Here is a 57,671-nt window from a genome sequence, read left to right as displayed (position 1 = left end):
ACTCGGCCGCCGCAAGGGGCCTGCGCCCGTTCTCCTTCGGCCGCATCGGCGGCTCGGAGATGGGCAACGACGACTCCAACTTCGCCATCGGCCCGTGGCCGGAGCGCCGCGACACCATGCAGTTCACCGGCGACACCCCGGCGACGTGGGACATGCTCGCCTTCGAGGCCCGCTTCGCCGGCGACGAGGCCGCCGCCGGCCTGTCCAACGTGAGCCACGACATCGGCAGCTTCCACGGCGGCCACCTCGCCGACGACATGTACGTGCGCTGGGTCCAGCTCGGCACCTTCCAGCCGATCGACCGCCTGCACTCCGACCACGGCGACCGCCTGCCGTGGAACTACACCGGCGCCGCCGCCTCGGCCGCCGACGCGTTCCTGCGCCTGCGCGAGGCCCTGGTCCCGTACACGTACACGTTGGCCGCCCAGGCTCGTTCGACGGGCGTGCCGATCGTGCGGCCGCTGTACCTCAACTACCCCGCCAACAACGAGGCCTACACGAACCCGACCGAGTACCTGTACGGCGACAACGTCCTCGTCGCCCCGATCGTCTCCTCGAGCGGCTCCCGCTCCGTCTGGATCCCGCCGGGCACCTGGACCGACTACTTCACCGGCCAGGCGTACACGGGCCCGTCGACCGCCACGATCTCCGACCCGCTGTCGCAGATGCCGGTCCTCATCAAGGCCGGCGGCATCATGCCCACCCGCACCGACTACGTGGACTACGCCGCCCAGCGCCCCCTGACCCAGCTCACGGTCAACGTGACCGCCGGCGCCGACGGCTCCTTCTCGCTCTACTCGGACGCCGGCGAGGGTACGTCCACCGCCTCCACCAACGCCCCACTGACCTGGACTGATTCCTCGCGGACCCTCTCCATCGGCGCGCAGACGGGCTCCTTCACCGGGGCTCCGACCACGCGCGCCTACACCCTGCGGCTGTCCAACGCCTCGGCCCCGACCGCCGTCACCGTCGACGGGGTGCAGCTGCCGGAGACGGCGTGGTCGTACAACGGCAACAGCCACACGGTCACGGTGACCACTTCGTCGCTGTCCCTGTCCTCCGCCCACACGGTGTCCCTCACCGGCTCCGGTGCCGGGAACCCGGCAGGCGGCGAGGTCCTCGGCATCGGCGGCCTGTGCCTGGACGTCCGAGGCGGCGCTTCCGCTGACGGCACGGCGCTGCAGGTGTACGGCTGCAACCACTCGACGGCGCAGACCTTCGCCTACGGTTCCGACAACACGGTCCGCGTGCTGGGCAAGTGCCTGACCGCGGGCGCGGGCGTCACGATCAGCACCTGTTCCGGTGCCGCTACGCAGCAGTGGACGCACCAGTCGAACGGGGCGCTGGTCTCCGGTGGGCAGTGCCTGGACGTGCCCAACTCCAACACCACGCCCGGGGCCGTGCAGCTGCAGATGTACGCCTGCAACGGGACCGGCGCCCAAACCTGGAAGCTGCCGCCGGGCCAGCTCACCGGGCCGGGCGGGCTGTGCGCCGACGTGGCCAACGGGTCCCCGGCGTCCGGGACGGCCGTGCAGCTCTGGGGGTGCAACGGGACCGACGCGCAGCGGTGGTCCGCCCCGGGCGACCAGACCATCCGCACGCTGGGCAAGTGCCTGGACGTGGCCAACGCCGGGTCCGCCAACGGCACCCCGGTGCAGCTGTGGGACTGCGACGGAACGGGCGCCCAGACCTGGCAGACCCGCTCCGACGGGACCCTCTACAACCCACAGTCGGGCCGCTGCCTGGACGACCCGAACAACAACCAGCACAACGGCGACCTGCTACAGATCTGGGACTGCAACACCACCACGGCCCAGAAGTTCCGCCTGGGCTGAGTCCTGCTCGTGGCGCCGCGGGCCGGCTACCGGTCCGCGGCGTCTTCCCGCCGGCCGGGCCGGTCGGCCGGCGCTCAGCTGGACGGGCGCACGCCGAGGCAGCAGATAACCGCTTCCGTCTCGGGGTTGAGGTAGAGCTGGAACAGCACCGCATTGTGTTCCCGGTCGCCGACGCGGCCGACCATGACGGTGTCACCGGTATACCGCGTCAGAGCGTCGATGGCCTCGGCGAAGTTCAGCAGCGACGTGCCGCGCCGCTCGGCGCTGGCCTGCCGCCTGCGGAGGATCGACATGGCCGCCGGGACGGGGACCCGGCTGTCGTCCCACACCTGGAAGCCGGCACCGGCGGCCAGCGCCTCACGGACGGCGACGCGCATGTCATCGTCGCCGGCCATCAGTCGGATGAGTTTCTGCCGCTCCATCACGCGACCACTATGCGCTAATCTTCCTCACTCGCCGTCGACTCCCAGGTTTCGCCGCCGTCGCGGCTGAGGTGGGGAGCCTTGAATTCACCGTAGATCTGGTGTTCCCACTCTTCGTACATCTCGTTGTCGGTTCCGTGGATCAGGATATCCCGGCCGTAAGGGACGTCCTCGTGAGGCGTTCTCAGGATGACGCCGTCGCCGTGCCCCTGGGCGGCCGCTGACCGAGCCTCGTCAATGTCGTGAGTCCACGATGTCATCTCGCTCTGCGTGTCATTGGCGGCGTGTCGTGCCGGGTCGGAGTGCCCGCCCAGAGGAACCGCTCGGCCTTCGCCCGCCGCCTCGTAGTGGTCGTGATTGTCGGGGACACCGCGATAGAGATTTTCGTCGAAGTTCGGCGCGTTTTCGCACTCGGCGCCGTAGTTGTGGACCAGCACCGGGGTCACGGCGGTCACCACGTAGTACGTGTGGACGGCGGCGACCGTGAGGTCGTGCATGTCCTTCGCGCCGGTGAAGTTGTGGACGTCGGTGACCACAACGGTGGCGCCCTCGTCGGTCCTGAGCTCGTGTCCGGCTTGCAGCTCGCCGGCCTCGACGAAGGTGTTGGTGGTGCGGTCCCAGAACGGGTGGTGCGCAGTGGTGTGCAGCACCGAGGTCGTCGCACCGGCCGCGAGCGTCGCCGCCGCGGCGACCGACACGCCCACCTGGCGCAGCAGTGTCTTCGACGGGGGCGCCGCGGACCGGTCGTTCGCGACGCTCACCCGCACCGTGAGGTCGGTGAGCTCCGTGTCGTGGTTCAGGAACAGGTGCGTGACCGGCTCGGCCTGGGTCACGCCCGACGTCGGGTCGGTCGCGGCCACCTGGTCACCGACCCGAACGTCCTTGATCGCCTTGGCCGAGCCGTCGGCCATCACCACCAGGGTCCCTGGATCGAAACTGTGGCTTGCCGACGGCCTGGGAACAGTGCAGCCGCCTCCGCCCGACTCGCGCTCCTGGCCGCCCTTCTTGGCGGCTCGGCCGCCGGACACCGCGCCGGTCACGCCGCCGATCAGGGCGCTCATGCCGACCGAGCCCCAGTCGACGTGACCGGTTGTGCCCAACTGGCTGACGACGTCGCCGATGGCACCGCTCACCGCGCCACTCAGGGCGCCCGAGATGGCGCCGGCGGCGATCTTGCCGAAGGTGTTGACGGCCATTCCGGCCAGCTTGCCGGCGGCCCAGCTCGCGACCTTGCCGCCGACCACACCGCCCAGGGCGCCGCCCGCGGCGCCCATCAGGCCCTGCAGTGCGCCCGTGCCGGCCGAGCCCAGGGCGTCCTTCCAGCTGTGGATGTTGCCCTCGGCCGCGTCCTTGGCCAGGTTGATGATCGCCGCCGCGCCGACCATGCAGGCGACCGCGCCCGCGCCCGCGGTCGCCGCGGTGCAGGCCAGGCCGGCCGCGATGCCGCCGACGATGGCCAGGCCCTCGATGATCGCGGTCTTGTGTTCCTGGACGAACTTGACCGCGGCCTGGGTGGCGTCGGCGATCTTACGGACGATGGCGACCTTCTGTGCCGCGGCAGCGGCGGCCTTGCCCGCCTGTCTGGCCACGGCGAGGGTGGCGTTGTATCGCTGTCTCGCCGCCGAGGCCACATGGGACACGAACTTCTTGCCGGCGTTGACGAGCGGCGTCGCGAGCTTCACCACGGCGTTGAGGACCGTGTTGCCGACCGACTTCAGCGTGTTCCAGGCGTAGCTGGCGACCGACCTGAACTCGTTGTATGCCTCGTGGGCGAAGCTGGACACCGCGTTGTAGATCACCGGCGGGGTCACGGCCTTGACCACCGTTGTGGCCGCGTGCCAGATGGAGGAGAGGCCCCAGTGGCCGGTCGGGTCCTCGGTGGTCAGGGGGTTGTCGTTGCCGTAGGCGTAGCGGTTGGCGGCGGCCGAGTTCGGGGTCGGGTTGCTGCTCGTCGTGTCGCGGGTGTCGAACTGGCCGGTGTCGGTGTTGTACCAGCGGGCCATCATGTTGACCCGGCTGGTCGACTGGTCCGTCCACTCCGACTGGTAACCGAGGCTGCCCTGCATCCCGGTCGCGGCGAGAACCTTACCCAGCGGGTCGTACACCGTGGTGCCAGACAGTGCGGTGCCGGTCGCGGTGAACAGGCCGGTGACGTCGTCGTGCCGATCGGTGAACGCGTACTGCGCCGAGGCGCCCTTCACGCCGACCACCCGGTTCATCGTGTCGCGGGTGTACGTCGCCGTCGTGTCGGCCGCCAGGTCGTTGTTCATGCCGGTGTACGACAGGCCGGTCTTGACCTGCCGCCCGAGGCCGTCGTACGTGTACGACTGCGACGCGGTCGACGTCGAGTACTGCTGCGTCACCTGACCGAACGCGTCGGCCTTGGTCGGCAGCATGCCCGCCGACGCGCTCGTCGTCGAGGACAGCGTGCCGCGCTTGGTGTACGCGTACGTGATCCCGCCGGACTGGGTCAGCAGCTGGTTGCGCTGGTCGTAGGAGAACGTCTTCGACCCGTTGCCGGTGCGGTTGCCGGACTTGTCGTACGTGTACGCCGTGTTCGTCGTGCCGTTGTTCCACGAGATCAGCCGGTCGGCGAAGTCGTAGGTGTACGAGTTGCTGACCGTGCCACCGAAGCCCGTCGTCGTCTTCGACGTCTCGTTGTCGTTGTTGTCCCACCCGTACGTGACCTTCGCGATCGACGTACCACCCGACGTCTTCAACTCGTCCGTCGTGATCCGGTGCAGGCTGTCGTAGCCGAAGGACCGGACGTTGCTCGTGCCGCCGTAGGTGACCGTCGAGGGCTGGTTCAGGTTGTCGTACGTCCACTTCGCCTGCACCGACGTCGTGGTGTTCGCGATGGTGTCCAGGCGGCCGGCCGAGTCATAGGTGTAGGCGGTGTTCCCGGCGGCGTCGGCCCTGCTGCCCAACTGCCCGTCCGGCTTGTACCCGAACGTCGCCGAACCAGAGACGCCCGTGGTGGTCAGCAACAGCCCGCGGTCGTCGTACGTGAACGTGTTACTGCCGCCCGAACCCGTGGTCGAGGTGAGCCGGCCCGCCAGGTCGTAGTCGAACGTCCGGTCGGCGGTGGTCACCTCCGCGCCGGTACCGGCCTGCTTCGTCAGCTTGCCGACGAAGTTGTACGTATTGTTCGTCGTCACCCCACCGGGCATCGACTGCGAGACCGGACGGGCAAGCACGTCGTACGCGACCGTGAACGTCCGGTCGGCCGCGTTCGGGTAGGCCGTCGTCGACGGCTCGATCTGCGACTCGGGCAGGTTCCACACGTTGTACGTCGTGATGAACGCATTGCCGCGCCCATCCGTGAACCGCGTCCGGTTGCCCGCCACGTCGTACCCGAACGACGTCACGATGTTGTTGGCCGCGACCCCGTCGACCGGCTGCGTCTCCGAGGTGAGCTTCCCGGCCGCGTCGTAGGCGAACGTGGTGGTGTGGCTGCGCGCGTCGGTACGGGACATGATGTTCCCGGCCCGGTCGTAGGCCTGGGAGATGGTGGTCAGCGCCGTGCCGCCGGACGGGCCGAACCTCTGGGTCTGGACCGGGTGGCCGCCCGGGTCGTAGGTGTTGCTCGTGTACGAGTTGTCCGCCAGGGTCGTCTTGACGGGCCGTCCGGCCGCGTCGTACGTCGTCGTGGTGGTGTTGTTCGCGCCGTCCTTCGACGTCACCACCTCGCCGGCGGCGTTGTAGGTGAACTGCTGCGTCACCCCGGTGGGCGACGTCTGCTTCGACAGTTTGCCGTTCGTGCCGTACTCGAACAGGGTGTCGTAGTGGTTCGAGTCCTGCCGGACCACCTGCGACGTGGTCGACTTCCGGGAGAGGTAGTCGTAGGTGTGTGTGGTGACCGCGCCGGTCGGGTCGATCACCGACAGCTGGTCACCGTTGAGGTCGTAGGTGAACCTGGTGACACCGGTGTCCGCCGCGACCGTCTTCGACACCCGGCCGAGCTGGTCGTAGGCGTACGTCGTGTCATGGTTCAGCGCATCCGTGACCTTGATCAGCTGGCCGGTCTGGTCGTACGCCCGGGTCGTCACGGGCACGATCGGCGTCGTCGAGCCCGGCGGCGTGTACGACGGCGCCGTGCTCGTCGTCACGCGCCCGGCCGAGTCGTACGACGTCTGCGTGATGTTGCCGTTCGGGTCCTGGACGTGGGTCTTCAGGCCGAACGTGTCGTAGCCGATCTTCGACACCGGCCGCGTGGCGACGGGCGCGCCACCGCCGGTCTCGGCCTGGACCGCCGGGGCGGTCACCACCGAGAGCCGGCCGGCCTCGTCGTAGCCGTTGTCGGTCACGTTGCCCAGCGGGTCGATGGAGCGCACCTGGAGGCCGCCCTTGTCCAGTTTGGACACGGTGCGGTTCACGGTGGCGCCGGCGACCGGGGCGGTGCCGTTGTAGACGGTGGCGATCTCGGCGGCGCTCAGCGGCCGGGAATACGACTGGACGTCGCTGATCGAGCCGTTCCAGTAACCGCCGTAGCTGACCGAGATGCCCCGGCCGATCGTCAGCGGGCCCTTGGCCTTCCACGGCTGCCGGTAGCTCACCGGGGCGGTGGCGGTGCCGTTGACGTACAACGTCATCGTCTTGGCGTCGGCGTCGTACACGCCGAGCAGGTGCGTCCAGGTGTTCAGGGCCACGGCCGTGGTCGCGGTCGCCCGGACCGTCGTCGGGGTGCCGTCGTCGGTGGAGCGCATCGCGAAGCTCCACCGGCCGCCGCTGTCCGGGATGTACTGCAGCGAGAACGCGCCCTGCTGGGTGCCCTCCTGCGCGACGACGGTCTTGTAGTCCGTGCCGCCGGCCGCCTTCGCCCATGCCGAGACGGTGAAGCCGTTGGTCGTGTCGAGCACCGCCGTGTTCGTCGACATGTACGTGCTGACGCCGTTGAACACGCCCGAACCGGCGCTGGTCGAGGTGGCGGGGTGGTCCGTCGACCAGGCCACGTACTGGCCGGTGGCGGGGGCGTTGCCGACCGAGTCGGCGGCGGTGGCGCCGCTGGTCTCGTCGAGCTTCCACCGCGCGACCGGCACCGTGCCCAGCGTGTTGTAGACGGTCTGCGAGGTCGACCGGCCCATCTCGTCGTACGTGTTCTCCGAGCGCGAGAGCTGGGTGCTGGTGTTGCCGTCGGTGACGACGCTGGACAGCGGCTGGTCGTCGGGCGACAGGGTGAGCGTGGTCTTGCGGTTGATGCCGGCCGGGTCCAGCGTGGTGCCGACGACCCGCGAGGCCGCGTCCAGGGTGTAGGTCGTGGTTGACGTGCCGTTGTCGCTGACCTCCTTGACCACGTTGCCGGCCGCATCGTACGTCTTGTCGGCCTGGACGAACTGGGCGCCGCTGGTCGGGTCCTTGCGGATGACCTGCGCCTCGAGCCCGTTGTCGGTGTACTTGTGGATCGTCTGGAAGCCCAGCGTGTCGGTCTCGAGGACCAGCCGGCCGTTGGCGTCGTAGAACTTCGTCGCCACCGTCAGGGTCGTCGGCGCGCTGGGCGCGTTCGGGTCGCCGGTGTAGTCCTTGATCTTCGTCGCGGTGAGCCGGTGCTCGGCGTCGTACTCGTTCAAGGTGACCCCGCCGTCGGCGTCGGTCTCCTGCACGATGTCGCCGGTGACGGGGTCGTAGCCGTACGTCGTCGTCTTACCGCCCGACGTCTCCGTCTCGGTCTGGCCGTGGGCGTTGTACGTGCTGGACTGCGTGCGGCTGGCGTCGCCGCCCGTCGGGTCCGACACCACCTGGGACAGCACGTGGCCGTCCGGGTCGTAGCTCGTGGTGGTCAGCGTGGTGTGCACCGCGCCGGTGACCCGGTTGGTGACCGGCGTGCCGGCCTGCGTGAGGACGCGGTTCTGCCCGTCATAGGTGAACGTGCTACCGATGCCGGACGGGAACGTCTCGGAGACCTCGAGCTGGGTCAGGGTCCGGCCCAGGCTGTCGTACGTGTACTTGGTGATCTTCCCGGCCGGGTCGGTCACCTGCGCGATGTCGCCGTTGTGGTAGTACACGACCTGCTGCTTGGCCCCCGACGGCATCGTCACCGTCTTCTGCAGCCCGTTGGGCGCGTTGCCGGTGTCGAACGCCGGAGTGTTCGACGTGTACTCCGTCGCCGTCGTGCGGCCCAGCGCATCGGTCGACGTCAGCCGGTTGCCGTTGCTGTCGTACGTGAACGACGTCTTGTACGTGTTGTCGGCCGGCCCGCTGGAACGCCCGTCCCGCTGGGTGAGCAGCATGTCGTTGCGCCGGTCCGGCGCCGGGTTCTTGTTCGCCGCCCCGCCGTCCGGGAAGTACTCGAAGTACACCGTGCTGCACACGTTGTTCTTCTGCACCTGGCACGTCGCCGTGGACACCGTGTTGCCGCGCACGTCGTGCTCGTTGGTCGTCACGTTGCCCAGCGGGTCGGTGACGGTGCGCAGGAACCCGTCGTCGCTGTAGCCGTAACGGGTCTCGTTGCCCAGCGCGTCGACGTCGGCGACCTTCCGGCCGGTGTTGAGGTCGAACGTGTACGTCAGCGGGTTGCTCTTCGGGTCCAGGACCGTGACGACCTTCGCCGGCACCGCGCTGTTCTTGCTCTTCTGCCAGGCCGCGTACTGGTGCGCCACGGTGGCCGCGGAGATCTGGTTGCGGTAGTAGGCGACGTCGGAGATGAAGCCGTTGAAGTAACCCGGGTTCGTCGTGCCCGCGGACGGCCAGTTCTTCCAGGCGCCGGCGCCAACGGAGATGTGGTCGGTGTTGTCGCTCGTGGCGGTGTTCGTGGCGCTGCCGATCTCCGCGCCATCGAGGTACAGCTTCTGGCTGTTGGCCGACCCGGCGATCGCCGCGTAGTGCCAGCTGCCGTCGTTGACCGCGTTCGCCGACGTGAAGATGGTGCTGCTGCCGGTCGTCCAGAACGTGCCGCGCAGCTTGCCGTCGGTACCGACGTACAGGTGCGGCGTGTACCACTGGTTCGTGGACAGCGAGCTCTGCCACGCGCCCAGCAGGACGCCACCGGAACTGCTCTGCGTCTTGAACCACAGCGTGGCCGAGAACTGGTTGCTCGTCGGCACGTCACTGCCCGGGCCGGAGTCCGGCAGCAGCACGTACGACTGGGTGCCGTCGAACTGCGCCACCTGTGAGTCGGCGAACAGGCCACTGGGCAGGCCCAGGGTCACGCTGTTGTACGTGGCCGGGTTGCCGTTGACCTCGTTGACCGCCTGGCTCTGACCGCCGGACTCGGCGAAGCGGTAGTAGTCCGCCGGCGAGCCGGCCAGCACCGACGCCTCGTAGACCTTGCTCGAGCCCGCGGTGGTCGGCGCGGCCAGCGTCCACACGCCGCCGTTGGCGTCGGTGACCGTCTTGACCGTCGAGTCCTTCGGCTCGTACGTGATCGTCGCGGTCGCGTTGCCCGTCGGGCGGATGACGCCGGTCAGCGGGCGGGCGGTCATGGTGCCGGCCTTGTACAGGGAGGCGACGTTGGCCGTGGTCAGCGGCCTCTCGAACGTCGCCACCTCGGCGATCGAGCCCTTGAACGACTTGAGGTGCCCGGTCATGTCGGTGGTGCTGTACGACGGCTGGTCCGGCCAGAAGCCGCCCCAGTAGCCCGAGCCGATGGTCGCGTTGGTGCTGGTGCCGAACTGCAGCATGTTGATCGAGCCGGCCAGGGTGCCCTGCAGCACGTTGTCCACGTACAGCGTCTGCGTCCCGCCCGCGCCGGAGAGCACGACGTGGTGCCAGTTGCCGTCGGCCACCGGCAAGAGGCTCTTGATCGGCGTGTTGGCGGAGCCCTGCCAGAACTCGCCGTACAGGTAGCCGCTCGTGCCGACGTACAGCGCCGGGTTGTACCCGCCGGAGGTCGAGCCGCCGAAGATGGTGTCCTTGGAGAAGCCCAGCAGGACGCCGACGTCGCCGGTGGCGGCCTTGAACCACAGGCTGGCCGACTGGTAGCCGCCGCCGAAGGACAGGTCCTTGGTCGGCAGGGTGAGGTACGAGGCGCCGGAGCCGTCGAAGTAGGCCCCGTTCGCCCCCGAGGCGGGCAGCGGGCCGGCGCCGGTGCGGACCACGTTGGCGCCGTAGGTGCCGGCGTCGGTGCCCTGGTTCTCGATGACCTCGCTGCTCGCGGACGTCGCGCCGGGCGCGTCACCGAGGCGCCAGTAGGCTCTCGGGCCGAAGTTCATCACCGCGGACTGGTACAGCGACGCGGCGCCGTAGGTGTAGGTCTGGCACTGGGTCGACGAGGTCGGCGGGCACACCTTCTGCAGCTGACCGTTGGCGTCGTACGTGTACGACCAGGTCAGCGCGGTCGACGGGTCGCCGGCCGTGGCCGGGTCGGTAGTGACGGTGGCGACCCGGGCGGTGACCCCCGGCGGCGGGGTGACCACCGGCGTGTAGGTGATCTGCGTGTTGCTGGCCAGCACCGGCTGGTGGAACGAGTGCTTCGCGGCGACGGTGCCGGCCGCGTTCTCGATGCCGACCACCGCACTCGCGCCGCGGTCCTCGTTGTTGGCGGCGTCGATGTCGTTGTAGGAGAACGTGACGGTGCCGTTCTCGGCCAGCGCCGCCTTCACGGTCACCCGGGTCGAACGGCCGAACAGGTACGCGTTGTACCACTCGACGCTGAAGACCCGGTTCGGCGCCGCGCCGCTGACCTTGGTCGTCACCTTCGAGTAGGCGTCGATCAGGAAGTCGTCCCAGAACGGGTACAGCGCGGAGTTCGGCGCGGCGGTATTGGGGATGTCGGTGTTCACGCCGTCGGACAGCCCGGCCATCGCGTCGAACGCGATGGTGCCGTTGGTGGAGATCCGCGCGTCGGTGTAGTTCTGGCCGTACAGCGGGAACGAGAACGGCAGCGTCACCTGGGTCGTCACGTCGTCACCGGTCAGCGACAGCAGCGTCGCGGCGGGGTCGTCGGTCTGGTCGACGAAGGTCGCCGCGCCGCTGGTCTCGGTGTAGGTGGTCGTCCCGCCGCCGCCCGGCACGCCCCAGGTCAGGTGCAGCGCGCGGCCCGACGCCGACGTGACGGTGTCGATGAGGTTGCCGGTGTAGTGGTAGGTCTCGGTCCGGTCGGAGGAGTCCGTGATCGACGTGATGCCCCAGGTGTACGGCGTGGTCGTGCTGCCCGTCACCAGCGGCGACGTGAACAGGTACGTCGTGCCGTCCTTGTCGACGAGCTTGTACCCGGCGCCGGCGCCCAGCGACGTGAACGTCGCGTACCGGCCCTGCGGCGGCGCGAAGGACCCGTCCGAGTTGCGCCCGAACGCGATCTCCTGGCCCGTCGGGTACCGCACCGTGACCGTGTTCACCGCGGGCGTCGCGTCGCCGGACATGACCTCGGTGACGGACAGGTCGAACAGGCTGGACCAGCCGGTGCCGAACGCGGAGTTGGTCCGCGGGTCGAGGCTGTTGTAGTCGCGCTCCACGGTCAGCGCCGGGCCGACCGTGGTCACGTTGGCGTCGGTGGCGCTGGTGGTGTAGTTGCGCACGCTCGGCTCGTAGCCGAGTTCGCCGTTCTGCGACAGCGTCGAGGTGATGTCCGGTTGTGGTACCGGTGTGGAGAACGAGTACCAGTCCTGGACGCCCTGGTTGAACGAGCCGTCGAAGGCGTAGGCGATCCAGCTGTACGACTCGCCCCACTTCAACAGCCCGGCGGGCACCCGGATGGTCGGTGCGGCCTGCGAGGCCGACTTCCACACCAGCGCGTTGTTCTTGTCGTGGACCTCGAAGGTGTACGACAGCGAGGGGTTCGGCGCGTTGTCCGGGTCGTAGGCGACGACCTGCAGCTCGGGCGTGAGCGTCGGCGAGGCGTAGCCGTAGGGCGGCACCATGCTGGTGACGACCGGGGTCTCGATCTGGTAGGTGATCCACAGCGACGGCGTGTAGTTGCTGCCGAAGTTGGACGTCGTGAACTTCTTCCAGTGCTTGGCGTCGGTCTGCGACGTCGTGAGCGCCAGGCCGTTGTTCCCGCTGTTGTGCGCCCAGTTGTTGAACGTGGCGGGGCTCAGCGGGACCGTGAGCATCGTGCCGAGGGCCCGGTTGCCGCCGGTGTTGGTGCAGGCCGCGTTGGTCTGGGCCTGGGTCGGCGTGAGGCTGCCGATGGCGCCGCCGAAGCTCGGCCCCGGGTAGGACAGGCTGCCGGGCCACCAGTTGCTCGTGATCGGGTTGACCTCGAACGACTCCGGCGTGCACGTCCACGCCCACGAGTCCCACACCGACAACGACGCCGCCGTCACGTTCACGTTCGTGAAGGTGCTGTAGAAGCTGTCGAAGCGCAGGAACGAGTACGCCTTGACGGCGGGGCTGGCGCCGTTGTTGCCGATCGACATCTCGGTGTCGCCGTTTTGGTCGGACGTGCGGTCGTTGCGCACCGTGGTGTCGACGTTGGCGTTGTTGCCCAGGCTCACCGTCGGGTCCACCACGACCGGGTAGACGCGGGCGGGGTCATCCAGCCAGGCCTGGTCGACGGTGACCTGCAGCGCCGGGTGCCCGCCGGCGGTGACGACGCTGTAGCGGGCCTCGGTGGCCTGCTCGAAGCCGCCGGACTGCTGGTCGAACTTCGAGTCGTGCACGATCCCGGCCGGGATCGTCGCCGCCACCTTGCCGTCGGCGCCGACCAGCTCGACCGAGTCGGCGTCACCGGCGCGGACGGTGAGCTTGTCGAGGCTGAGCGGGAACGTCCACGTGTTGCCGGCCGACGCCGAGGCGACGATCAGATTCTCCTTGACGCCGGAGCCGGTGGCCCGCAGCTCCAGGTCGACCCCGGGCTGCACGGCGGTGTAGGTGACCGTGTCGCCCTTGACCGTCCCGGGAACCTTGGCCGCGCCCTGCAGCGCGTAGGCGAACGCGCCGCCGCCGATCCCGCGCAGCGTCACCAGCTGCGGGTCGTCGGCGGTGCGGCCGATGCTCACGTCGGCGGCGGAGACCTTCGGCTGCAGCCGGTCGCCCGCGGCCATCAGCGTGCCGTCCATGTGCTTCCACGTGCCGTCGGCCTGGCGGACGTTGACCGGATCGGTGTACATCCGCTTCGTGATCGACCCGTCGGTGTTCTGGAAGACCTCGGTGTCGGCGCTGCCCTTGGCCGGCAGCAGCTTGCTCGTGGCGGCGTTGAAGCTGTTGGGCCCGGAGATCGCCGGCGAGGTGCCCTGCACCGCGTGGTGGACCGGGGTCTCGTACGGCGGGGTCGCGCCGATGCCCTTGCCGGCTGGGCGGCCCGCGCCGCGGTCGGCCCGGCCGAGCTCGTTGAGCTGCTCCGCGGTGAGCTTGGCCGGCCGCCCGCCGCCCTTCTGCTGCGGCAGCCCGACGAACGCCTCACGGCCCCAGTTCGCCGGCTTGCCGGGCTCGAGCCACGACGGCAGGTGCAGCGGGAAGCCGGCCTGCGGCCCGTCGTGGGCGACACCTTCGGGAATCGCGGCGAGCAGCGCCATCACCAAGAGGGCTAGGACGGCAACCGAACGCGTCGCCCGGCGGCCGCGGCGGCGCGCGGAAACCTGCCGGTTGACCGTGCCCGCGTCGCGGTCGCGCTTGAACCAACGCGAAGCATTCATCGCCATGCCTTCCCCCGTGATGGCTTGTAGCGGAGGGAAGTCTTTCGATGACACCTGTCGGAGAACAATGACCGATCGGAGGATGGCGCCCAGCAGGCCGAGCGCTAACCCTTCCATCGACATTGGTCACGACCAGCGAAAACGAGGCGGCGCCAGAAATCGACAGCCGCCTCTGTGACAAATATAACAACCGTTTAACGAGGGCTCGCGGCCACGGACTTCGTGATGATTTGGACAATCTCGTCATGCGGGGTCGAGGCGTCGACCGCCTGCACGTTGGGGCCACTCGCCCCGGCGCCGACCGTGACGAACTGCTTCGCCGGGAACGCGCCCGCGCCCTTGGCGACGGCCCCGACCGGCACCTCCCCCGCCGCGAGGATGAGGGCGCACTTGCCCTGGGCGAGGCTGTTGAGGAACGGCACCGCGTTGTCCACGGTCTGATCGCCCGTGACCTCGAGGTACTGCACCTTGGCGCGCGTCTGCAGCGAGGCGTCCTGCATCGCCGCCCACGCCGGCGCCGCCGCCGGGTCGCGCACCCCATCCTTGGCGGTGAGCAGGCACGCGGTGAACTCCAGATACTGCCGCTCCCGCGGCGGCTCCGGCTTCGCGTCGGGCCACAGCACCAACGCCAGCACGATCCCCACCACCAGCACGACCGCCACCCCGGCCAGCCACCGCTGCACGACCGTGAACCGCCGCCACCACACGACCGGCTCCGCCTTGACCTTCCGACGCGCCACGACCCCTCCCCCGTTCGCCGGATACGGACGTCCGCCCGCGGCGCACAAGGTACAGCCCTACCCTGGATCGATGCACGCAGCGGACCGGATCGCCGCCCGGAATGCAACGCCTCCAGCCATGGCTGCTGACGGTCAGGCGCGGTCGATCAGCTGCGCCAGGGCGGGCGCGTGCTTGCGCCGGGCGACCCGCTCGTAGGCGTGCCTGGCCCGTAGCCGCAGTTCCAGGTTCTGCCCGAGCCGGGTCCGCAGCACCTCGTGCGCGGCGGCCCGCACCTCGGGCACCCAGTCGACCGCCCGCTCGACCAGAAACGGCAGGTGTGCGGGGCGCACCCGGCGGCCCATGACGAGCACGGCGGCCTCGCGGGCCCGGCCGTCCGCATGGAGGCTCGCCAGCGCCGGGGCGAGCCCTCCGGCGCCCCGCCGACCGAGACGCTCGGCGAAGACCTCGACGCTGATCTCGCGCCGCCGGCAGTGCACGATCAGGCCTTCCAGCAGCCGCTCGTCCGCGACGATGACGTCCAGGGCGACCCGGCTGCGGCGGCGGCCCCTGGGCGTGCGGCCGTCCAGGTCGGCCAGCACCCGCAGCAGCCAACCGTAGCCGTCGACGTCGCCGGGCCGGAGCCGCAGCAGGAACGGCTCGAGGCGGGCGCGGGTCTTGTCATCCAGCCGCTTGCGCCGCACCGCCTCGGCCAGCACCAGGCTGAAGCCGAAGAAGACGAGTCCGAAGGTCGGCCAGAATCCGGGCTCGGCCACGGTGAGCAGGGCCGAGGCGGCGGTCATCAGGCCGGCGCAGAACAGGTGGACGTGGTTGGCGAACGCGTCCTTGAAGTACGGCGCCAGCTCCGGCCGGTACTGGTGGGGCAGGCCGCGCACGCGACGGATCGTACGCGGCAAGGCCGCTATGCGCGGCCCTGTGGCGAAGTCTGCTCGTAGGCGGCGCTGAGTCGCTCGAACGCGCCCGGGCCGTCGTGCGGCTTCGGCGGGGCGTCGAGGTGGCGGACGCGGAGCTCGTCCATGAGCTCCTCGATGAACGCCGGACCCTCGTCGCGCATCAGCTGTTGCCGGCTGCGGAGTTCGGCGCTGCCGGAGCTCCAGTCGAGGCCCCAGTTGCCGAGAGCGTAGATGATCGGCAGGGTCTGGATGCCGGCTTCGGTGAGGCTGAAGCGCGCGCGTTGCCCGCGGGCTGCGGTGCCGCGGGTCAGGATCCCCGCGTCGATGAGCCGTTTGAGGCGGTCGGCGAGGATGTTCGAGGCGATGCCTTCGAGCGACCCGGTGAGCAGGGCGCGGAAGTATCGGCGGTCGCCGAAGATGACGTCGCGCAGTACGAGCAGCGACCAGCGATCTCCGAGCACCTCGACGGCGGCGTTGATCGGACACCCGGATCGTGGTTCCACGAGTCCTCCTTGACAGGTATTTCGCCCCCAATATAGTGGTTGCAGATTGCAATCACTACGGGGAAGAAGGGGATGATGGGTCGCTTCGTCTACTGGATGAACGTGTCCGTCGACCTGCGGATCGAGCAGGTTCCCGGGGACAACGGCGCGGGCGAGTGGCTGCGCATCAGCGAGGAACTGCACCGCGAGTTCAACGCGCGGGCGCGGGCGCTCGCGTTGATGGTCCAGGGCCGGGTCGTCTACGAGACGATGGAGGAATACTGGCCGCGAGCGCGCGGAGACGCGTCGCTGCCGGACGTCCTGCGGGAATACGGCGAGATCTGGACCGCAGCGCCCAAGGTGCTCGTCTCCCGCACCCGCCGCAGCGCCGACCACAACACCCGGATCATCGGCGGAGACGACGCGATCGAGCAGCTCGCCGCCCTGCGGGCCCAGACCGACGGCACCATCGGTGTGGGTGGCGCGGCGCTGGCCACCCAGCTGCTCCGCGCCGGACTGCTCGACGAGCTGCTGCTGTTCACCCATCCCGCGATCCTCGGCTTCGGCAGGCCGCTGTTCGACGAGTACGACGTGCCGATCGAGCTCGACCTGCTGGAGCAGCGCTCGTTCGAGCAGGGCGTCACGATGCACCACTACGCGATCCGCAATGAACTGGAGGCCGTCCCATGCTGACGCAGGTCGCCGAGGGCGTGCTGGTCCATGAGAGCGAGTTCTGCCAGAGCAACGCCGTGGTCGTGCGAGGCCGGGCCGGCGTGTTGCTCATCGACGCCGGGGTCCACGGCGACGAGATGGCCTGCCTCGCGAACGACCTGGCCGAGTCGGGTCAGACCGTGGTGGCGGGCTTCTCGACGCACCCGCATTGGGATCACCTGCTGTGGCACGCCGGGCTCGGCGCGGCGCCCCGTTATGCCACGGCCCGGTGCGCGGCCACCGTCCGAGATCGGCTCTCGGGCGGGGTGGCCGCGGTCGCGAAGGCCGCCGGCATCCCCGAAGAGGTACCGCTGGACCTGCTCGGTCTCGTCACCGGCCTGCCCGCCGAGACGGCGCGGATTCCCTGGGACGGCCCGCAGGTCCGCATCATCGAGCATCACGCACACGCCCCCGGCCATGCCTCGCTGCTGATCGAGGAACGCGGGGTGCTCGTCGCCGGTGACATGCTTTCCGATGTCCTGATACCGATGCTCGATCTGAACGCCGCTGAGCCGATCGGGGACTATCTCGCCGCGCTGGGCCTGATCGAGGGCGTGGCGGGCGACGTGGATGTCCTCATCCCCGGCCACGGGTCCGTCGGCGGAGCCGATCAGGTGCGCGCGCGGATCGACCAGGACCGGGCGTACGTGCACGCCCTGCGCGACGCCCATGCTCCCGGCGATCCACGGATCGGCCCATCGGCCAAGGACGGCTGGGACTGGGTGACCGGCGTGCACGAACACCAACTCCAGCGCCTCACCCAAGGCAGCCAGCGCGACGGAACGAGGGCTACCTCCTGAGGAAAGCGAGGGCCTCGGTCAGGGCCAGGTCGGTGAGGACCGGGTCGTGGCGCGGGCCGATGTCGCGCATGAAGGCGTGTTCGCCGCCGCTGTACACGTGCAGTTCGAGGTCGTCGTGGCCGGCGGCGTACAGGGCGGCGAGGATCTGTACCCTCGCGTCGGCCGGGACGTGCGGGTCCTGGGCGCCGAAGACGATCATCAGGCGGCCGCGGATGGTGGACGCGGCGGCGAGTGATCCGGCGTCGGGGTCGGCGCCGAGGGCGCCGTTGTGCAGGCCGGTCGGGTAGAAGCACACGGTGGCCTCGACGCGCGGGTCCAGGGCGGCGCGGAAGGCGAGGTGCCCGCCGATGCAGAAGCCGGCCGCGAACAGGCTGGTGACGTCGGGCCGGGTCTGCATGTGGTCGAGGACCGCGATCCGGTCGGCGTCGAACTGCTCGGTCGTGGTGGCCGCCGCCCCCGCGAGCCCCGCCTGCTTGCCCTCGTCGTCGAACTCGAGCGCCACCCCGGCGAGGGGACCGCGCGGGTAGATCTCGGGCACGCAGACGACGAAGCCGGCGGCGGCGATCCGCCGGGCGCTGCGCAGGGTCGACTCGGTCAGCTGGAAGATGTCGGTGTACAGCAGCACCCCGGGCCGCGGCTCGTCGCCGAGCGGCCGGATCACCGCCGTGCGGATCGGGCAGTCGCGGCCCGCCACCATGACCTCGTCCTCGCGCAGCTTCATGCCGCGAACCTTACTGACCCGGCCCGCCGTACCAACGCGGATCCCGGCCTCGGCCGGGACATCACCTGGCCGGGTACCCTGGCCCGGAGTAAGGAGCCGCGCATGTACATCCCGCGACCCAAGGAGCACCGCGGACGGCGGAACTCGCGCATCGTCATGCTGGTCGCGGCGATCATCTGGACGGGCGTCGCGCTGCTGGTGGGCTGGGAGGCGCTCGACGAGGCTCGCGGAGGGACGGTCGACGCCGAGGTGGTCGCGGTCAAGTTCGACTCGCCGGGGCGGCGGGTCTACGACGTCCGATTCGAAGCGCTCGGGCGGTCCTGCGAGTCGCGGATCGATTCCGGGTCGGAGCCGCGGCCGCGGGACGTACATGTCGGCGGGCGGTCGCGGCTGACGTACTCGGCGTCGGACCCCTGCGGAAAGGTCCGCGAGACGGGCATCGGGCCGATTCTGGTCTTCTTTGCGCCGCTCGCGGCCGTCATGTGGGCCGGGGTCTGGTTCTACCGGCCGAGAGAGGTCGCGGCGCGGGGCCGGGGCCCCGCGCCGGTCACGTGAAGCCTCAGCCGTCGATGCGGTGGGTGGTCCAGAAGGTCGACAGGCTGGTCGAGCCGGCGGCCGACTGGGCCGCGGCCTTGAACTCGGGGACGGTGGAGACGCCGTACCAGTGCGACTGGGCGTAGTCGTACATCAGGTTGGTCATCGCCGTCGTGCCGAGGGTGCGGCGCAGGTCGTGCAGGGCGCACTTGCCGTAGCCGTAGACCACGGTGGAGTACCGGCTGGAGTGGGCGTCCCAGTAGGCCATCGAGCTGGTGAGGCGCTCGCTCGAGGACTGCCAGGTGACCGAGTTCCAGCAGTTGGTGCCGGTCTTGCCGAAGTACAGGTCGGTGGCGTAGTCGGTGAACGCCTCGTCCAGCCACGGGGTGGTGTACTCGTCGTCGCCGACGATGCCGTAGAACCACTGGTGCGCGAGCTCGTGCGCGAGGGCGTTGCTGGAGACCACGTCGAGGACGAAGCCGGGGTACTCCATGCCGCCGAACCAGAAGTTGTTGTCCAGCACCACGTCGGCCTCGCCGTAGGGGTACGCGCCGAACCGTGAGGAGTGCGCGTCCAGGGCGCCCTCGGCCGTGCTGAGCATCGACGCGGCGCTGCTGGAGCTGATGGCGCTGGCGCGGTACACGTTGACGCGGTAACCGGCCGGGGAGACGCCCGTGGTCTTCGTGAACGGGCCGGCGGCCCAGGCGAAGTCGCGGACCTTGGCCGCGACCGCGTGGGTGACCGTGCGGCCGCTGGCGCCCGGTGTGTCGGTGGAGGTGCCGGTGGCCGGGACGAGCAGCGACGTCGGGTGGTCGAGCGTGACGTCGAAGTCGCTGATGAGGCTGTAGAACGACTCGCCGTTGTTCGTGTACGGGTCGAGGTGCCAGCCGGAGGAGTCGCGCACGGCCAGCACCGGCAGGGCGTTGCCGATGAAGTTGTACGCCCCGTCGCGGCCGAACCGGTCGGCGCCGCTGGGGACCACGATGCTCAGGTCGAACCCGATCGACGTGGAGGCGTTCTGAGCCAGTGGCGCAGGCAGCGTGATCTTCAGGGCGGTGCAGCCGACGGTGAGGCTGCCCGCCGTACCGCCGGAGAAGTTGCTCGCCGTGATCGGCGTGCTCGACGGGCACGTGCCGTGGTAGTTGTCCCACAGGCGCAGATAGACCTCGCTGAGCGCGGCCGGGGACGTGTTGGTGAAGGCGACCGTTTCGTGGCCGGTCCACGAGCTGCCGGCGGTGTCGCTGGTGAGGGTGACGGTGTACTGGGCGAGGCCCGGGGTGCGGGTCGTGTCGACGGCGGCGTGCGCGGCGGGGGCGAACGCCCCGGCGGCGACGGCGGTGGAGGCGGCGACCGCGGCGGTGAATGCGGCCAGGGTGCGGATTCCCATCCTGCTTTCCCTTCGTGGGGGTGCGGCCAGCATCCGAGCGACAGTGAAGCTCGTCAATGGGAGGAAACCCCCGCCCGGACCCTCGCCCTCCGCGCAAGAAATCGCTCTCCCCACTTGACGTGCAGAGGGCGGGTGTTGGTAGCGTGCGGTGAGAGAGCGCTCTCTAAGACACCCTCAGTGCGCCCGCCACGGCACCCGCCAGCGCCGCCCGGGCGCGTCCGCCCAGAGGAGAGCCATGCACATCCCCGAATCGCAGCACCGGCGCCCGCCGCGCCGGATCAAGGGCTGGGCCGCGGCCGTCACCGCGACCGCGACGCTCGGCCTGGTCGCCATCACCGCCGTGGCCTACGCGGGCACGAGCGGCACCGCGCAGGTCGCCGCGCAGGCGGCCGCCGCCTCCTCCCCGGTCCCGCCGGCCGGGTTCACGCTCACGTGGAGCGACGAGTTCAACGGCGCCGCCGGCACCGGGGTGAACACCGGGACCTGGAAGTACGACACCGGGCCCGGCAGCAGCTTCGGCACCGGCGAGATCGAGACCATGACCAACAGCACCGCCAACGTCTTCCAGGACGGCAGCGGGCACCTGGTCCTGCGCGCCCTGCACTCCGGAACCGACCCGCGGGCCGGCTGGACGTCCGGGCGCATCGAGACCCAGGCCGCCACGTTCGGCGCCGACGCCGGCGACGTGGTCCGCATGGAGTCCTCGATCCAGCAACCGAACGTCACGACCGCCAACGGCGCCGGGTACTGGCCGGCGTTCTGGATGCTCGGCTCGACGCTTCGCACCGGCACCACGTGGCCGACCAGCGGCGAGGTCGACATCCTGGAGGACATCAACGGGCGCAGCTCGGTCTTCGGGACGCTGCACTGCGGGACCAACCCCGGCGGCCCGTGCAACGAGTCGACCGGCCTCGGCAGCGGCGAGCGCGCCTGCGCCGGCTGCCAGACCGGGTACCACACGTACGCCGTGGAGATCGACCGGTCCAAGTCGCCGGAGGAGATCCGCTGGTACCTCGACGGCGCCAACTACTTCACGCTGCCGGCCACCCGCGTGGACGCGACGACGTGGAACAACGCCGTGCACCACCCGTTCTTCATCATCTACGACCTCGCCATGGGCGGCGGCTTCCCCGACGCGTTCGGCGGCGGCCCCAACGCCAGCACGATCTCCGGCGGGCAGATGAACATCGACTGGGTGGCGGTCTACAACAAGAAGGGCGGCACGACCACGCCGCCGCCGGGCACCAACATCGCCCAGGGCAAGCCGACCACCGCATCCTCGGCCGAGAACGCCGGCACCGCCGCGAGCAACGCGACCGACGGCAACACCGGCACCCGCTGGTCGAGCGCCTTCAGTGACCCGCAGTGGCTGCAGGTCGACCTGGGCCAGTCGTACAACCTCACCAGCGTCAACCTGAACTGGGAGGCGGCCTACGCCAAGGCCTTCCAGATCCAGACGTCCAACGACGGCACCAACTGGACGAACATCTACAGCACCACCACGGGCACGGGCGGCAACCAGACGCTCAACGTGACCGGCTCGGGCCGCTACGTGCGCATGTACGGCACCCAGCGCGCCACCGCCTACGGCTACTCGCTGTACGAGTTCGGTCTGACCGGCACCCCGGGCGGCGGCACCGGCGGCGGCACCCTGCTCTCGCAGGGCCACCCGACCACCGCGTCCTCGGCCGAGAACGCCGGCACCGCCGCGGGCAACGCGACCGACGGCAACACCGGCACCCGCTGGTCCAGCGGCTTCAGCGACCCGCAGTGGCTGCAGGTCGACCTCGGCGCCACGCACAGCATCAGCAAGGTGAACCTGAACTGGGAGGCGGCCTACGCCAAGGCCTTCCAGATCCAGACGTCCAACGACGGCACCAACTGGACGAACATCTACTCCACCACCACCGGCGCGGGCGGCAACCAGACGCTCGACGTGACCGGCTCCGGCCGCTACGTGCGCATGTACGGCACCCAGCGCGCCACCGCCTACGGCTACTCACTGTGGGAGTTCCAGGTCTACGGCAGCTGATGCCCGGACCGGAACGCATGGAGCAGGGTCCGCTCGGGGCCGCCGCCCTCCTGGCGGGAACCCGGGCGGACCCTGCTTCCGGCCGTCTCCGGCGTCCACCGCGACGCACGTGCAGGGGCAGAGGAACGGGCGCCGTCCCCGGGCGTTGCTCAAGCGGCCGGGGACGGCGGCCCTCCGGTGTCTACTGGCCGGTCAGGGTTATCGCGTCGACGGACAGCCACTGTCCGCCACTGCCGGCCGAGTAGACGCCGATCGTGAGCTGGCCGTTGGTGACCACGATGCCGGGGATGACGACCTTGCGCCAGTTCGGCCAGCCGGTCGCCGGGATCGGGGCGGTCAGCTCGGGGGCCCCGTAGTTCTTGGCGCTGAGGTAGGCCGCGCTCTGCCCGCCGCCGCCCACGGCGAAGGCGGTGAGGGTGTAGGTGCCGTTGGCCAGGCCGGTGACGGTCTGGTCGGTGTACACCTCATAGGCACTGGCCTTGTACTGCGTGAGCCGGAAGCCGCCCGTGAACCCGCCGCTCTCGGTGAAGTCCGCGTCCGCCGACGTGCCCGCGGCGCCCGGCCAGGTGCCCCAGCCCAGAGGCGTCTGCGTGGCGCCGGAGGCGTCGAAGTCCGGGTTGGTCAGGGCGACCTGGTTCTCGGCGGCGTAGACCGGCGCGGGCGCCGGGCCGAGGTCGACGGAGTCGAGCTCGACGTACCCGAAGGTGGAGCGCTGCAGCCGGATGGTGTTCGCGCCGGCGTTCAGCGACACCGGCACCCGCTGGATGTTGCGGGAGAACGTGCCTCAGGCTTCGGTGCGTGGGAACGGGGCGGTGAACCGCTTGGTGCCGTTGACGAGCACGTCCAGGCGGCTCGCGTCGGGCGTGGCGCTGGCGTAGTTGACGGCCAGGCGGTACTCCCCCGCGGCCGGGACGGTGACCGAGAACTGGACGTAGTCGCCGGTGTTGTTCAGGCCGCCGACGTACTGGCCGCCGGAGGCCGACGCCGAGGACTGGACCGAGCCGCCGGAGCGGGCGGCGGACTCGGCCTCGTAGCGGGTGGTGGCCGGGGCGGTGATCTGCACGACCGAGAGGTTGTCGATGGCGGCGAAGCCGGTGGCCCCGGGCGGCAGGTGCAGGCCGGTCTGGGCGGTGGTGGCCGTGGCCGTGAACTCGATGGTGCGGTTCACCCACTGGCGGTTGGCGACCGCGTACGTGCCGACGGCGGAGGCGTACAGGTTGTCCACGTAGAGGCGGGCCGCCTGGTCGCCCTGGACGAACGCGCTCACGCGGTAGGTCGCGCCGATCTGCAGGCCGCGCAGTGCGGTGTACAACTTGATCTCAGAAACCGACGCGTCGGTGAAGACCGTGCCCTTCCAGGCGCCGGACTGGGCCGTGCCGTTGTTCTCCACGAAGGCGTGGCCGGTCGTCCCGCCCGGGGTCCAGGTGCTCCAGCCGGCGAGGGTGCCCTGCTCGAAGTCGGCGTTGTTCACCTGCACCGTGCGCTCGGGGGTGACGCTCTGGCCGGCGATGGTGAACGTGGTCGCGGTCGTGCTGCCGCCGCGGGCGGTGACCTGGGCGGCGGCGTTGGACTCGTACAGCGAGACGATGTCGTCCCAGCTCTGGCTGGTGGGGTAGTTCTGCTTGATGTTGGGCGGGAAGCCGGTGGTGAGGTCGTTGATGTACCGCCCGGCGCCGCCCTGGTAGATCTTGTCCTTGAAGGCCTGGGGCGTGCCGGCCATGCCCTTGATGACGCCCATGAGCCCGGCCACGGCCGAGGCGGTGCAGTCGGCGTCGTTGCCGATGAGCGAGGCGATCTTCAGGGTGGTGAGGTAGTCGTTGCCGCCGTAGAGGATCGCGATGAGCGTGGAGCCGTTGTTGCGGTCCGGGATGGCCATCACGTTGTCCTGGCCGTAGACGTTGCGCACGAAGGCCATCAGCTGCGCCTGCGCCCAGCGCCAGTCGGCCGGGTTCTGCTCGTGCAGGGCGACGACCTTCTGGTACACCGTGTAGGGCCAGCTGTCGCGCGGCAGCACTGCGGCGGCGTCGGCCAGCACGGTCCGCGCGTCGGTGGCGAAGTAGGCCTCGCTGAGCATGGTGGACAGCAGCTTGGCCCAGACGACGGAGTCGAACTCCCCGGTGACCGAGCCGAACCGGCCGGCCAGGTCGCGGGCGGTGGCCGGCATGCCGGGCGCGACCAGGCCGAGCGTGTCGTTCTCGATGTAGGGCTCGGTGAGCCAGTAGTGGCGGTTGTACTCCGCCTGCCCGGTCAGCGGCGGGACGAGCCCGTCGTCGCGCATGGCGGCGTTGGCGATGTCGCCGGGGCCCCAGTCGCCGACGTTGTGGGCCACCCACTCGTCCTTGATGTCCTGGAAGGTCGCGTCGGGGCCGTGGTCGGCCAGGATGAGCTGGTCGAAGAAGTCGATGTGGTAGTCGTCGTCGCTGCCGGTCTGCGTCGCGGCGAAGTTCGGGGCGCCGAGGCGGTCGTAGCCGGGGTAGCCGTTGGGGGTCCAGCAGGAGGCGGGGGCGTCGCCGGAGTACGGCCCGGCGGCGGGGGCGAAGCAGGCGTCGGTCGGCTCGGGGTTCTGGCTCTTGTACTCGTAGCCGGTCAGCACGCCGCCGACCTGGCCGAGGATGGCGGCGAGGGTCTTGTCGCGGTACGTGGCGCGCGAGAGCGTCAGCGTCGACGCTTCGGCAGGACTTGCCGGGGCCGCCCCCGCCGGGACGGCGAAGGCGGCGACCAGCAGGACGGGCAGGAATCGGCGCATCGAGGCCTTCCTTATTGGAGATACTTGGCGGTGTACTCCTGGGCGTCCTGAACGATCAGGGCGACCCGCTCGGGGGCGGCGTCGAGGGTGTCGTCGACGACCGTGATGGTGGGCAGCACGCCCTCGCGGACCGGCAGGCGCCAGTGCGCGTTGTAGCCGGCCTCGTGCACGCCGGTCGAGCCGTGGGCCGGGTCGCCCAGGCAGACGTGACCGAAGGACCGGTTGGTGGCGGTGAACAGCGCCGGGTCCGGCGCGTCGTGCAGGGTCGGCACGGTGTCGCGGTGGCCGGCCTGGACCAGCGGGGTGAGCCCGCCGATGCCGTCGAACCAGGCCTCGCCGGCGACGAGCAGGTCGGGGCTGCCCTCGCGGATGAGCTCGACCAGCGCCCGCATGCCCTCGGTCGTGCTGCCGCGGGGGTCGTTGTTGTACATCGCGGAGATGTCCAGGAATGCGGCGTCGAAGCCGTACTCGTGGTGCAGCCGCACGATCTGCTCGGCGAGGTGGCGCCGCCACGGCTCGTAGGCCGGGTTGATGAGCGCGCCCCAGCTGTGGTCGAAGTGGCGCGAGGCGTCCCAGTCGACCGAACCGATCGGCATGTGGCCGCTGGCGTTGAGCAGCTGCCCGGGCGCGGCCCAGGTCTCGAAGCCGGGCAGGTCGCGGGCGGCCACGTTGGCGCCGAACATCGGCATGACGCGGGCGCCGAGGGCGTGTGTGCCCTCGACGAGCCGGCGGAAGCCGGCCGCGCCGCCGAGGCGCTCGTCGACGTCGAAGCGGCCGTACCAGCGGTAGTAGCGGCCCTCCCAGCCCGGGAGGTACGCCAGGATCCGCTGCGGGTCGATCTGCTCGCCCAGCCGGCGGATGGCGTCGAGCATGCCGTCGTAGTCGAGGAAGACCCGGCCGGTGAAGTGCATGCCGTTGAGCGAGGCGACGAGCGCGGTCCGGCGCAGCCAGTCCGGCACGTCGGTGCGCTCCTCCCAGGTGGGCAGCGCGTAGGCGGCGCGGACGTGCGCGGTGTGCGCGGCCAGGACCGGGGCCAGGTCCGCGACCCGCTCCAGGCGCCAGGCGGGAACGTCGAATGTGGACGACGGGCGGGTCGCCTCGGCGTCGGCGATGAGCTCGAAGTCGCAGCGGGACGGGTCGTCGAAGTGCGGGACGACGGCGAAGCGCTTGGCCCGCACCCGGTCGTCGAGGCTGCGGGCGACGGTGATGTCGCCGTCGGGGCGGCGCAGGCCGAGCAGCGGGGTGGCGAGGTCGAACCAGCCGTTGGGGTACTGCACCACCCGCCCCGTCGCCGGCACCGCCAGGTCGCCCTCGCGTAGCCCGGTGACGTCGCCGGCAGGCTGGTCGTGCAGGACCACGGCCACGCACCGCACGCCGTCGGGGTGGGTGGCGGTGACCCGGACGGTGACCCCACCGGCCTCCTCGACCACCAGAACCTTGGCGCTACCGGGGCCGCGCTGCTGCCCGCCGGCCCAGGTGAGCCCGTCGGCGACGACCTCGACGGTGGCACCGTCGCGCGTCACCGTGGGGGCGTCGAGGCCGTAGACGTTCTCGCCGGTGTGGATCCGGACGGTGACCGGGCCGAGCGGGGTGTCGAACCGCGGGTGCGGCCACCGGTAGCTCAGGTCTTGCATGGGGGATCTCCTCAGGAAACGGGATGGTTCAGGACGCGAGGCGGCTGTCGAAGCCGCTCTTGCCGGTGGCGATCGCCTTGGCCGGGTCCCCGGAGAAGACCCAGTCGCGGATGAACTGCAGGTACGGCCCGGTCGGGTCGATGAACAGCGAGTTGTACTTCGCGGTGACCGGCACCTTCGCGTCGGCGATGAGCTTGTTGGCGGCCAGCAGCCGCGGCTCGGCCTGCGTGGTGGGGTTGTCGGCAGTGTCGGAGCGGACGGTGAGCTGGCCGGTCTTGGCCACCACGTTCTTCTGCACGTCCTCGCTCATACTCCAGGCGACGAAGTCCCACGCCGTCTTGGCGTTCTTGGCGCCCTTGGAGATGCCGATGACGTCGCCGCCGAGGAAGGACGACGTGCCCTTGCTGCCGGGGATGGCGCTGACGCCGAAGTCGAGGTCGGGCTGGGCCTTGTAGACGCTGACCGCGAAGCTGCCGAGCGCGACCATGCCGACCTTGCCGGACTGGAAGCCGGTGAGCCAGGTGGCGCCGTTGTCGTCCTTGACGGCGGGCGGCATGAGCTTCTCGTCCCACATCGTCTTGTGGGCGTTGAGGGCGGCGGCCACGGCCGGGTCGTCGAGGGTCGGCTTGGTGCCGTCGGCGTTCATGATGTCGCCGCCGCTGGCCCAGATGTAGGGCAGCAGGGTGTAGGCGTTGCAGCCGGCGCAGTTGCCGGCGAAGGCGAAGCCGTAGGTGTCGCCGCCCAGCGCGGTGATCTTGCGGGCCGCGCTCACGACGTCGTCGAGGGTCGCGGGGGGCTTCGACGGGTCGAGGCCGGCCTTGGTGAAGAGGGACTTGTTGTAGTACAGCATGGAGACGTCGAGCTGGTGCGGCAGCGCGTAGATCTTGCCGTCGACGGTGCTGATCTGCACGCCGGCGGGGGCCAGGGCGCTCTTGTACGGCAACGCGTCGACCTGCGCCGTGATGTCCGTCAGCAGCTTCTGCCCGGTCAGCGACTTGACGTTGGCGATGTCCACGGCCGCCAGGTCGGGCGCGTCGCCGCTGCGCACCGCCTGGACGTACTTCTGCACGTACTGCGCGTCCGGCACGGTCAGCATGGTGATCTTGCGGTCGGGGTTGGCCTCGTTCCAGGCCGCGACGAGCGCCTTGTCCATCGGCTCGTCGGCGGCGCGCACCCACAGGGTGGCCGGCCCGGAGCCAGTGAGCTCGGTCGAGCCGCCGGACGGGGAGGTGTTGTCGGTGTTGCCGCAGGCGGCGAGGGCCAAAGTGGTGAGGGACAGGGCGGTGAGGGCGGCCAGCATCGGCGCCAGCCGGCGGGGCCGGGGCGTTGCGAACATGTACGGACTCCTAGGGGTGTCTATCCCTTGACGGCGCCGCCGGTGAGACCGGCGACGTAGTAGCGCTGCAGGATGAGGAAGATGGCGATGCACGGCACCGCGGCGAACACGGCCCCGGTCTCCAGCACGCCCCAGTTGAGCGTGCCGCCGGCGCCGGTCTGCAGGTTGGCCAGGACCACCGGCAAGGTGTACCGCTCCTGCCGGGTCGTGAAGATCAGCGCCGCGAGGAACTCGTTCCAGGCGGTGAAGAACGCGTAGAGGGCCACGGTCGCCAGGCCCGGCGCGACGATCGGCAGCAGGACCCGGCGCAGCAGCGTCAGCTCCCCGGCCCCGTCGACGATCGCGGCCTCCTCGACCGCGGCGGGCACGGCGGCGAAGGCGGCCCGCATCGTGAAGATGCCGAAGGGCAGGGCGAAGACGGTGTACACGAGCACGAGCCCCAGTCTGGAGTTCGTCAGTTGCAGATCGTCGAGGATGAGGTACAGCGAAGGCACGATCGACTGGAACGGGATCATGAGCGTGGAGAGCACGACCAGGAACAGCACGCCGCGCAGGCGGAACCGGAAGCGGGCGAAGCCGTAGCCGGCCAGCACCGACAGCGCGCTGGCGGCGAGCACCGTGCCGGCGGCGACGAGGACGCTGTTGAGCACGTTGTGCCACAGCCCGGCGTCGAGCAGGCGGCGGTAGTTCTCCAGGCTCACGTGCTCGGGCAGCAGCGTCGGCGGGGTCTGCGCGAACTCCGCGCTGCTCTTGAACGAGGCCACCACCAGCCAGCCCAGCGGCGCCACGAACAGCAGGGCGAGCAGCCCCCCGACGATCCAGAACACCGCGGACCGGGCCTTCACGATTCCTCCCGGGAGCGGGTGAGCAGCAGCTGCACGCTGGTGAGCAGCAGCAGGATGACCATCAGGGCGATCGACATCGCGGCCGAGTAGCCGAGGTTGAAGTCGATGAAGCCGGCGCGGTAGATGAGGTACACCACCGGGATCGTGCTGTTGTCCGGGCCGCCCTGGGTGAGGATGAAGAACTGGTCGAAGGCGAGGTAGCTGCCGATGACCGTGAGCACCAGCACGAGGGCGAGCGTGGGCCGCAGCAGCGGCAGCGTGATGGACCGGAACACGCGGAAGCGCCGCGCCCCGTCGACCTGTGCCGCCTCGTAGTAGTCCTTGGAGATGGCCTGCATGCCGGTCATCAGCAGCAGCATCGTGAGCCCGACGGTCTTCCACACCACGAGCACCACGACCACGGTCAGCGCCGACGGGAACCGGCTGAACACCGAGACCGGACCATCCGCCAGACCCGTCTTGCGCAACAGGTCGGGCACGATGCCGATGCGGTCGTCGAGCAGCCACAGCGTCATGTAGCTGGCGGTGGCGAAGCCGATGACGACCGGCATCACGAACGCGGTGCGCAGCAGGCCGACCCCGCGCCGGCGGTGACGCACCGCCGAGGCGAGGGCCAGGCCGACCACGAGCAGCGCCGCGGTGACAATGACCGTGTAGAGGCTGGTGAAGCCCAGGCTGTGCCAGAACGTGCCGTCGCCGCCCAGCCGCCGGTAGTTGGCCAGGCCGATGAAGCGCCGCTCCCCCAGCAGGGACCAGTCGTACAGTGACATCACCGCGGTGACGACGACCGGCAGCACGAACAGCCCGAGCACGAGCAGCACGGCCGGTGCCACCAGCAGCAGCCCGAGCCGCTGGCGCCTGGCCCGCGGCCCGCGTCGCCTTCGCTGCCTCATGCGCCCCTCCGTTTTACGTAATCGTTTTCGTGGGCCGAACGTTACAGCCATGCGTCCACCCTGTGTCAAGTATCCCAGCTGGGGTTTCTGCTACAGTCCGAGCAACCGAGGCGTTACGAAACCGATTAGGGAGCGAAGTGACCGCCGCACGAAGCTCACCGGCCCGAGTCACCATGCGCGACGTGGCCACCGTCGCCGGCGTCTCGACCGCCACCGTGTCCAAGGTGCTCAACGACCGGCCGGACGTGGGTCCCGAGGTCCGCCAGCGGGTCCTCGACACCATCGGCCGCCTCGGCTACCGGGTCAACACGGTCGCCCGCGGCCTGCGCTCGCGCACCACCGACACCATCGCGATCCTCACCGACGACCTCGAGGGCATCTTCACCACCGCCCTCATGCGCGGCGTGGAGGAGGCCGCCTCCGCCTACGACGTCTCGGTGCTGCTCGCCAACAGCTACGGCGACCCGGAGAAGGAACGCAAGCACCTGCGCCGCCTGCTGGACCGCCAGGTCGACGGCCTCATCATCATGTCCGGCAACCGGGTCCGCCCCCGCTCCGGCCCGGCCCTGCCGCTGCCGGACACGCCCTACGTGTTCCTGTACGAGTACGGCATGTCCGAGCCGGTCCCGAGCATCCTGCCCGACGACTGCGGCGGCGCCGCCCTGGCCGCCGAGCACCTGCTCGACATCGGCCGCCGCCGCATCGGCTTCATCAACGGCCCCGCCTCCTGGGAGGCCACCGCCGACCGCCTGGACGGGCTCAGCGCGACCCTGCGGGCCGCCGGCCAGCCGCTGGACCCCACCCTGGTCCACCACGCCACGACGTGGTCCCCGGAGGACGGCTACCGCCTCACCGACGCCATGCTGACCCGCCCCGACCCGCCGGACGCCATCTTCTGCGCCAGCGACGACCTCGCCACCGGCGCCCTCGCCGCCATACACGACCGCGACCTGACCATCCCCGGCGACGTCGCGGTGGTCGGCTTCGACGACCGCTCCCTCGCCGTGCACCAGCGCCCGCCGCTGACCACCGTCGCCCTGCCCCTGCTGGAGATGGGCCGCGTCGCCGGCCAGCGCCTGCTCTCCGCCGTCAACGGCGCCGACCAGCACCACGAGCTCATCAAGGTCCCCTGCGAGCTGAAGGTCCGCGCCTCCACGGCCCCCTGAGTCCCGGCGCGGATCGCGGAATCGCATCGGTCGTCCGCCTGATGCCCCCGGCCCCTGCGGCGGCCCCAGACTGGGGCGAGCCGACGACGGAGGGAACGGGCCGCGGTGGCAATCGACATCGATGCGCTCATCGATGCAATCGAGCGCGACGTACCGTGGCCGGAGGTCGACGGCCTCGTGACCCGGGACTGGCCCGCCGAGCCGGACGCCTGCGGCGAGCTGCAGGCCCTCCTCGGCGCGCGGACCGGTGCCTCGTCGGCGGCGCCGGGGCTCCAGCTGCTGCGGCGCTGCCTGGACGAGGGCCCGCAGGAAGCCCTCGACTGGTACTGCCCGGACGGCCACGCCGGCCTCGGCGCCCGGGTCGTGGCCGCCGCCGGGGCCGTGTGCGACGGCCGGGTGCTCGACATCTACCTCGAGACCCCGGGGCTGGGCGCGGCGGTGGAGCCCTTCGACCTCGCGTGCCGGACCGCGCTCGGCGGCGTGCCGGGGCTGCGGGAGGCGCCGGAGAGCTTCGTGCGGTACACCCTGATCCGCGCCGTCGCCGCGGTGGCCGACCTGTGCGACCAGGCCCCCGACGGCGACGACGAGGTCGAGGAGATCGTCGGCGACCTGGCCCGCTACCTCACCCGGCTGGCCGGCGAGCCGGGCGGCGACGAGCCCGGCGCCGCCCTGCTGCACCTGGCCCTCGGGCGGACGCTGCGGCTGCGCTACCTCGCCCACGGCGACGACGCCGACATCGAGCGGGCGACCGACCTCGTCTCGGCGGCCGCGGCCGACCCGTCCGCCCGGCCCCGGCAGCGGCGCGACCGGCAGGCGGCGCTGGCCGAGTGCCACTTCGCGCGCTACGAACGCACCGGCGAGCGCGCCCACTTCGACCGGGCGCTCGCCGCCCTGCGCGCCGTCGCCGCCGAGGACCTGCCCGGCTCCGAGGCGATCGAGCGGGCCGTGCGGATCGGGCTGCTGTACCTGCGGGCCGGCGTGACCGGCGGCGCCGAGGACGACCTGCGCACGGGGCTGGCCATGGTGCGCCGAGCCCATGGGGAGCGCACCGCCGACGACCCGTGCCGGGCCGCCGAGGCGATGGACCTCGCCGAGCGCCTCGCGGGCATGTTCGAGCGCCTGGCCGCCGACGACCTCGACCTGCTCGACGAGATCGTGCAGCTCTTCGCCGAGGCCGCGACGACCAGCGACCCCGGGCGGCGCCCGCTGTGCCTGGCGGAGCTCGGCCGGTGGCTGGCGCTGCGGTACGAACGCACCGGCCGCGCCGCCGACCTGGAGCGCTCGATCGGCTCCTACGTGATGGCCGTCGACGAGACGCCACCCGACGACCCGGACTGGGGCCAGTACCAGCACGCGCTCGCCGACGCCTACCGAGCCCGCCTGGAGCGCTTCGAGGAGGTCGCCGACCTGGACCTGGCCATCGAGGCCTACCGCGCGGCCAGCGGCAGCCGCGACTGGGAGGACTACGCCTCGGCCGACCGCGACCTCACCGCGGCCCTGCTGCTGCGCTACGACATCGACGGGGCGCTCGCCGACCTCGAGGACGCGATCGGGGCGGCCGCGGCCGCCCTGCCACCCGCGCACCACGAGGACGCACCCGCGGGCCACGGCCTGCTCGCCCGGACGCTGCTGACCCGCTACGGCCGCACCGGCGAACTGGCCGACCTGGAGCGCGCCCTCGACCAGGCGCGGACCGCCGTGCAGCGGCGCTCCGGCGTCCCCGCCGAGGTGCGCCGCTGGCGGGCCATGGCCCTGCTCGCCGAGTTCGAGCGCACCGGCGACACGCGCCACCTGTACGCGGCGCTGGGCGAGTGCGGCCTCGCCGAGGAACCCGCGCCGCCGGCCGTGGCGACCGCGCTGCTGGCCCTGCGCGGGCGCATCGGCCACGCGCACGCCCAGGCCACCGGCGACACGGCGCCGCTGGACGACGCGATCGCGGCGCTCGACGCGGCCGCCGCCGGCGCCGCGCCGCCGCCCGAGGCGGCCCGGCACGAAACGTGGCTGGGCGCGGCGATGCTGGACCGCTACCGGCACACCGGCGACCTCGACGACCTCGACCGCGCGGCCGCGGCGCTGCGCTCGGCCCTGCTGCGCCTGGACGGACTGTTCGTGCCCGCCGAATACCCGGCCGAGCTGTCGCGGATCCTGCTGCACCAGTACGAGCGAACCGCCGACCCCGCCGTGCTGGCCGAGGCCCGCGACCTCGTCGACGGGGCGGTGCGCCAGGCCTCCCCCGGCGCGCCGGCGCTGGGGGCGATGCTGGCCCAGCAGGCCGCCGTCCGGGCCGCGGCCTTCCGGCGCGGGGGCGCGCTGGAGGACCTCGCGGCCGCCATCGACCTGTACGAGCGGGCGGCCGAGACCGGGCCGCCCCGCTCGCCGCGGCTTCCCGCCGTCCGCGTCGCCCTGGGCGATGCGCTCATCCGGCGGTTCCGGCTGGGCCGGCGCACGGACGCGCGTGGGCCGGACGACTTCAACCGGGCGGTGGCGGCCTACACCGAGGCGATCGTCGGACTACCGCCGGACAGCGCCGACCGGGCCGAGGCGGTGGCCCGGCTCGGCGACGCGTGGCGCACCCGGCCCCGCGAGTCCGATCTCGGCGCCGGGCAGGTCGAGACGGCCATCGGGCACTACGCGCGCTCGTTGCGCATCGCCGGCGCCTCGGCGGGCGCCGCCTGGGCCCGGCTCGGCCTCGGCCTGGCGCAGCTCGACCGCTACCGCGCGAGCCGCAGCGCGACCCACCTCGAGGAGGCGGTGCGCACCCTTGCGGACGCCGGCGGGCGGGCACCGGCCGGCTCCGCGGTGCGGATCAACACCCTGGCCGCGCACGGCACCGCGCTGCGACTGCAGTACGACCGGCGGCGCTCGTCGGCCGACCTGCGCGCGGCGGTGGCGTGCTTCGAGGAAGTCTGCGTGGCCGACGCCGACCTCGAGCAGGTCACCCAGACCGGCGCGGAATGGGGCGCCTGGGCGATGCAGCGCCTGGCCTGGGACGAAGCCGACCGGGCCTTCACCGCCGCCCTCGGCGCCGTCCGGGAGATCCTGCAGGCCCAGCTGGCCCGCCAGCACCAGGAGATCGCCCTGGCCGCGGTGCAAGGCATGCCCGCGCAGGCCGCCTACGTCAAGGTGATGCTCGACGACCCGCTCGGCGCCGTCGCCGTCGCCGAGGACTGGCGCGCGGTCCTGCTGTCCGAGGCGCTGGGCGAGACCGACGCCGCCCTCGCCGCGCTGGCCGAGCACCACCGGGAGCTGTACGAGGAATACACCGCCGCCGCCGAAAGACTTGGCACGCTGCGGCTGAGCGATCTCGGGCGGCGGGCGACGGCCATCACCCGGGCCCAGCACGGAGCCGCCCTCGCCGCCGCCCGGCGCGATCTCGACGAGGTGGTCGCCCGGGTCCGGGCGGTGGACGGCCTCGCCTCGTTCCGGCGGCCGCTCGCCGCGCAGGACGTGGCCGGCCTGCCCGCCGGGATGCCGCTGGTGTACCTCATCGCGGCCCCGGCCGGCGGTGCCGCGCTCATCATGCGGCCGGACGCCGAGCCCGCCGTCACGGCCCATCCCCTGCCCCGGCTGACCACACCGGAGCTGCAGCGGTGGCTGCGGCAGTACCCGCGGCGCTACGCCGGCCGCGGCGCCGAGCGCGAACGCTGGCGGGAGTACGTCGACACGCTGGCCCGCTGGCTGTGGGACGCCGCGATGGGCAAGGTCGTCGACGAGCTCGACGGCCACGACGCGGCCGCGGTGGTCGCCACCGGCGCGCTGTCACTGCTGCCGCTGCACGCCGCCTGGACCCCCGACGAGTCGCGGCCGGGCGGGCGCCGCTACGCGCTGGACCACCTGGCCCTGACCTTCGTGCCGAACGCGCGCTCGCTGCACGCGGCGCAGCGACTGGTGAGCGGCCTCGACGAGCACCGGCTGCTCGCCGTCGCCGACCCGGTGCCGACGTCGCGGCCGCCGCTGCGCCATGCCCGGGCGGAGATCGAGGCGGCCCTCGCGGCATTCCCCGAGGCCCACCGCCGGCTCGTCGAGGAGCGGGCGACGAAGGACACCCTCCTGGCGCTGCTGCCGCACTACCCGGTCGTCCACGTCGCCAGCCACGGCTCGGCGCACCCCACCGAGCCGCTCGACAGCAGCCTGGAGCTGGCCGGCGACGAGCCGGTGCGGCTGCGCGAGATCCTGGCCCTGCGCCTGGGCGGGGTGCGCCTGGCGGTGCTGTCGGCGTGCGAGACCGCGCTGCCCGACCTGCAGCTGCTCGACGAGGCGATCAGCCTGCCCACCGCACTGCTGCAGGCCCGGGTCGCCGGCGTGATCGCCACCCTCTGGGCGGTCGACGACGAGAGCGCGATGCTGCTCATGCTGCGCTTCTACCAGCTGTGGCGCCGCGACGGGCAGCATCCCCGGGAGGCACTGCGGCGGGCGCAGCAGTGGATGCGCGACACCACCACCGCCGCCAAGCAGCTCGAGTTCCCGGACGCCGCCGCGCTGCACGGGGCGGCGTCGCTGAGCGAGCCGGTCCGCCGGTGGATGCAGGACTGCCGGTCACATCGCGAGCCGGCCCAGTGGGGCGCATTCGTCTACGTGGGCGCCTGAGCGGGCCGCTGTGTCGAGAGAGTCGAGGTCGCCGGATGGCCACTGACGAGGACCTGATCGAGGTCGCCCGCACCGTGCGCTCCTACCTGAGCCAGCTCGGCCTGTCCCGGCCCGACGCCGCCGACCTGGACCGGGCCCTCGGCGAGGCGCTGGCCCGCGCCGGAGGTCCGGACGACCGCGCCGCCGAGATCATGGCGCTGCTGGAGCGCGACGAACGCGTGCGCGGCTGGGCGGCCGACTTCCTCCGGGGCGGCGGGCCGCCGGACGTCGTGGACTCCGACCGGGGCGCGCCCGTGCTGGCCGGGCGGGGCGAGTGGGTCGCCCGCCGCCGCTTCGCCTGCCCCGAGGGTGACTACGTGTGGTGGCAACGCACCGTGGGCCAGCGCACGCCGAGCTGCCCGACCCACGCCGTCGCCCTGATCCCGGCGCAGCGGTAGGGGGCGGACATGCTCGCCGGCATCTGGGAGGGGCTGGGACAGCGGCTCGTCGACCGCTGGATCGCGTTGTGGACCCCGGGCCTCGCCTTCTGGCTCTGCGGGTTGCTCGCGTGGACACACAGCGAGCACCGCTCGTGGCGGACCCTCGCCGCTGTCGGCGATTGGCCGGCGCTGCTGCAGGCGGTGGCGGTGACCGCCGCACTCGCCCTGGTCGCGCTGTCCGGCCTCGTGGCGCAGCGGGCCACGGTCGCCGTCCTGCGCCTCTACGAGGGGTACTGGCCGCGCTGGGCCGCCCCGCTGCGCCGCCGCCTGGTCGCCCGGCAGATCCGCCGCCTCCACCGCCTCGACGAGCGCTTCCAGCAGCTGCACGCGCGGCTGGAGGCCGACCCGCGCGACGCCGAGGCCGCGCTCGAGTTCACGCAGGTCGACCACCGGCTCAAGCGGTTCCCGGCCCGGCCCGAGCGGTGCATGCCGACCCGGCTGGGCAACATCATGCGGGCCGCGGAGAGTGCCCCGCTCGACAAGTACGGCCTCGACCCGATCCATTGCTGGCCGCGGTTGTGGCTGGTGTTGCCCGACCCGGTACGGCAGGAGGCCGCGGCCAGCCGGGCGATGATCGACACGGCGGTGATCTGCCAGCTGTGGGGGCTGGCGCTGATCGTGTGGTCGCCCTGGCTGTGGTGGACGGCGCCGCTGGGCCTGCTCGCCGCGGTGGCCGCCTGGCCATGGGTGCTCGCGAGCTCGCAGCGCTTCGGGGACCTGCTCGAGGTCATCTTCGACCTGTACCGGTTCGAGCTCTACACCGCGGTGCACTGGGACCAGCCCGGCGGCGCGACCGACGAGCGGGCGCTCGGCAGTGCTCTCACGACGTACCTCTGGAGCGGCTCCGACCCGCGCCGCGAGTGGGCCTCAGCGGACCCAGGCGGCCTCCTCGCCCAGGACCCCGGGCAGGCCCTCGCCGCGGCACACCCAGTCCACGAACGGCCCGACGCTGGGGTCGAGGCGGCCGTCGTGGTCGAGGACGGACGCGGTCAGGAAGGCTCGCACCTCCCGGAAGGTGCTGCGCATGTGCCGCACCATGTCGCCGAGCCCGAGCTCGTCGACCAGCCACCGCAGCAGCTCCTCGCCGTCGGCCGGCGGACCGAAGGGGAGGTGGCGCACGAGGTCCGCCTTGCTGACCACGAGGGCGAGCCTGGCCCGGTCCCGGTCCGGGTCGACGTCGCGGCCCAGGATGCCCTCCCGGACCCGGTAGTAGACGTACTCGGGGTCGTCGAGCGAACGCAGGTGCGGCGGCAGGTGGACACCGTGGCCGGCCAGGCGGTCCCAGAACGCGGCGACCGCGAGCGGGTCGACGACGAAGACGAACGTGCGGGCCAGGCCTAGCTGCCGCTGCTCCTCCACGCGGTCGTACTCGCGGTAGATCTCGCCGGCGGCGTCGTAGAGGAACAGCTGCCGGCGGGTCCCGGCGTGCTCCACCATCAGGGTGTAGGCGCTGGGCAGACCCGGGGTCTGGGTCTTGTCCATCATGCCGCCGGGCGCAAGGCTGCCGATGAGCGCGGTCAGGTCGACGCGGGACGAGTCGTCGGTGAACTCGGCCCGCACCCCCGGCCGGCCCTCCGCGGCCCGCCGCAACGCGAAGACCATCGCGCACATGAGCTGCGTCTTGCCGGCCGCGACGCCGCCGAACAGCGGCAGCACCACCTCGGCGGCGAGCCCGAAACGGTCGCTGAGCTGCAGGCGGCAATGCGGGCAGTACGCGACCAGGGACTCGGTGCCGCCGAAGACCCGCGGCAGCGTCGGCAGGAGGGTGCCGCACTTGCAGCGCCGGCGCAGCACGCCGTAGCGGCCCGGGCGGAGGTCGTGGCGGACGTCGCAGCCGGGGTTCGGGCAGGCGTACAGCGGATAGCGCACGCGACGGGAGCAGTGCCGGCAGATCAGCCGGATGTGCTTGATCCAAAGGCGGGCGGAGTCCAGCCCGCGCAGCGCGCCGATGGCACCGCGGGCGAGGGTCTGCAAGAGCAGGACCAGCACCACGTGCAGGACGATCTCCACCCCCACCAGCGCCGCGCCGACGATCACGCCGACGACGATCGCCAGCCAGGCGGTCACGCCCAGCGGCCACCGCACGAGCACACCCCAGCCGTCCTCGCCGAAGAAGCTGTCGCTGGTCTGCACGCCGAGCCGCCCGACCGAGCCGGCCAGCTTCCCGGGGGCGACATCGATCGTGCGGCGCACGTGGCGCAGGGCCGGGCCGAAGAAGTAGTGGCGGTACGCCTGCTGCGGCGCCGCGTCGGGCTCGGGTTTCTGCCAGAGCTCCCACCGCGGCCGGTCGAACGCGACGGCGGACCAGACCCTCGCGTATTGGCCGAGCAGGGAGAGGCCGAGGCCGGCGCCGCCCAGGGCGACGAGCACCGGGAGCACGAAGACCACGTACGCCGCCAGAATCGCGACGTACGCGAGCGCGCCGAGCGCCCAGCCCAGGATCTCCACCCAGTCGTCGGTGTACACGGCGTCACGCCCCGCCCGCCGGGCCCTTGCGCGGGCCCGATCCGAGGAGCCGGCCCACCAGGTGCAGCAGGCGCGCACCGAGGCGCTCGCCCCGGGCCGGCCGGCCGTGGCGGGACATCAGGCCGGCGAGCGCCTTGCGCGACTCTGGATCGATCCCGTCGAGGACGGCGCCGAGGCGCTCCAGCTCGGGCATGGGCCACCGCTTCACCGCCGCGCCCAGCACCCGGTCCCGCCGGCCGCGCAGCGCGTCGGGGGTCCCCCGGCGCGCGATCAGCAGGCCGGCGACCTGGGCGAGCAGCCGGTCGTCGGGCCGCCCGCCGCCCCTGCCATCCAGGTGCCTGATCAGGGCCTCGTACGCCCCGCCCCGGCCGGCCTGCAGTATCCGGACGACGTAGCGCGCTTCGGTGGCCCGCACGACGAGACCGGGCGCGCCGGTCAGCTGGAACAGCACCCGCGCGGCCGCGGTGTAGCCCGGCTCGCGGCCCATGATCTCCCGCACGGACTCGGCGTCGAGGGGGCCGTTCAGCCGGTTGTTCAGGTCCAGCAGCCGCTCGCCGTCGCCACGCACCGGCGCCGGCAGCTGCGTCCACCACTCGGTCCGGCTGAGCCGGTACGTCAGCTTGAAGTGATCCTCCAGGCTGTCGCTGGACACCGGCCGGCGCAGCGCGTCCGCCGCGAGCCGCACGACGACCCGGTCGGGCGCGCGCATGGTCTTTCGCTGCAGCGCGTCGACGATCGCGATGGTCTCGGCGAGCGACCAGTCGCCGCCGGGACGGACCTCGTCGAGCAGCGCCTGGTCGAGCGACGGGTCGGGCCGCAGCGGCAGGATCCGGCGCAGGCAGTCGAGCGTCTCGTCCCGCCGCTCCCGGGCCCGGCGCACCAGGTTCAGCTCCCGCAGCAGCGGGTACTCCTCCAGCCCGCGCAGCTCGAGCAGCTTCCCGGCCCGGCCGGCCAGCGCGGTCATCACCTCGGGCCGGCGGCGCCCGGCCGCGGCGACGAGATGCGCGGCCAGCCCCGCGTGGACCGGCGCGAGCCGCGCGACCGCCTTCTCGGCCAGATCGGCCGGCACGGCATCCAGCCGCTCCCCCAGCGCGGTGCCGCAGCGGCGCAGCACCGCCGGGTCGACGGGCACGCCGTAGTGCTCGGCCCACAGCGCGACGGCCAGCCGTACGCCCGGCGCGGCCCGGTCCATGGCGGCCGCGCACTGCTCGGCGAGCGGCCCACGCACGCCGCCGCCGACCGCCGGGAGCCGGTACGCGGGCCGGGGGCCGAGGCCGAGCGCGACGACGGCGCGGAGCTCGCGGCCGAGCACGCGCACGGTCGCGGCGTCGGCGACCGCCGTCGCGCCGGCCGTGCGGGCCGCCTCGGCGACGGCCCACAGGTGGGCATCGGCGAGCTCGGCGTGGTCGAGCAGGCGCCGGCCGATCGCCTCGGTCCGGGCGGCGCCGAGCGCGGCGGCCGACGCCCTGAGCCAGCCGGCCAGGGCGGCCAGCTCCTCCGGCTCGAAGCGGACCTCGGCCGGCGTCGCTGCGGCGACGAGGGGGTGCCAGGCGTCCCAGTCGCCGGCCGCCGGCCGCGTGACGGCGAAGGTGGCGGCGGTGCGCCAGGCCTCCTCGGCGCGCTCCATGCCGATGCGCACCAGCAGCCGGGCGAGGGGATGGCCGTCGCGGTCGGCGAACCGGCCGGCGACGAAGTCGTACAGCGCCATGTCGGCCACGACCGTGCCGGCCTCGCGGACCGTCTCGTCGAGGGTCGCGCAGATGTGCAGCCGCCCGGGGCTGGGCCGGCGCTGGAAGGTGGCGAACGACAGCGACTCGGCCACCTCCCGCGGCAGCAGATAGCAGGCGGCCGCGATCCAGTGCGCGGCCTCCTCGGCGCCCCGCTCGACGAGCAGCACGGACCGGCCGGACGACTGCGCCCGGGCGGCCGCCGTCAGCAGGCCGGCCAGGCCGGCGCCGTGGCCGTGCCGCGCGACGAAGCCGGCGACGCCGCGCCGGTCGAGCGGGCCGCGCTCGACGCCGGCCAGCGGTGCCAGGCGGCTTCCCGCGTCCGGGGTGGCCCGCCACATCGGCGCCCCCCACAGCTCGATCGGCAGCGCCCCGGCGAGCTCGGCCCGCAGGTCGGGGCCGGCCAGCGCGTGCACGAAGTAGTTGCCGAACCGCTCGGAGAAGTCCCGCCCGACGTAGACCGCGCGGAACACGACGTCACCCTGGGCGCCGGGGGCGAAGCCCAGGTTCTGCGGGCAGGCGGCCAGCTCCTCCGGCGTGCGCGGATAGGCCAGGGAGCGCGGCGGGTCGTAGGCGGACAGCGCCTCGACGTGCCGCATCAGGGCCGGGCTCACGCCCTCGCTGACCGCGGCGAACTGGAACCCGGCGTGGCCGGACAGGCCCTCCTCGCAGGAGGTGTAGTACAGCTGCTGCAGCGCCACCGGAATCACTCCTCGGCCTCGACGGGGCGCCGCCGGGCCGGCACGGCGCCGAACTCGGAGAGCAGCCACAGCAGCGGGTCGCTGACCCGGCGCGGGCGCACCCGGCCGTCGCGGACCCGGTTGTCCTGCGGCTCGGCGCCGAGCGCGGAGACGCCGAAGTAGCGGAAGGACCGGTACCGCGGCTGCACGTAACGATCGATGCTGCCGCTCTCCCACGTGTTGAGCAGCCGGCGCACCTCGACGTGCACCTCGTCGGCGTCGTCGAGATCGAACGCGACGTCCGCGCTCGGGGCGTATTCGGGCTCCTTGCGCAGCGGGCTGGTCTCGCCGAGCTGGTGCTCCAAGGTGTCGATCTTGGTGAACGCCACGGCCAGCGGCGCGCGGATCGGCTCGACCACGTCGCCGGCGCCCTGCAGCAGCTCGGTGACCCGGTGCAGTACCGCCTCCTGGTCCGACATCGTCGGCGGCCGCACGTCGGCGTGGGCCAGCCGGCGCGCCTGCGGCATCTGCAGCGGATCGAGCAGCACGATGATGCCGTCAGCGCTGGTGAGGTACCGGGTGTGGTACTCGACGCTGTCACCGGTGGTGAGGTCCTCGCCGGCCGTGTCGAAGAACGACAGGAGGTTGAGGACCGGGCGGGTACCGCGGAAGCGGGTCCTGCGGCGCGTGGTGAACTCGAAGACCAGCGGGGTGACGCGGTCGTAGTTCTGCCCCGCGCTGCTCGTCGCGCGGGGCAGCTCGCCGTTCTCGTACACGGCCCTCTCGAAGTCCGCCTTGAACCGGGACCGGGTGTGATCGTCGGCCTCCGACATCGACGCGTTGAACGCCTGCCCGACCTGGTTGCGCATCTCGTGCAGCAGGACGGTCAGGTAGACGCTCTTGCCGCTCTCCCGGGCGCCGACCATCGCGATCATCCGGTTGGCGATCTTGCCGAAGCGCACCGGCAGCCGCGAATGGCACCGCGGGCAGATCCGGTTCGGCGACTCCCGGCGGCAGCCCGGGCACGTCGCCCGGTGCCGGTCGCGCACCTGATGCCACAGCGACCGGCGGAACGTCGGCGGCAGCTCGGTCGCGTTGCCCGCGTGCCGCTGCAGGAGCCGGTCGACCACCGGGGCGCAGGTGTGGCCGTCGGGCCCGGGCCGGCCGGTGCACCGGAACTCGATGTTGCGCTGGAGGAAGCGGCCGTAGCAGTACGGGCACGTGAGCCGGCGGAAGAGCATCATGTCACCTGCAGCCTCATACGGGATTCGGGCTCGATGCGCACCGGCGAGTCGACGCCCGGCGCTTTCATGCACACCAGCCAGAACGGCCGGGGTCCGGCCGCGGGCAGCTGGAGGTTGACGACGTGGGTGATGCCGGGCCGCAGCCACACCGGCGTCTGCGCGCGGTGCACGATCCGGCCCTGGTCGGGGCGGTCGGGCAGGAACTCGGCCGAGGACTGCACGATGACGAACGGCGGCAGCTCGCAGGCCCGCAGCGTGGTGAACCTGAACGTGACCGCGACCTGGCGCCGCACGACGCGGTGCTGCATGGCGTACCGGATCAGGTCCGGCGCGGCCGGCAGGCGGGTCGTGGCGGCCGGCGCGGAAAGCACGCCGTCGGGCGTGGCGACGCGTGCCTCGACCGCGATCCGCACCGCCTCCGGCCCGACGTCCAGGGCCACGCCGTTGCGCTGCCGGTACACCGAGTGCGAGCAGAGCAGCTCGCCGCGCGGTGGCCCGGCCGCGGCCGGCCCGTCGGCCCACCACACCACCCGGGCCTCGTCGCACCGCTCGGGCCAGACCCACGTCAGCTGGGCCCGCTCCCCCTGCCGGACCGCCTCCAGCCCGCGCACGCCCGGCACCGCGATCACCTCGGCGGCCGGCCCGGCGGCGGCCCACTCGCCGCTCACGGTGACGGCGGTGAGGTGGATGCGCCGGCCGGTCTCGATCGGCGCGGTGAGCCGCTCCCAGCCGCCGGGCAGCGCCTCGGTGACGCCGCCGAGCACCGCGCCCCGGGCGGCGGCCATCGCGGCGGCCAGCTCGGTGGCCGGCACCGGGACGGCGCGCGCCAGGGGCGGCGGGGCCGGCGTGGCGTAGACCAGGACCTGCCCGGCCGGCGGCGGCTGCCACAGCACCCGCACCACCGTCCGGCCCGCCTGCTCGCGCACGTCCGCGGACAGCTCGCCGACGGCGACCGGCGGCGGCGCGATCTCCGCGGTCAGCACGTGGCCGGGCGAGACGATCCGCCGCTCGCCGACGAGGTAGCAGGCGGAGATGCGGTAGTAGTACCGGCGCCGGGGCGCCAGGTCGCGGTCGATGAACCCGTCGCGGCGGGCGTCGACGCGGGCACCTACGCCGTGCGTGGGCGGGCCGCCCGAGCCGCGGCTGACGAGCACCTCCAGGACCGCCGGGTCGGGCCGCCACGAGCCGGTGACGGCGTGCGGGCCGACGGTCAGCGCCGCGTCGGCGACCTCCGGCGTGGCGACGAGCCCGTCGGACAGGGCCGGCGCCGACCACGACTCGCCGTCCCGCGCGGCGAAGACCGCGTAGCGCAGCGGCACCGCGACCGGCACCGCGGGGTCGGCCGCCTCGCAGGCGGGGCCGGCCGCCACCAGGGCGCCCCGCCCCGCGGCCGGCACCGACTCCGCGGTCGCCCGTTCGACGCGGTAGGTCACGTCGCCGAAGAGGGTCCGGCTCGCCTTCCACGCGATCACGACGGTGCCGTCGGGGCGGGGCACGGCGGCGACGCCCGTCGGCGGGGGCGGCGGGATACGGCCCAGCCGGCTGCGCACGCCGGCGTCGTCGCGGGCCAGGTCGGCGGCCCGGTGCAGCCGCTCGGCGGCGGCCTCGGTGCGCCCGGCCGCGAGATGGTCGGACGCCTCGGCGGTGAGCCGCAGCACGGTGGCGCCGCGCTCGGCGACCTCCGCGCGGAGCCGCTCGGTCTCGGCTCCCGCGCTCAGGCGGGCGGCCAGGGTCTCGGCCCGCCGGAGGTCGCCATCGGCCAGCGCGGCCTCGACCCGCGCGGCCCCGGTGAGCGCGGTGATCCCGGGATCGGCCTGCAGCGAGACCGCGAGCCAGCCCGCCTCGTCCCGGCGCAGCCCGAGGCCGGCCCCGGCGGCCGCGAGGACGCCCAGCTCGAGCCGATCGTGGGCGCGCTCGAGCACGGCCTGCACCACCTCGGCCAGCAGCAGCGCGCCGAGCTCCCCGCGGCGGGCGGCCGCGGCGAGGATCGCCAGGACGTCGCGGGTCGGCGCGGTGATCGTCTGCTGATGGCCGAGCCGGGCCGCGTCGCGCTGGCGCGCCTCGATGAGCCCCAGGTCGAGCGGAGGTGCGCCGGGCCGGGTCAGCGCGAAGCCGTCCAGCACCGTGAAGCCGTCCGCAACGGCGGGCCGCCCGTAGACAACCTCGATCGACAGGTCGAGGCTCAGCTGGCCCACGCTCCGGCGCAGACTGCGGACCTCCTCCGGGGGGACCGCCGGGCGTACCCCGCGTGGCTCCCGCACGACGATGCCCTCGGCCTCGGCCCGGGCCCGCACCCCCGCGAGGTCGTAGGCGCCCTCGGCGAAGCGCACCAGCCACTGCAGGTCGGCCGGCGTCATGACCGCACAGTCCCCGGCCCGGCGGCGGATCTCGCCGGCCAGCCGGTCGCGGTACCGGTCCAGCTGCCTGTCCCGCAGTTCCAGGAACGCCTCGAAGCGACCGCGGCCCGGCGCCGGCGTGCCGAGCGCATCGACGACCTGGTCGTGCTCGACGAGCATCCGCTGGATCAGCCTGCCGTACGTGTACCGGCCCGGCCCGGTCTGCACGGAACGCCAGAAGGCGCGCACCGCCGCCAGGTGCTCGTCCAGCTCCCGGTCGGGGCGCGGCGTGGCGGGGTCGAGCGCGTAGCGCACGGCGAGGTCGGGCAATGCGGCGCCGGCCGCCCGGGCCCGTTCGAGGACCCGCAGGTACGCCCCCTGGTCGAAGTCGGGCACGTCGGCTGCTCGCGGAAGCCGGGGCTACTGGCTGACCGTCTTGCGGGCGACGGCCGCGCGGGCTTCCTCCACGGCCGCGTCCTCGAGGCCTATGACGAGGTCGAAATTGACGTCCCGGCGCGTGCTCAGCTCGACGGCGTGCACGCTGAGCCGCCCGGTCTCGTCCATGTCGAACGTCACCCGCACCGGCGACCCCTTGGGCAGCCGGGGCAGGCCGGTGATCATCCCCTCGCCGATCGGCGTGTTGTGCTGCACCTCGTCGGAGGCGATCGCGCCCGACTGCTCGAACACCTCGATGGCGATCGCGGTCTGGCCGTGCTCGACGGTCATGTACTCCTGCGGCCCGGACGACGCCGGCAGCTCCTGGTTGGCGATCAGAAGATGGTCGATGCGGTACCGCACCGCCGAGCCGTGGTCACGCACCCGGATGCCGAACGCGCGCGGCACCACCGTGGTGACGCGCTTCGTCGCGATCGCCATGACGGCCTCGGGCGTCGTGCCCATCTGCTCGGCGGCCGCCTGCGCGGCGCTGTCGAGGGCCTCCTTGCTCGGCGCGCCGCCGTCAGGAAGGTGGATGCGGACCATCTCGATGATCGAGAACAGCGCGGCACCCTTGGCCACGGCCAGATCCGGGTCGTGGCTCATCGGCTCGAAGCCGAACCGGTCACGCAGGCCCTGCGCGACCGCCGGCATGCGGGTCGCGCCGCCGACAAGCAGCACGGCGTCGAAGCGGTGAACGTCGACGCCCCGGGCGGCGGCCACCTCCAGGGTGCGCTGGGTGATGGCGAACGTGCTCTCCAGGAGGTGGGCGGTGCGGCGCTCGAACGACTCGCGGTCGAGCACGATCTCGGCTCCTGCCCCGTCGTACCGCATGGCGTAGGACCGCGACCGCATCGTGCTCAGGTCCTTCTTGAGCTGCTCGGCCACCAGGTACAGCTCCTGCTGCAGCTGCTCGTCGCCGGTCGGGTCGAGGTCGGAGTGCTGGCCGCGGAACTCGTCGTTGAGGTACTCCACGACGATCTCGTCCCAGTTGGTCCCGCCCAGCTTGTGATCACCGTCGGTGCACACGACGTTGATCTCGTCCTTGGTCAGCCGGATGACGGTCGTGTCGAACGTCCCGCCGCCGAGGTCGTAGACGAAGATCGTCTGCTCGTCGCGCTCGTCCAGGACCTGGTAGTGCAGGGCCGCCGCAACCGGCTCGGGAATCACGTTCAGCACGTTCAGCCCGGCGATGTGCCCCGCCTTGCGGGTCGCCTCCCGCTCGGCCACCCCGAAATAGGCCGGCACGGTGATGACGACGTCGCGGACCTGCTCCTTCGTCTCGGCCGCGGCCGATTGGGCGAGCTCGCGAAGAATCAGCGCGGACACGCTTTCCGGAGTGTGTTGCTCGCCGTGGAAGAAGAAGGATATTCCAGGCTCGCCCATCCGACGCTTGACCAGGTCGACCACGTCTTCGGGCTTGAGCCGGGCGATGTTGCGGGCGGCCCGGCCGACGACGATGTTGTCGCGGTCCTCGAAGTACACCACGGAGGGCGTGGTCTCCTCGGACAACGCATTCCGGACCACCTTCACGGCTCCGGACCGGTCGATGTACGCAATGCACGAATTGGTGGTGCCGAGGTCAATGCCGTACGTCGTCATCTCGGGGCGCGTCCGTCCTCGCAGGCATGATCGAAATTGCCGGGGGGCAGTTTCGATTCTCCGGCCGGAACATCCGGAAAGGTTCGCCCGATCGGTCATTACGAAATGCGCTCGGCGCGCGCTGCCCGCCGACCGGTTGGCCGCCGCTCTTGTTACCGGTCGCCGTCGATGAACACGGCGGTTTCGTCGTCGTAGTCGTCGTCGAGCAGGAACAGGTAGCCGTAGCGCGGATCGTCGGTGAAGCCCAGCGGCGGGAACTTCTCCAGCAGCGTGTGGACCACATGCCGGGCGGTCGGAAAATGGTCACCCTGGGCGAGGGCTATCGTCGCGGCACTGACCACATAGGACCGCCAGCCGGGTTCACTCTGGAACGCGGCCAGGTACTGCGTGAGGTCGGGCGTGCCGGGCAGCGACAGGCGCAGCACCGGTTCCGCGACCTCGTACGCGATGCTCGGTGTGGCGTAGACGTTCGGGCGGCCGTCGCCGGGGGCCAGCAGGCCGCCCGGCTCCAACGGTGGCAGGCGGGGCCAGTCGGGGTGCTCGAAGTACGGGCGGGCCGCCACGAAACCGTCGGGGGTGAGCAGGCCGAAGGACACGTCGAAGTGGCGGTGCAGGGCCAGGATCATCTTGCTGTACGGGCTCAGGCGCTGACGCCAGAAGTACTGGAACATCATCTGGCGGACCAGGTGGCGGTCGTCGGCGCGCGAGGTTCGGCAGATGTCGAGGTGGGCGAGGATCGCCGCGATCGCGAGCGCCTGGGAGGCCGTCCGCTTGTAGCGGAAGTCGTAGCTGGTGACGATCCGGGCGACGCCCAGCTGCTCCTCCACGCCGATGCCGAGGATGCCCATGAAGGCCAGGTCGTCGGCGACGGCCCGCTGGTCGGCGAACAGCTTGCGGTTGCGCTCGCTGATGACCAGCTCCAGGAAGCACCACGAGCGGTCGCGGTAGTCGGTGTAGCCGCCGGACAGCACGAGCACCATGTCGGCGGCCTGGAACACCCGGTCGAGCCGCGCGATGAGGAACCGGAAGGCGGCGTCCTCGGCAGCGGTGCGGGGCCGTTGCGGTACCGCCGCGAAATCGAAGAACACCAGGCACTGCCGCGGCTCCAGGCCGGGCAGCTCGCGCAGCCGCCCCTGCAGCTCCCGCAGCTGCCGCCCGTCCGGGTCGGGGTGCGCCGGGCTCATCCACCGGTGCGACACGCAGATCAGCCGATGGTCCTCGGCGACGTCGGCCAGGCTCGTCAGGTCCACGTACTCGCCGGGCTCCAGCTGGCGGCTCTCCTTGAACGCGGTCCAGGTGAGCAGCGCCGAGCCGCGGACCAGGCGCACGCCGGGCGCCTCGGGCACCTGGGGGTCCTCCGCCGGCGGGGAGAACACCCGCGGCCCGGCGGGCTCCCCCGGCTCCTCGACCATCCGCTGGGCCTGCAAGTACGCGTGGTGGTACAGCGCCGGGCTGGCCGCGGCCAGCGGGGCCAGCAGCTCGACCGCCTCCCGCGCGGCCACCACGGCCTCGCCGTCCCGCCCCGCCAGCCGCAGCACCGCGGCATAGTTCGTGAGCTGGGCGGCCAGCTCGAAGCCCCGGCGCTCGTCGCGCGGGCCGGGTGCCCGCCGGTACCGCTCGATCGCCTCCCCGTACGTCGCGAGCGCCTCGCCGGGGTCGACGGCCATCAGCCGGGTCGCGAGGTTCCCCAGCGAACGGGCGAAGTCGACGGCGTAGGGGTCGGGCCGTTCCGCGGCCAGCGCTGCGCGGATGCGGACCGCCTCGCGGGTGCGCTCGATCGCCTCCGGCTCGCGGCCGAGCTCGGCCAGCCGGTTGCCGTGGTTGTCCAGCGCCGCGGCGAGGTTGTCCTCGTCGCCCAGCTCGCGGAAGGCTTCCACGGCCTCGGCGGTGACGGCCTCGGCCTCGGCGCCGCGGTGCTGCCGGGCCAGGAGGGTGCCAAGGTTGAGCAGCGCGCCGGCCAGCCCGGCGGAGTGGGCTTCCGCCAGCCCGGCGGAGTGGTCGTCGGCCAGGGCGGCGGGGCGGTCTCCCACCAGGGCGCGGTACTGGGCGACGGACTCCTCGGCGGCGCGGATCGCCTCGCCGGTGCGGCCCAGCGCGGCGTGCAGGCCAGCCAGGTCGTCGAGCTGGTCGGCGCGGGCGGCCCGGCCCTCCTCCTCGGCGGCGCCCAGCACCTCGAGGGACTCGATGGTGGCCAGGACGGCGTCCTCGGTGCGCCCCTGCGCGACAAGCCTCCGGGCCAGGCCGCGCACGGCGGACGGCAGCTCGTCCGGCTCGCCCGCGTCACGCCCGACGAGCCATTGCCGGACCGCCACCTCCTCCGCCACCGCCTGCAGCGCCTCGCCGGGCCGCCCGGCGCGGTCCTCGAACGCGACGAGCTGAGCGAGGGCCCGCAGCAGGAACGGCGCCGTAGGCACGTGGTCGGCGACGACAGCCCGCAGCTTCGCCACAGCGTCGACGACCGCCTCGCGGGCCGCGTCCTCCCCCTCGGTGGCGGCCAGCGGCGCCACCCGCACGGCGGCCGCGACGGCAAGGAGCCGCTTTCGGTCGCCCTCGTCCGGAATGCGCGCGATCTCGGCACCGGCCTCGTCGACCGCGGCCAGCGCGGCTCCTGGCTCGCCCGCGGCGGCCCGCGTCTCGGCGAGGTTGATCAGCGCGGTCGCCTGCCCCAGCGGATCGTCATCGGCCGTCACCCCGCCAACGCTACGTTGGCATCGAACACCCTGAATAGTGTCCAACAGGCCGAGCCCAGTCGTCGCTCTGGTCAACCGGCTGGCCTGGAACCTTGGTGGACAACGCGGCCGGGGCGCCTGGCTGCGGCATCCTCCGCCAGGGCCGCGCTGTTGCGGTCCGGGGCGAACACGACCGCGGACAGCTCGGGCTCTGGGACGTCACCCGCGACTCCTCGAAACCGCCACGTCCCCCACGAGCGGCACAACCGAGGTGACCGGAAGGGGTGAGCCGCTCGACCGCGGCCCACGCGCAAACCCGGCGTAGGCGGGCCGGGTCGCCGGCACCCGCCGGTCAGTCGGGGGCCGAGAGGAAGTCGTTGACCAGGGTGGGGAGGGTCGGATCGCCGGTCAGGTCGTAGTGGGTGCGGCCCGGCAGGATGGCAAGGCGGTGGGCGACGCGCTTGGAGGCGTCCCACTCGGCGTCGCGCAGGCCGCCGCCCAGCAGGGCGTAGAACTCGGCGGCGTGCGTGGTGGGAACAGAGTCGGCGTCGGCGTAGACCAGCATGGTGCGGGCGCTGATGCGGGCGGCCTCGGCGGTCCAGTCGTAGTCGCGGCGCAGCATGTCGCCCAGCTTGGTCGCCAGGACGGGCCACGATTCCGGGTGCGGTGCGACGCGCTCGTACGCCGCGTACAGCGGGGAGGCCTTCATCATCTCGGCCGACTCCGGGCCGATCTGGGCCGTGCCGGCCAGCACCTCCGGGAACCAGCCCGTGCGGCGGACCGGGATGGCGGCCACGATCAGGCGGCGAACCACGTCCGGGTGCTGGATGGCGGTGCGCAGGGCGGCGCCGGCGCCGAGGGAGTAGCCCATCACGTCGGCGCGGGGCAGGCCCAGGTGGCGGATCAGGGCGGCCACGTCGTCGCCGAGGGTCTCGTAGCGCATTGGGCGGTCGTTGTCCGGGGTGTGGCCGTGGCCCTGCAGCTCGACGGCGATGACCCGGCGCCCCTGGGCGGCCAGCGCCGGCAGGAGCGGGCCGAACAGCTCGATGGTCCAGAATCCGCCGTGCAGGAGCACCAGCGGGGCGCCCTCGCCGTGCTCCTCGTACCACAGCGAGATGCCGTTCACCTCGGCGTACGTCATGACCCGACCCTAGCCGCCGTAGTGCGCCAGGTAGTCGCGGACGCGCGGGCTGAGCTGGGTGAACGAGCGGCACTCGGCGACCACTTCCCACCAGGCGCTGTTCTCGATCCAGTACCGGTAGAGGAACTCGTCGAAGGAGGCGGCGACCTGCACGAGGTCGTACTCCTCGGCGAAGCCGGCCAGCACCGGGCCTGCTACCCCGCCGGGGTTGACCAGCAGATACCAGAACACGCAGCCCTGCGAGTCGGCGAGGAACCGCACCAGGCGGGCCCCGTCGCCGAACGCCTCCGGGGTGAAGCTCTCGACCACCTCCCAGTAGCAGTCGGTCGGCGACGCGAACGCCTCCTGCAGGTCCGGCCGGCTGAAGAAGTCCTCCAGCGGCAGACCGGCGACCACCTCCTCGGGCGCCTTCGTCACCTCCATCGGGTGGCTGTGCGGCTCGGCGCTCTCAAGCCAGCCGTACCCGGCCGGGACGTCCAGCTGCGGCAGACCGTCGGCGTCGTACAGCTCGTAGGTGTGATCGGTGTGCCGATACTGCCCGAGGCCGATGCCCCACCAACCGGTCGAGAGCTTCATGGGGCGACCATAGCGGTGGGGTACGACAAAATCGGCCCGGCTAAGGTGAGCGGTGGAGGCGTGCGGGTGGCTGGTGCCCCTCCCGGTCTTCAAAACCGAGGTGGTCCGGAATCCGGGCCAGGCGGGTTCGATTCCCGTCCGCCTCCGCCAACCAGCGACTTCCGCGCCAGACCCCCGGTGGCCTCGCCAAATGGAGATCATCGGCGGCCACGGTCCGGCACCGGCACTCGTCTCACTCGATCTCAGCGGCGCCGGGGCGATCTCAGTGTGCGCGGCAAATCCACGTCAAAGATCTTCAGGCCTCCGGATGCTCGTCGTGGTCCACGCCTAGGGCGTCTCCGATGCGCCGCCGAGCGATTCCCTCTTGGCCCTCGATGAACTTGGCGTAGACCCGTAGAAGGACATGAACGCTGTGCCCTGCCCACTCGGCGACCTGAGTAGCGGGCACGCCAGCGTTGAGCCACAGCGACACGATCGCGTGCCGGAGGTCACAGGGTCTGGCAGCGAGCGGCGTACGCAGCTGGGCCGGCGTCAACACCGCCTTTCGTGTTCGCCGCCATGCGTTGTTGTACGTCCACTTGGACACGGGTTTGTCGCCGTGGCCCGGCACGAAGAACAGCCGGCCATCGGGCGCGTGACCGTCGGCCGCCACGTGGCCAGCGAAGGAAGCCCAACAAGCAGCTCGCCGCGCAACGGCCGCCGTCGACAAGGCCGCATACCCGGGTAACCACGCCATCTACTCAACGGTTCCCGCGTCAGCGCTCGCTTGCAGCGGCCAGACTGATGAGGCCATCTCGGCGGCAACCTCCGTGGTGGCACACACAAGCACGTTCGGATCGCGGCGCATCGGCGGCGAGGCACACGGGATCGTCGGCCTGGTCGCGAAGCGCCGCGGATACAAGCCAGCCGAGACCTTCGTCGACTGGGCCCGCCAACTCCTTCCTGCCGCATGGCCCAGAGCGCGCAAGTTGAGCTGACGGTTATCGAGGACGAGACCGCCCTTCAGTACACCGACAACATCGTGGACCTCTACGCGGCGGTCTACGCGAAACCGCCGTACAACGAAGGCTCCGACGACGTCCGATGGTTCGCCGATTCGTGGCCCAGCCGAGTACGTCAACCGGTCTTCCGGCTGGTGATGGCGCGGGCCGATGCGGAACTGATCGGCTTCACTTTCGGCCATCAACTGCCAGTTGACACACGCTGGTGGTCGGGCGCACAGACTCCGCTGCCCACCGAGTTCACAGTCGATGGGCTTGACCCGATTCGACGGACAGGGTCGATGTGTTGATCCTCAAGCTACCCTGAGGGCGGTCAACGGCCGGACGCTGGTGCTGTTCTCGAAGGCGGCGGGGCTGAGGTAGCCGAGGCTGGAGTGTCGGCGGCGGGTGTTGTACCAGCCCTAATGGCAACAGAGGACGCCCGTACCACCCGTTGGCCGTCGAGCCTGGAATCGAGATCGGCGCCTCGTTGAGAAGCTGTGACCGCTGCTGACCCCTGACAGAACGTTGAGGGCTTGACCCTGGGTATCTCGTGGGGCGTGCAGCGGTCGCGGTGACCGACGGGCATGATCTCGGCGTGGTTCGCCGGCGGGCTGAGCCTTCGTTGGTCGCAGGCCTGGAGCCTTGCGCGAGTGCGGGCGCCGCCGGTGGCGAGGCGAACGGCTCGTGAGATGTCGTGCGGCAAGCACTGTCCATTAGGGCGCCGCGCCTCGCTGTGGTCGAGACAGAGAGGAGCTGCGGTGGCGGCGGTGGCGTGCGGGATCGACTGGGCGCAGGATCACCACGATGTGGCCTTGGTCGACGAGAACGGCGTGGTCCCGGTGTCGGTCAGGATCGATGATGACGCGGCGGGGCTGAGCCGGGTCCTGGCACTGCTCGCCGAGCATGATCCGGCTGGGGCCAAGCTGCCGGTAGCGATCGAGACGAGCCAGGGATCGCTGGTCGCGGGCCTGCGAGCGGCTGGCAGGCAGGTCTTCGCGATCAATCCTCTGGCGGTGTCACGGTACCGGGATCGCTATCGGTCCTCCCGAGGCAATTCCGACGCGTTCGACGCCATGGTGCTGGCGAACATCCTGCGCACCGATGCCGGGGCCCACCGGTCGTTGCCGCAGGACAGTGAGTTGGTGCAGTCGCTGCGGGTGTTGACGCGAGCGCAGCAGGACGCGGCCTGGGACCAGGTCACGATCACCAACCGGATCCGGGCGGTGCTGCGGATGTTCTTCCCGGCGGCCCTGTCCGCGTTCGAGCGCGGTGGCCGCCACCGGCTCGACTCGCCTGCCGCACGGACCATCCTGACGGCCGCGCCCACGCCCGCAGCCGCGGCCGCGTTGACCGTCCCGGAGCTCGCATCGTTGCTGCGCATCGCGGGCCGTCAGCGGGGTATCGCCGCTGAGGCGGAGAAGCTGCACGCTCACCTCGCCGGTGAGCAGATGCGCCAGCCGGCCGTCGTCGAAGACGCAATGGGCTTGCAGTTGCAGGGCTTGGTGCGCCAGCTGGATGCCATCTGCCAGACGCTGGAGCAGCGCATCGACGAGGTGTTCACCGCGCACCCGGATGCGAAAATCGTGACCAGCGTGCCTGGTCTTGGCGTCCAGCTGGGTGCACGCTTGCTGGCCGAAATCGGTGACGACCGGCGCCGCTTCGCCGACGCCCGAGCGCTGCGAGCCTTCGCCGGCGCGGCCCCGGTCACCCAGCGTCAGGCAAGAGCAGTTTCGTGCACGCCCGCCGCGCCAAGAACGACCGGATCGCCGCCACCGGCTACGTGTGGGTGCTCGCCGCGGTGCGGCACGATCCACACTGGAACGCGCGCTACCGAGCCCGCCGACAAGCCGGCGATCGACATGTCGCGGCACTGCGTTGCCTGTTCCACCTCATGCTCGGCAAGCTGCACCACTGCCTGCAGCACAACACGATCTACGACCCGGCCAGAGCCTTCACCGAGCCCGCGGCTGCGCCTGCTTGACATGCAGCGTTGGTGAGATGTCTCGATGTACTCGAATATCGCCTGCCTGGCGGCAGTGCGGGTGGGCCAGGCCTGCCGGTGCATGAGTTCAGTTTTGATGGTGGCGAAGAACGATTCGGCGACCGCGTTGTCCCAGCATTGACCGCGCCGGCCGACCGACAGGCGGACATCATGCCGCTTGGCGAGGCGGGCGTGCTGGGCGCTGGTGTATTGACAGCCGCGGTCGGAATGGAACACGAGCCCGTCGGCGGGCCGGCGGCGGCGCAGCGCGTCGGTCAGGGCGGCGTCGACCAGGTCGGTCTTGAGATGGTCGGCGACGGCCCAGCCCACGACGCGGCGGGAGGCCAGGTCGATGACGGTGGCCAGATACAGCCAGCCTTCCCACGTGTTGATGTAGGTGATGTCACCGCACCAGCGGGTGTCGATCGCCGCTGGGTCGACGGTGAAGTCCCGGCCGATCAGGTCCGGGCGCTTCGCCGCGTTCGGGTCCGGGATCGTGGTGACCTGCCAACGGCGTGGGCTCTTGCCCCGGATCCCGGCCGCGCGCATCCGGCGGGCGATGCGTTTGCGGCCGTGCCGCAGCCCGGCAGCGGCGAGCTCGGCGTGGATCCGCGGCGCCCCGTAGGTGCCGTTCGACGCCGCATGGATCTGCAGGATCTTTGCGGTGAGCTGCTCGTCGACGCGCTTCCGGGAGCTGGTGATGTTGCGGGTGTAGTAGGCGGACCGGGAGACCTGCAGCAGCTCGCACGCGCGTTTGACACTGTGCTTGCCGGCCTGCTCCGCCTCGATGAACGGATACACGTTCACCGGGTCTCCCGTGCGAAGAAAGCCGTCGCCCGCTTCAAAATGTCGACGTCCTGCTGCAACCGGCGGTTCTCCGCACGCAGCCGGGCCAGCTCGGCCCGCTCGTCGCTGGTCAACCCGTCCGAGCGGGTCCCGGCATCAAGCTCGGCCTGCTTGACCCACTGCCGCACCGCGGTCTCGGTCAGGTCGAAATCCCGCGCGACCTGCCCGACCGTCCGGTCCCCGCGCTGACACAACTCGACGACCTCGGCCTTGAACTCAGGCGTGAACGCCCGCCGCGGCCTCGATCGCTTCTTCCCCACGTTCTCCATGATGCTGGACATCCTCCCGGAGACCCCAGGTCCCCTGATCTCGGATGTCCGTCAAAACGGGGCAGGCCCACGAGCCGCCCGGACAGACGTTCGCCATCATTGAGGTAGCCGTCCGCTCCGCTGACCGGCAACTTGGAATCGGCCGGTTGCTGCACCGCGCTCTGCTCACTGGACGCGCCGAGGAACGAGTCACGCTGCTGTCCCTGTCAGCAGCGATACCGGCGCAGCGGGCATACGAGCGTTGGGGATACCGACGCGTTGCCCGTATTCAGCCAGGCGCAAGCGCACCGGTCTATGACTGTTTCGTCCGCGCCCTGCCGCTCTGATCGGTTCGCAGCGCCGCCAGATCCTGATTGCGCTATGCGCCTCTTGGCCACATATCCACCTACAGCACGGATAGGACAGCCGAAGCCATGAGCGCCGCGACGGCCACGAGGAGCCAAAACAGCGACTACCGCAAGCCGCGGACACGCCGTTGATTCAGGAGACCAATGCGCCAAAGCTCCGAGGTCGCGGCCTGCAGCTGTCGGTCGATGGTCTGTGCTGCCACGAGCTCCTGGAAGCCGGCGTACGACCCCACATGCTGAACGGTGTCGGAGAGACTGAAGAGCAACGGCGGCGGCGACTCGGCTTCGACAGTCTTGGACCAGTTGCGTATCGGTGCAATTACGTTCGTAGCCCAAACTGCGGACATGAGCACCGACGCCATCGAGGCGAGCGCGGCGAACCGGGTTGCGGCTGCCGTGGCGTTACCCGCCGCCAGCATCAGGGCGGCACCCGCAACAACGAGGGTGCCAGCGCCGAGGACTGCGGTTGTACGCGCCCAAAGTCCGGCCCGCTGGCCGGAAGCCCGCATGATGTGCCATTGGACGATCTTGAGTTGCGTCTCCTCGGCCGACTCTGCCTCATCCGTCACGCCCTCAATGATGCAAAATCCATGCCACATTCACCCCCTACCGCGATCCGCTCGGTGTCAGCCCACGGCCGCGATGCGGCGCGCCACCCTCGCCGACCGTTGTCGGCTCCAGCCGGTCGCAGCGGACGCGTCAAGCAGCCGCCCTTAGCAGAACGGGCAGCCCTTCCGGGTGCCTGGCCGGGGTGCCTGGCCGGTGTCGGGCTCCAGTTGATCCGTTACGGATCAGCGTCACATGATGCGTGACAGCTCCGGCTAGACGATCTTCCTGGTGTGAGACTACTTGTCACCCGCGCGAGCGCCTCAGGGCCGGGCGACCACCGGCCCGACCGGGCGTGGCGGTTGAGGTGGACCGGCCTCGGCCACACCGGCACGGTGTCGAGCAGGCACTTCGGACGGTGGCCCTCACCGTCCGGGATCGCGGACTTGCGGCGCCGTTGCCGCGCCGCCTCGGTCTTTGACCTGGACGTTGTAGGCGATGCCACCGACGAGCTCCGCCGCGAAGCCCGCCGCCTCCTCGCTGAATCGGCAAGCTGATCGTCGCACCATACGAGCGAGCCGCAGATGTATGCCGCGTTGGCCTCGCTGTCGTGGGTGCAAACCAGTGGGATCTTCACCGCGGTAAACGTGGTCATCAGGCTGGCAGACGCTGGGCAGGGATGGTCCGGCATGGCGGTTCGGGTTTGCGGACCTTGTGCCGAGCGATGGGCTTCGTAGTGGAGCGGGCGACTTCGGTGACGAGTTGGTCGCCGTCGTAGATGCGGAAGGTGGTGTCGGCGGCCTCGACGGCCAGGGTGGCGCCGACGTGGCGGATGCCGACGTGGATCTTCTGCCCGGCGATGACGAGCGCGCCGCGGCTGCTGATGCGGCGGTCGACGCGCTGCGGGCCGGCCGGTGGTGCCGGGGCCGGTCCGGCTGGGCGAGCATCGCGAATGCGGGCCATGCCGGTCGGGGTCAGTGGGTTGGGCAGGCTGCGCAACAGCACACCGTGGTCGGTGATCTGCATCAGGGCCTGGTAGTGCTTTGTTAGGTTTGGCGATGTCTGTTGCGGTGTAACCGTTTCAGTGGTCTATGACAGGTGGGGCATGCGCCGGTCCAGGTCGCGAGCAGGAGTTGCAGCTCGTGGATGACCTTGTAGAGGGTCAGGCCGGCGCATCCGCTTTTGGGTCGAGTCGCAGCGTGGTGATGAATAGGTGCGCGGCGGTGACGAGGGTGACGTGGCGGTGCCAGCCGGTCCATGAGCGGCCTTCGAAGTGGTCGAGGCCGAGGCCGGTTTTGAGTTCGCGGTAGTCGTGTTCGATCCGCCAGCGGATTTTGGCGGTGCCGATGAGGTCGGCTGGGGTGGTGTCGGTGGGTTGGCTGGACAGCCAGTAGGTGACGGGTTCGGGCTGGTCGTCGGGCCATTGCGCGATCAGCCACCGTTCGGGCAGGCTGCCGTCGGGGTCGCGGGTGATGCGGTGCCCGGCCGGGCGGACCCGCAGGAACACGAACTGGGAGGTGAGGGTGCCTTTGCTGCCCTCGCGCCAGGACACGGTGACCGCCACGCCGCGGCCGACGTCGGCGACGTGCTGGGCCACGCTGATCGCATCGTCGGGGTAGTCCGGACGGGTGCCGGCCGGTGGGTGGCCACGCCCGGACCAGGTGCGTGCCACGGGCGCCGCGTCGGCGGGGTGGGCGAGGGTTTCGCCTTTGACCTGGACGCTGTAGGCGATGCCACGTGCGTCGAGGGCGGCCCGGAACGGGCCGCTGTCGCCGTATCCGGAGTCCGCGGCCGCCAGCGGTGGCCGCAGCCCCTGCTCGGCGAGCCCGTCGAGCATCTCGACCGCCAGCATCCACTTCGGACGATGACCCTCACCGTCCGGGATCGCGGACTTGCGGCGCCGTTGCCGCGCCGCCTCGGTCACCGCCTCGACATCGACCTCGACAGCAGTGGGCGGGGCCGGCGCGCCGGCCCGCGGCGCGTTCGCCAACGTCTTGCGCCGTTTGGCTTTGGCCGCTTGCACCGCTGCCGGTCCGGCCTTGACGGTGTCCCACGACTCCGGCAGGAACAAC

Annotated in this window: 37 protein-coding genes, 1 tRNA gene and 1 pseudogene (1 of these 39 running past the window's edge); 12 read left to right on the top strand and 27 right to left on the bottom strand. The window is 71.7% G+C overall.

The window, feature by feature from the left end; translation table 11 throughout:
- Positions 1–1,835: the 3' portion of a ricin-type beta-trefoil lectin domain protein gene (locus ABD352_RS05765; protein ID WP_344611156.1), read on the top strand. Its footprint begins 1,603 nt before the window's first position; the window shows 1,835 of its 3,438 coding nt (coding positions 1,604–3,438); its start codon lies off the left edge, out of view; the stop codon is at positions 1,833–1,835.
- 74 nt (positions 1,836–1,909) lie between these two features.
- Here the strand turns inward: ABD352_RS05765 and ABD352_RS05760 are convergent, their stop codons facing one another.
- From ABD352_RS05760 to ABD352_RS05740, 5 genes are all read right to left on the bottom strand, one after another.
- Positions 1,910–2,260, bottom strand: coding sequence for a hypothetical protein (locus ABD352_RS05760; RefSeq protein ID WP_344611155.1), 351 nt, complete (start codon positions 2,258–2,260; stop codon positions 1,910–1,912).
- 14 nt (positions 2,261–2,274) lie between these two features.
- Positions 2,275–13,767 (bottom strand): LamG-like jellyroll fold domain-containing protein, encoded by an 11,493-nt coding sequence (locus tag ABD352_RS05755; protein ID WP_344611154.1) that lies wholly within the window; start codon positions 13,765–13,767, stop codon positions 2,275–2,277.
- Positions 13,768–13,961: 194 nt separating this feature from the next.
- Positions 13,962–14,507 carry a type 1 periplasmic-binding domain-containing protein gene (locus ABD352_RS05750; protein WP_344611153.1) on the bottom strand — a complete coding sequence of 182 codons (546 nt, stop codon included), beginning with the start codon at positions 14,505–14,507 and terminating at the stop codon, positions 13,962–13,964.
- A gap of 132 nt (positions 14,508–14,639) precedes the next feature.
- Positions 14,640–15,380 carry a hypothetical protein gene (locus ABD352_RS05745; protein ID WP_344611152.1) on the bottom strand — a complete coding sequence of 247 codons (741 nt, stop codon included), beginning with the start codon at positions 15,378–15,380 and terminating at the stop codon, positions 14,640–14,642.
- A gap of 26 nt (positions 15,381–15,406) precedes the next feature.
- Positions 15,407–15,901 carry a winged helix-turn-helix transcriptional regulator gene (locus ABD352_RS05740; protein ID WP_344611151.1) on the bottom strand — a complete coding sequence of 165 codons (495 nt, stop codon included), beginning with the start codon at positions 15,899–15,901 and terminating at the stop codon, positions 15,407–15,409.
- Positions 15,902–15,976: 75 nt separating this feature from the next.
- Here ABD352_RS05740 and ABD352_RS05735 point away from each other — a divergent pair, with 75 nt between their 5' ends.
- Together ABD352_RS05735 and ABD352_RS05730 are read left to right on the top strand one after the other, a co-directional pair.
- Positions 15,977–16,573: a dihydrofolate reductase family protein gene (locus tag ABD352_RS05735; protein ID WP_344611150.1), complete on the top strand. Its 597-nt coding sequence runs from the start codon at positions 15,977–15,979 to the stop codon at positions 16,571–16,573.
- A complete protein-coding gene (locus ABD352_RS05730) occupies positions 16,567–17,391 on the top strand; it encodes an MBL fold metallo-hydrolase (RefSeq protein WP_344611149.1) in 825 nt (274 codons plus the stop codon). The genes ABD352_RS05735 and ABD352_RS05730 overlap by 7 nt, the downstream gene beginning before the upstream one ends.
- Here ABD352_RS05730 and ABD352_RS05725 read toward each other — a convergent pair.
- A complete protein-coding gene (locus tag ABD352_RS05725; RefSeq protein WP_344611148.1) occupies positions 17,381–18,112 on the bottom strand; it encodes a dienelactone hydrolase family protein in 732 nt (243 codons plus the stop codon). The genes ABD352_RS05730 and ABD352_RS05725 overlap by 11 nt on opposite strands.
- Positions 18,113–18,214: 102 nt before the next feature.
- Here ABD352_RS05725 and ABD352_RS05720 point away from each other — a divergent pair, with 102 nt between their 5' ends.
- The gene (locus tag ABD352_RS05720) at positions 18,215–18,667 is read left to right on the top strand and encodes a hypothetical protein (RefSeq protein WP_344611147.1); all 453 of its coding nucleotides are present in this window, start codon (positions 18,215–18,217) and stop codon (positions 18,665–18,667) included.
- Between the two features lie 4 nt (positions 18,668–18,671).
- Here the strand turns inward: ABD352_RS05720 and ABD352_RS05715 are convergent, their stop codons facing one another.
- The gene (locus ABD352_RS05715; protein ID WP_344611146.1) at positions 18,672–20,033 is read right to left on the bottom strand and encodes a M1 family metallopeptidase; all 1,362 of its coding nucleotides are present in this window, start codon (positions 20,031–20,033) and stop codon (positions 18,672–18,674) included.
- Between the two features lie 235 nt (positions 20,034–20,268).
- Between ABD352_RS05715 and ABD352_RS05710 the strand changes: the two genes are divergently transcribed.
- Positions 20,269–22,065: a galactose-binding domain-containing protein gene (locus ABD352_RS05710; RefSeq protein WP_344611145.1), complete on the top strand. Its 1,797-nt coding sequence runs from the start codon at positions 20,269–20,271 to the stop codon at positions 22,063–22,065.
- Positions 22,066–22,246: 181 nt separating this feature from the next.
- Here ABD352_RS05710 and ABD352_RS05705 read toward each other — a convergent pair whose 3' ends face one another.
- From ABD352_RS05705 to ABD352_RS05680, 6 genes are read right to left on the bottom strand one after another with little or no spacing between them, the layout of a single operon-like run.
- The gene (locus tag ABD352_RS05705) at positions 22,247–22,822 is read right to left on the bottom strand and encodes a hypothetical protein (protein ID WP_344611144.1); all 576 of its coding nucleotides are present in this window, start codon (positions 22,820–22,822) and stop codon (positions 22,247–22,249) included.
- Positions 22,823–22,849: 27 nt separating this feature from the next.
- A complete protein-coding gene (locus ABD352_RS05700) occupies positions 22,850–24,811 on the bottom strand; it encodes an ADP-ribosylglycohydrolase family protein (protein WP_344611143.1) in 1,962 nt (653 codons plus the stop codon).
- Positions 24,812–24,822: 11 nt separating this feature from the next.
- On the bottom strand, positions 24,823–26,445 hold the full coding sequence (locus ABD352_RS05695; RefSeq protein WP_344611142.1) for a hypothetical protein: 1,623 nt from the start codon (positions 26,443–26,445) through the stop codon (positions 24,823–24,825).
- Positions 26,446–26,473: 28 nt separating this feature from the next.
- Positions 26,474–27,781: an ABC transporter substrate-binding protein gene (locus ABD352_RS05690; RefSeq protein ID WP_344611141.1), complete on the bottom strand. Its 1,308-nt coding sequence runs from the start codon at positions 27,779–27,781 to the stop codon at positions 26,474–26,476.
- A gap of 20 nt (positions 27,782–27,801) precedes the next feature.
- Positions 27,802–28,626, bottom strand: a complete 825-nt coding sequence (locus tag ABD352_RS05685) for a carbohydrate ABC transporter permease (RefSeq protein WP_344611140.1) — start codon at positions 28,624–28,626, stop codon at positions 27,802–27,804.
- Positions 28,623–29,519 carry a carbohydrate ABC transporter permease gene (locus ABD352_RS05680; protein WP_344611139.1) on the bottom strand — a complete coding sequence of 299 codons (897 nt, stop codon included), beginning with the start codon at positions 29,517–29,519 and terminating at the stop codon, positions 28,623–28,625. Before ABD352_RS05680 ends, ABD352_RS05685 begins: the two co-directional genes overlap by 4 nt.
- 182 nt (positions 29,520–29,701) lie before the next feature.
- Here ABD352_RS05680 and ABD352_RS05675 point away from each other — a divergent pair, with 182 nt between their 5' ends.
- The 3 genes from ABD352_RS05675 to ABD352_RS05665 all read left to right on the top strand — a co-directional run bounded on the left by ABD352_RS05675 (position 29,702) and on the right by ABD352_RS05665 (position 35,709).
- Positions 29,702–30,685, top strand: a complete 984-nt coding sequence (locus ABD352_RS05675; protein ID WP_344611138.1) for a LacI family DNA-binding transcriptional regulator — start codon at positions 29,702–29,704, stop codon at positions 30,683–30,685.
- A gap of 105 nt (positions 30,686–30,790) precedes the next feature.
- The gene (locus tag ABD352_RS05670; protein ID WP_344611137.1) at positions 30,791–35,272 is read left to right on the top strand and encodes a CHAT domain-containing protein; all 4,482 of its coding nucleotides are present in this window, start codon (positions 30,791–30,793) and stop codon (positions 35,270–35,272) included.
- Positions 35,273–35,307: 35 nt separating this feature from the next.
- Positions 35,308–35,709 (top strand): hypothetical protein, encoded by a 402-nt coding sequence (locus tag ABD352_RS05665; protein ID WP_344611136.1) that lies wholly within the window; start codon positions 35,308–35,310, stop codon positions 35,707–35,709.
- Positions 35,710–36,618: 909 nt separating this feature from the next.
- On the opposite strand, the gene ABD352_RS05660 is transcribed toward ABD352_RS05665, so the two are convergent.
- The 8 genes from ABD352_RS05660 to ABD352_RS05625 form a co-directional block, all read right to left on the bottom strand.
- A complete protein-coding gene (locus ABD352_RS05660) occupies positions 36,619–38,217 on the bottom strand; it encodes a TRAFAC clade GTPase domain-containing protein (RefSeq protein WP_344611135.1) in 1,599 nt (532 codons plus the stop codon).
- Positions 38,218–38,221: 4 nt separating this feature from the next.
- Entirely contained in the window at positions 38,222–40,645 is a 2,424-nt protein-coding gene (locus tag ABD352_RS05655) for a GTPase-associated protein 1-related protein (protein ID WP_344611134.1), read from the bottom strand.
- 5 nt (positions 40,646–40,650) lie between these two features.
- Positions 40,651–41,868 carry a TRAFAC clade GTPase domain-containing protein gene (locus tag ABD352_RS05650; RefSeq protein ID WP_344611133.1) on the bottom strand — a complete coding sequence of 406 codons (1,218 nt, stop codon included), beginning with the start codon at positions 41,866–41,868 and terminating at the stop codon, positions 40,651–40,653.
- Positions 41,865–44,600 (bottom strand): SaeA-related protein, encoded by a 2,736-nt coding sequence (locus ABD352_RS05645; RefSeq protein WP_344611132.1) that lies wholly within the window; start codon positions 44,598–44,600, stop codon positions 41,865–41,867. Before ABD352_RS05645 ends, ABD352_RS05650 begins: the two co-directional genes overlap by 4 nt.
- A 24-nt stretch (positions 44,601–44,624) precedes the next feature.
- A complete protein-coding gene (locus tag ABD352_RS05640; protein ID WP_344611131.1) occupies positions 44,625–46,241 on the bottom strand; it encodes an Hsp70 family protein in 1,617 nt (538 codons plus the stop codon).
- 152 nt (positions 46,242–46,393) lie between these two features.
- The gene (locus ABD352_RS05635; RefSeq protein WP_344611130.1) at positions 46,394–48,931 is read right to left on the bottom strand and encodes a tetratricopeptide repeat protein; all 2,538 of its coding nucleotides are present in this window, start codon (positions 48,929–48,931) and stop codon (positions 46,394–46,396) included.
- 331 nt (positions 48,932–49,262) lie between these two features.
- The gene (locus tag ABD352_RS05630) at positions 49,263–50,051 is read right to left on the bottom strand and encodes an alpha/beta fold hydrolase (RefSeq protein WP_344611129.1); all 789 of its coding nucleotides are present in this window, start codon (positions 50,049–50,051) and stop codon (positions 49,263–49,265) included.
- Between the two features lie 9 nt (positions 50,052–50,060).
- Positions 50,061–50,627 carry a hypothetical protein gene (locus tag ABD352_RS05625; protein ID WP_344611128.1) on the bottom strand — a complete coding sequence of 189 codons (567 nt, stop codon included), beginning with the start codon at positions 50,625–50,627 and terminating at the stop codon, positions 50,061–50,063.
- Positions 50,628–50,681: 54 nt separating this feature from the next.
- On the opposite strand from ABD352_RS05625, the gene ABD352_RS05620 reads away from it, so the two are divergent.
- Positions 50,682–50,777: transfer RNA gene (locus ABD352_RS05620), tRNA-Sec, on the top strand.
- A gap of 145 nt (positions 50,778–50,922) precedes the next feature.
- Here ABD352_RS05620 and ABD352_RS05615 read toward each other — a convergent pair.
- Entirely contained in the window at positions 50,923–51,279 is a 357-nt protein-coding gene (locus ABD352_RS05615; protein ID WP_344611127.1) for a site-specific integrase, read from the bottom strand.
- Between the two features lie 297 nt (positions 51,280–51,576).
- Between ABD352_RS05615 and ABD352_RS05610 the strand changes: the two genes are divergently transcribed.
- Together ABD352_RS05610 and ABD352_RS05605 are read left to right on the top strand one after the other, a co-directional pair.
- Complete coding sequence (locus tag ABD352_RS05610) at positions 51,577–51,918, top strand: hypothetical protein (protein WP_344611126.1); 342 nt, start codon at positions 51,577–51,579, stop codon at positions 51,916–51,918.
- A 276-nt stretch (positions 51,919–52,194) separates the two neighbouring features.
- Positions 52,195–53,265 (top strand): annotated as a pseudogene (locus ABD352_RS05605) (IS110 family transposase); the annotation flags it as partial.
- A 59-nt stretch (positions 53,266–53,324) separates the two neighbouring features.
- Here the strand turns inward: ABD352_RS05605 and ABD352_RS05600 are convergent.
- Together ABD352_RS05600 and ABD352_RS05595 are read right to left on the bottom strand one after the other, a co-directional pair.
- Positions 53,325–54,398, bottom strand: coding sequence for an IS3 family transposase (locus tag ABD352_RS05600; RefSeq protein ID WP_344611125.1), 1,074 nt, complete (start codon positions 54,396–54,398; stop codon positions 53,325–53,327).
- Positions 54,395–54,706, bottom strand: coding sequence for a transposase (locus ABD352_RS05595; protein WP_425553473.1), 312 nt, complete (start codon positions 54,704–54,706; stop codon positions 54,395–54,397). Before ABD352_RS05595 ends, ABD352_RS05600 begins: the two co-directional genes overlap by 4 nt.
- Before the next feature lie 44 nt (positions 54,707–54,750).
- Between ABD352_RS05595 and ABD352_RS57510 the strand changes: the two genes are divergently transcribed.
- Entirely contained in the window at positions 54,751–55,032 is a 282-nt protein-coding gene (locus ABD352_RS57510) for a GNAT family N-acetyltransferase (protein WP_425553472.1), read from the top strand.
- Between the two features lie 125 nt (positions 55,033–55,157).
- Here the strand turns inward: ABD352_RS57510 and ABD352_RS05590 are convergent, their stop codons facing one another.
- The 3 genes from ABD352_RS05590 to ABD352_RS05580 all read right to left on the bottom strand — a co-directional run.
- Entirely contained in the window at positions 55,158–55,622 is a 465-nt protein-coding gene (locus ABD352_RS05590; RefSeq protein ID WP_344611124.1) for a hypothetical protein, read from the bottom strand.
- 631 nt (positions 55,623–56,253) lie between these two features.
- A complete protein-coding gene (locus tag ABD352_RS05585) occupies positions 56,254–56,625 on the bottom strand; it encodes a hypothetical protein (protein WP_344611123.1) in 372 nt (123 codons plus the stop codon).
- A gap of 136 nt (positions 56,626–56,761) precedes the next feature.
- Positions 56,762–57,671: IS701 family transposase (locus ABD352_RS05580; RefSeq protein ID WP_344611122.1), on the bottom strand; the 910-nt coding region annotated here is incomplete at its 5' end.

The organism is Dactylosporangium salmoneum (assembly GCF_039532525.1).
GTDB classification, from domain to species: domain Bacteria; phylum Actinomycetota; class Actinomycetes; order Mycobacteriales; family Micromonosporaceae; genus Dactylosporangium; species Dactylosporangium salmoneum.
This window is presented reverse-complemented; position numbering and strand designations above follow the sequence as displayed.

What these genes read in the sequence shown, in the direction of transcription:
- ABD352_RS05610 (WP_344611126.1), top strand. Translation starts at nt 51,577, where the DNA reads ATGGCCCAGAGCGCGCAAGTTGAGCTGACGGTTATCGAGGACGAGACC.
- ABD352_RS05725 (WP_344611148.1), bottom strand. Translation starts at nt 18,112, where the DNA reads ATGAAGCTGCGCGAGGACGAGGTCATGGTGGCGGGCCGCGACTGCCCG.
- ABD352_RS05720 (WP_344611147.1), top strand. Translation starts at nt 18,215, where the DNA reads ATGTACATCCCGCGACCCAAGGAGCACCGCGGACGGCGGAACTCGCGC.
- ABD352_RS05730 (WP_344611149.1), top strand. Translation starts at nt 16,567, where the DNA reads ATGCTGACGCAGGTCGCCGAGGGCGTGCTGGTCCATGAGAGCGAGTTC.
- ABD352_RS57510 (WP_425553472.1), top strand. Translation starts at nt 54,751, where the DNA reads ATGTCCGTCAAAACGGGGCAGGCCCACGAGCCGCCCGGACAGACGTTC.
- ABD352_RS05695 (WP_344611142.1), bottom strand. Translation starts at nt 26,445, where the DNA reads ATGCAAGACCTGAGCTACCGGTGGCCGCACCCGCGGTTCGACACCCCG.
- ABD352_RS05710 (WP_344611145.1), top strand. Translation starts at nt 20,269, where the DNA reads ATGCACATCCCCGAATCGCAGCACCGGCGCCCGCCGCGCCGGATCAAG.
- ABD352_RS05680 (WP_344611139.1), bottom strand. Translation starts at nt 29,519, where the DNA reads ATGAGGCAGCGAAGGCGACGCGGGCCGCGGGCCAGGCGCCAGCGGCTC.
- ABD352_RS05735 (WP_344611150.1), top strand. Translation starts at nt 15,977, where the DNA reads ATGGGTCGCTTCGTCTACTGGATGAACGTGTCCGTCGACCTGCGGATC.
- ABD352_RS05755 (WP_344611154.1), bottom strand. Translation starts at nt 13,767, where the DNA reads ATGAATGCTTCGCGTTGGTTCAAGCGCGACCGCGACGCGGGCACGGTC.
- ABD352_RS05585 (WP_344611123.1), bottom strand. Translation starts at nt 56,625, where the DNA reads ATGCAGATCACCGACCACGGTGTGCTGTTGCGCAGCCTGCCCAACCCA.
- ABD352_RS05715 (WP_344611146.1), bottom strand. Translation starts at nt 20,033, where the DNA reads ATGGGAATCCGCACCCTGGCCGCATTCACCGCCGCGGTCGCCGCCTCC.
- ABD352_RS05700 (WP_344611143.1), bottom strand. Translation starts at nt 24,811, where the DNA reads ATGCGCCGATTCCTGCCCGTCCTGCTGGTCGCCGCCTTCGCCGTCCCG.
- ABD352_RS05665 (WP_344611136.1), top strand. Translation starts at nt 35,308, where the DNA reads ATGGCCACTGACGAGGACCTGATCGAGGTCGCCCGCACCGTGCGCTCC.
- ABD352_RS05625 (WP_344611128.1), bottom strand. Translation starts at nt 50,627, where the DNA reads ATGAAGCTCTCGACCGGTTGGTGGGGCATCGGCCTCGGGCAGTATCGG.
- ABD352_RS05630 (WP_344611129.1), bottom strand. Translation starts at nt 50,051, where the DNA reads ATGACGTACGCCGAGGTGAACGGCATCTCGCTGTGGTACGAGGAGCAC.
- ABD352_RS05640 (WP_344611131.1), bottom strand. Translation starts at nt 46,241, where the DNA reads ATGACGACGTACGGCATTGACCTCGGCACCACCAATTCGTGCATTGCG.
- ABD352_RS05595 (WP_425553473.1), bottom strand. Translation starts at nt 54,706, where the DNA reads ATGGAGAACGTGGGGAAGAAGCGATCGAGGCCGCGGCGGGCGTTCACG.
- ABD352_RS05690 (WP_344611141.1), bottom strand. Translation starts at nt 27,781, where the DNA reads ATGTTCGCAACGCCCCGGCCCCGCCGGCTGGCGCCGATGCTGGCCGCC.
- ABD352_RS05650 (WP_344611133.1), bottom strand. Translation starts at nt 41,868, where the DNA reads ATGATGCTCTTCCGCCGGCTCACGTGCCCGTACTGCTACGGCCGCTTC.